Raw genomic sequence first — 56,546 nt, 5'->3', positions numbered from 1 at the left:
TTGCACAGGCATTCAGTGTACTGCTTTCTATCCTCATGATAAAAAAACGAGGGCTGCCTTTCGATTTTGCAAGAAGCAGTATTGGTTTTCATAAGGGTATTACCTCACAAATTCTAAAATATGGTGCTCCCATTGCCCTGCAGGACGGGCTTGTAAACTTATCGTTCCTGGCCATTACCACCATTGTGAACTCACTTGGTGTCATTGCTTCTGCCGGCGTTGGTGTAGCAGAAAAGTTAGCAGGATTTATTATGCTTGTTCCCTCCTCTTTTGCACAGTCAGTTGCCGCTTTTGTGGCTCAAAACTACGGTGCCAAAAAATTTACCCGGGCAAAAAGGACGATGGCTTATGGTGTTGGTACTTCCCTTTGTTTTGGTATTGTTATGGGTTACTTCTCCTTTTTTCATGGTAATTTACTTTCCGGAATGTTTTCAACAGATATTGCAGTTATAAATGCCTCTTGGGATTATATGAAAGCCTATGCCATTGACTGTCTGCTTACTTCCTTCCTGTTTAGTATGGTAGGATTTTTTAATGGATGTGGTAAAACAACCTTTGTAATGTTTCAAGGGATTTTCGGTGCTTTTTGTGTAAGAATACCATTATCTTACATGATCAGTAGATCCGCTTCCTCTTCCATATTTTATATCGGCCTTGCTACCCCCTGCTCCACTTCTTTACAAGTTATGTTATGCCTTATTTATTTTATCTTAGTCACAAAAAATTTCAAGAAACGGATGGATATAGAAAATGAATCTTACCTTTCATAGACTTTGCACAATCCCTCTGCCTGCTTTGAAGAACTAACCATGACGCTTATTGGCAACAAATTACTTTTTTCACCTGGTTAGAATTTCTATCTATGCAGTTTTTCATTTCTTTTTCTCGTGAAATTGATTATTATTTTATAAAACATATTTCTTGGAAGAAAATTACCCATAATCCGGATTATTTTTGCATCCAGACCCGGAACACTCACTACCTTCCCCTTTTTTAAATCTCTCATCGCCAAATTAACAATTTCCTCCGGATCCATAAATTTCATAAATCCTTTTTTCTTCTTAACTACATTCATTCCTGCACTTTCATGAAAATCCGAATCAATAAAACCAGGGCATACCACCTGCACATTAATAGCGGTATCGATCAGTTCCATGTATAGACCTTCTGTAAAATTAAGAATAAATAATTTGGTTGAAGAATATAAGATATTTCCTGGCATTACTGCAAATGCGCCATCAGATGAGATATTAATAACTGTTCCCCTGTTTCTGACCAGCATTTGTTTTAATATATTCTGGGTTAATATAACGACTGCATTCATTTGTAAATACATTATACCATCCATATCTTCTTTTGGAACTTCTGAAAACACAGGCTTCAATCCGAATCCTGCATTGTTAACTAATACTTCAATTTCATCATCACAGATCTCACTAAGAAGAGTATTTACCCCTTTTTCATTTGCCAGGTCTACAATAACTGTTTTGACTTTTACATTATACGTATTCTCTATATTTCCTGCATTTGCCTTTATCTTATCTTCCCTTCTCCCGGTAATAATAAGATTGTATCCTTTTTTCGCATACTCCTTTGCATATTCCAAACCAAGTCCGCTGGTTGCGCCTGTTATTAACGTTACATTCTTCATTGATTTCTCCTATTTTTACTATTTTATTTGCTGTTTTTTATAAACCGCACTATATGTACCTTTAGAAATGTTACAACTTTCTCTGTAAAATCCATTACTTATCATTAATTCTTCTATTTCATTAACAGGCATTCCATCATTCTCTCTTTGTGGTTCTTTAATAAGTAATCTTCCTTCATTTTTCAAAACCCTGAAAAATTAACTCACGATTCCGCTTCTTAACTTCTCTGGAACCTCGTGCAGCGCATAAAAAATATAGATAATGTCAAATGATTTTTCATCTAATTGGAGTTCTGGAAGTTGACCAACAAAAAAATCAACATTATTATAATATCTCATTCGTGTTTTTGCTTTTTTCATCCAGAATTCCGAGATATCCACACAAGTTAGGTGACCATTTAATTTATAAAGTCTTTTTGCCAAATGTCTGGATCCTGCACCTGATCCACTCCCAAAATCCAAAATAGTTTCATTTCCTTCAAGATCTAATTGATTAATATACTTTTTATAAATAAAGCTAAATACTCTGTTATTGCCTAATTCATCGATGAGTCTGTACAATAATGATACTCTTTCATAAGCTGAAACCATTTAAATTCGCCTCCGTGATTTTGATGAACTTCTTTCATTGACACTTATTCATTCGAGAATTATATTTTTACCTCGGATATTCACCGAGGTATCTGTTACTTTAATAATAATTTGATAATCGACATTACTTTGTCTGCTTTTTCTTCTGGTGTCAGGGAATCATCGTTTACGATCGGGGATTGCCCATATACAATGAACCTTGATACACTTTTAGGATCTTCCACTTTTAACTGTCCCTTTTTGTTAAGGCGGACAATGAAATTTTCTATATATGGCTGAACCTTATCATTCATTATTATTTCTAACTGCTTGTGAAATAATTGATTTCCAGCTTTATGAAAGAAATCATGATACTTTTCTTTGCCGTCATTTCGGATAAAAACAGTCACTATTTTTTTATAGTATACATCCAGTGACTCTTCTTCCCCTTGAAGAATTTCAATTAAAGGGGTAATACATTCATCCGCATACAAAGTGATGGCATATTCATATAATTCATATTTTGACTTAAAATAGTTATAGCAGAGACCTGGAACGACATTAACTGCTTTTGCAATGTCTTTCATGGAAGTTGCCTCATAACCATTTTCACAAAATAATCTCATGGCGTTATCTGCTATTTCACGCTTACGGACTTCTGGCTCTTTTGATATTCTCATTTGCTGCCTCCTATAATTGCATTATAGTTTGTGAATGAATATTCGTCAATGAATATTTATTATTTCGTAATTTACGAAAATCAAGAGGTACAGTGCTGTCTATACAGCTGGGATTCAACAATATCGCTGAATTAAGCAGAATAGTGCATGAAATGTACAGCAACTGAATATATTTTTTGCTATACTTCAATTAGAAAGGAGGTACCTATATGCCATTTGTATCAGACTTTGAAAGCGCAATTGAATACATTGAAGAAAATCTGACCGTTGATATTGACTTCAACATGGTTGCACAAAAAGCGAAATGCTCGACCTATCATTTTCAGAGGATGTTTTCCTCTCTTATAGGCATTCCATTGTCTGAATATATTCGTAGAAGAAGGATAACATTAGCCGCTATTGAGATTCAAAATTCCGACACAAAAATCATTGACATTGCACTGAAGTATGGTTATGATTCACATTCGTCATTTACACGCGCATTTCAGTTGATTCAAGGTGTGACGCCATCAAAAGCGCGCATTGATGGCGTTCCGCTTATGGCTTATCCGCCACTTACCTTTCAATTCATATTAAAAGGAGTTGAAGCAATGCAGTACAAGATTGTCGAAACGCAGCCCTACAAAGTATTTGGAATGGATGTTGTGCAAACGGACGGTTGGACACCTGATAAATTTTTAGAAAATGCCGACCGGGTTATTGAAAACGGAAGCCATGATGCGATAAACACTGCAGCAGGATTCCCTGGCCTCGCACAGGAAATGATTGCGAAAAACCAGTGGGATGTAACGAAAATTCACTTGTTGCAGGCCATTCATTTTTGGGATGAAGCCGGTAACAGATATTTTATGTATGGCTGGGAACTCCCTGAAACCAGGTTGAATAACCAATTTAAGATTTTAGAAATACCATTTACATCATGGATTGTTATCACAGTTCAACTTGACGGAGACCGTTCGGTCATAAATAGATGTTACAATGATTTATATGTAAATTGGTTTCCAACTTCAGGGTATGAACAAGCACCAGGGCGTCCTATTATTGAAAAATATAGCGCAAAGAATGCTGAGCTTTGGATGCCAATCATAAAAAAATAAAAAACAAACAGTTGTTACAGCAAATCAGCCGCATTGCATGAAAACCGCACCAATCAGCTTTAATTGATACTTAAAGCCAATAGGTGCGGTTTCTATTTTTATTCAACAAATGGTAAAACAGTATTTATCTCTGATCAGTGAATTCCACATGGTTATAATATAGTAATCCGATTACGTCCGTTTTCTTTGGAATGGTATAGCGCCGCATCAACTTTCTTAACCATCTGATCCATACTAAGGTCTTCATCCACCTCTGAAATTCCCACACTGATGGTCACATGGTAACTTTCTTTCTTTTCCTCGCTTTTCAATGAGTCCATAAACCGTTCCATGATCTGCTTTGCTTCATCAAGTCCCACCAATAAGACACCGAAAAACTCGTCTCCGCCCCATCGTGCCGCGATTCCATATTCGCCAATTGCATGTTGTAAGTCCTCCCCAACCATTGCAATGACTGAATTTCCAAATATGTGGCCATATGAATCGTTAATATCCTTAAAATGATCAATATCGAACATAAACAACGTTTTTTTCGTCTTCCGGTTCTTTCGAAGAAAAGCCGTATACCGTTTGGAAAATTGCTTTCGATTGGGAAGTCCCGTTAACTCATCCGTATTTTCAATCTTAACAATACGCAGATTGCAATAAATAAAAACAGATGTGGAAACTACGATACAGGCAGCCAGTGCAACGAGCATAAAAAACACATTGCTTTTTACCCGTTCCTGAAATACGTGGCTAATGGAACTGGTATCCATCTCGAGGACCAGATACCAGCCAAGCATTTTATCATACTGCGTGATTAAACATTTTCGCTTCCCTTCAGATGTATACCACTGCATGACCGGGGTTTCAGACTTGTCTAACTGAAGGTTTTCTGTAATCCCAACTCGTTTTTGCAAGTCTTCTTCCCTGATAAAAATATCGGTATCGCCTTTAAAGGAAGTTTCGGCTCCCATGACATTAATGATATAAACCGACAAGCCATAATCTCTTTCATAAGAATAGATCGTATCCCCCAGGGAATCAACCTGTAACCCCACTCCAATCACACCCAGAAGTGATCCATCACTGCCTTCTACACGAAAATTTACAAAAACCGTAATATAATCATCCTTTGTCTCATTGGTGTCTACTTCCAAATCATATTCATTGCCGGAATTAATAAAATTATAATACCAGATATCATGATCATCTGTCTTTGAAATTGTCTTATTAAAACCGTCCTGATAATAATAATTTCCTGTTTCTGCTGAAATACAAAACACCGTGGTATATCCATATTTATTCCGATAGGCGTTCAAATAATTAAATAATTGTTTCATGTATGTATCATTTCCAGCGTTTTGGGGTTCCTGTGAAAGCCATTTTTTCAGGAATTCATCATTCGCCATTGTTTTGGAAACCATCACCGGCTTAGACATAGAGTCTTCCACATGGCTGGAAATATCCTTATTGGCCAGGCTTAAGATATTTTCCAAATGTTTTTCCGCCAGATCCTGATATGCTGTGGTATCTCGATAAACGATACCGATAAATCCAATTACAATGGAAATGATGATAATAAGATTGCTGAGTAGTAGTATATGCTTTTTCACATTTGCTCCTCTTGGTCATACCCTGGGTGTTTTTATTAACGGTGTATTATGCTCTCATTTTTTCTATTATTTTGATATAGTCCTTACTACTGTGATGATCCAATTCCCAATTTTCTATCCGTTCTGGATATCTGTACTACGTTACCAGATATTTATAGTTTTATAGATATTTATATACCAGCCAGAATATCTTTCTTATTATATACAATAAACCACGTCTTTTCTACAATATAATTATACGCTTTCGAAAATTAAGTAAAAAAGCATTTTCATTAGATATCCATGCTAAGATTTTTTAGCTTCATTAAGTCATCACATCCATCAACTATTTGGAGGATTTTGGGGAGAGTGCTATCAATATAAGAACTATCCATTGATTACAGTTTCTATAGTCTGCCACTCCTGGACGTAAATAAACCCAGGAAATTGTTGACAATCCATGCATATGCTGTATGATTGAGTCATTAGTTGCATGGTTATATGTTTATTTACGTTTATGGAGGTTAAAATGAAGAGAATCTGTATATTTTTAATTATTAATTTAATGTTTATATTGGTTGGATGTGCATCTAGCGAATCTATTGATCAGTCCTCCTTCTCTGAGGTGGAAATTAATACTTCAAAGGAAAACACGATTAATAACAATGAAGAAATTTTGGATTTACCAAAAGAATTGTATCGAATTGAAAACTCTGCATATGCTCAACCTCTACGTTATGATTTTATAGTTGCGGATAATACCGAATTCACTATTACCGTATCAAACGAATCTGGAGACTTCAAGCTTGGAATAAAAGATCGGGACACAAAAGACTTTGTGTACCCAATGAAAGAATATCAATCTGGCTCCGATACCGTGACACTCACAAAAGGGAATTATAGCGTTATAATAACAGAACGCAATTTCACTGGTAGTTATCATATAATAGGCACTACTGTAGAATAGGACTCGCCTGACGACACGGAATTTTTTCTGAGACCTTTTCAATTTAAACAGATATGTTTGTAGGTATAGGAGGAGTATGCGTTTGTAATTTCAATAAGCCCTATATCAATCATATTTCTACAACTGATATAGGACTTATGCTAATGTCCAAACTTTATCCTTTTCCTACAACTCATACGGAGTCACCTGATATACATAATAAGAATATCATATGGTAAAGATTTTATATTAAAAACCCCTTATTTTATCTACTTTTAAAGCTTGGCGTACGCCACAGCAAGTCATTTTACGCCATCCGTACGCCATTCATATCAACTACTTTATTTTTGTACGCCAACTCTTCTTTTAAAGAATTTTCATATCTCTTTTCAATGAGTTCATCTCCATTACTCATAACCTCATCCAATGCATTTTCCAACTTAAGCATTTCTTCCTGCTTGTGGTCATCCAAAACATGTGTATAGAGATCCATGGTCATCTGTAATGTTGCATGTCCTAAGTACATTTGTACTGTCTTGGGCTGTATTCCTGCTTCAAAACACCTAGTTGCGAAACTATGACGAAAACAATGTCCTGAAAAGCCTTCGAACTGTTCTAATTCATCTCTACAAAGATTAATTTCATTAATTATTACCTTGATTGCATCACAAATAATTTGTGCATTTATTGGTGTTCCGAACTTAGTTGTAAATAGAAGATCTTCATAACCTTCTACTGGTTTTGCACATGACTTACTCATAATTACATCATGCTGCAATTTCTGCTTCTTTAATGCAATTTCACACTGCTTATTAATAGGAACTTTACGAACACTGCTTTTTGTCTTAGGCGGATCAGTATGAAATACCTTTTTATCATCGCCTTCAAATTTTTGGTACAGCAATGTTTTTGTTACATTAATCTCTTTCTTTTTAAAATCAATGTCCTCCCATCTTAAAGCACATAATTCTCCAGGTCTTAACCCTGTAGTTATAGCGACGGTAAAAAAATTATCGTAAAAAGTTCCTTTACAACAATCAAAAAATTCTGTTTGTTCATCCGGTGATAATACTCTGACATCCTTTTTGTCGTCTCTAACAAGTCGAATTCCTTTGGCTGGATTTTCCGTGGTATAATGATCAATCATTGCTTTATTAAACATATCCAGAAGTAAAATTCTTACCTTATTTTGAGTTTCAAATTTGTAGCCATTCTTATCTAACTTTTTTAACAATCCCTTTACATTTAGTTGTGTGATATCTCTTAATTTTGTCTTTCCCAACGTTGGTTTAATATGCTTTTGATAGATTTGAATATACTGCCTTTTCGTATTTTCGCGAATTACCTTGTATTTGTGTATGTCTAGCCATTGCTGATACCATTCATCCAGTGTAACATTTGTATCAACAACATTAATACACATTTTGTCTTCATAAGCTGCTTTGTTCAGTAATTCTTTGATTTCTCTTTTATCCTTACTATAAAAAGACTGTCGCTTTCCAAACCTATCAACAAATCTGGCATGATATGTTCCATTTTTACGTTGAGATATTCCATCTCCTAATTCTTTTCCTTTCAGATCTTTACCCATATGATTCCTCCACGATCGAATTAAGTTTTATTACAATATAATATTTATACCGAATCCAAAACTTATATTCAATTCTGCAATTTTTTCTTTTCTCTTATCTACGTTCAACCTGATACTCTAGCCATTCATCAAGTTTCTTTTTATGTGCATACAATCTACTTCCAATACGAACAGTAAATTTGTTCTTTGGATCATGTAATAATTCTCGTGCTTTAGTTTTCCCTATTCCTAAGTACTCACAAAATTCATCAAGATTCAATAAAGCCTTATTCATATTTTTATATTTCATATCACAATCACTTTTTTCTTCATTATTTATCATGCAACATTATTCCTTCCATTAAAAAAAGCTGAGCATTACGCCCAGCCTCTGTTATTAGATATTATACTTTTCATATGCTCCAATTTGTACTTTTACTGCTTCTGTAATTTGACTCAATGTATATTTATCAACCTGACCAAGATTTTCAATTACATCATCATCTATAATAGAAGTTACTTGCTCACATAAAGCTATACTATGTTGCTCTAATCCTACACTGGTATGAGCTGACACAAAAACATGAGTTGGTAGGTTTCTCTTCTTGAAAAGTTTTGTTGTAAGTGGAACTACCGTATATACGGTACTGAACTGATTTGCTTTATTATTACTAACAACCACCACTGGTCTAATTCCTGTCTGAATGCTACCTCTCCTAGAAGTTCCCAATTCAGCATATAATATATCTCCACGTCTAATTTTCATTATTATTTTCTCCTTCCACTTCTCTGATAAATTCCACAGCTTCGTCTTCTGTAGGGAACTTCTGTACCCATTTTAATTTACTGTTGATTACTATAGTTCCACTATCAATAATGCGGGGCTTTAATAACCTCATATCTACATTAATATTCTTCATATGAGTTATAACGAAATAGTCCAGTAGACAATTCGTAGATACAAATACCCATTCCTAGGATTTCATTTGTTATCGATTCAAGGTCATCTTCATTATTTGTAATCTCCAAAATATCTCTTACAATAAGAACTTCTATGTTTTCCATCACAAGCCGCACCATAAGTTCTTTGATTTCTTCTCTGTCAACACTTCTGCTATTGCTTCGATCAACAACTTCATCTTCCTGATGAATTGAGATATCTGTACATATCGTACTTGCAGTAGGACAGTACACATTGACACGTATATCCCCACAGTGCTTTTTGCTATTAGCACAGTATTCATGAATATTGCAATCTGCCATTTTTGTTTTTAAAAATAATAATCCACGTAATGGATTTACTGCATAACATCTTTCCATAATAATCACCATTTCCTTTGTCTTATTTTGTGGAGAGAGTTTCGCCGGCTGTTATCCTCTCATATAAGAATTCAGTATTTTCCAAAAACTTATATCAGAAGACAACGTGACTGTTCTTGCAGCCACATTGTCCTCCACAAATTACTTTTTTTGATTTCTCAATCATCCCCCAACCGGGTAACATACAATTAGCTAGCTGCCATCACTACACATCAGCCATGCCCATTCGGCATCATCTGTAAGTAGCCACTCTCCATCAATGCATTACGCTGAAAGATGGGTGCTGTATAATCTCATTAACTCCTGCTACTATACAGGTAAGCACAGCCCTCGGCTCCTATCCTTAAGGCAACGACATAAGTCGCTGGATTATCACGGCACGAAATGGGATTCTGCCACCTCTGGAATTATTCCAAAGGCGAAAATTATATCAGTTGTATGCGTGTCCTATTCTATTTTCAAGGAACATGTCAGGATAAAAATAACTCCCTCACTTAGGTATGCAACTCAAACGCCAAGTGGGGAGATATTTCTAAATTTTTTTATTTTTTCTAAACACTATTCTTCAAACTTCTGTTTTAATTTTTCAATTATCTTTTTATGTTTAAGACTGACTGTTTTATGATCAACTCCATATTCCACTGCAAGCTGACGAAAAGATTTCTCTTCATAGTAAAAACTTCTAATAAGTTGCTTTTCATCATCACTTAATTCATTAATGGCGAATCGTAGTAATTCTTCTAATATATTTTTTTCTACCAAATCTTCCACCCACTTTTCTTTCGATGGGTATTTCTCTACTCCTAAACCTTCTTCCGTATCATCTGCATCATAGCGCATAACCTGATGACGTAAATCAGAACGTTTAATGTTTTCAAGTTCGTTATACCCTTCCCAATACGCCTCATATACTTCTTGTGTTACTTCTACCTCTGTTCCTTCTATTAATAATACTTTCTTTTCAGCGTTCATTCCGCTACCTCCTAATTTTTGAATTAACTAGTTGTTGGTTCAAAAATTAAAAGTTACGGACTTCTGCATTTCGGTACGAATTTGAACATATTGTCTCTCCCTTCAAATTTGCACCTGTAAACGTATGAGAAATAAAAATTGCTCCTATTTCCCCCAAAAATGTTTACAGGTTTAATTAAGGTAGAAACAACTCCCCCTTTCAGAAATAAAAGTGGAAAAACTGCAAAGCCCTCTCTACCAATTTTTAATTTCAAGAAGAAATACAAAATTGTTCTTTTTCACGTCTGTACACTACTGGTTCATGTCATCACATGATTTTTATATGTCCTTCCTGACACGCAAAAAGGAGCCGACCGAAATCGACTCCTTTTTTATTAATTGAATAGAAGGATAGCGTGAGAGCAAAAAATTGCATAAAAAAAGCCCCGAACCATAATTACCTGGTTCGAGGTTCACATTTCTATAAATATGTTCAGTTTTGATGCCACACTATCTCCATCATAGAAAGTATAGCATGTCAAATGTATGAAAACAGTACGCGAAAAGTCCAAATTTAGTACGAATAAAGTCCGATAAAAGTATGTCAATAGTCTATAAATAGTCTGCCAAAAGTCCGTCTTCAAAGCCAATCTATCCAACATACCCAACGACTGGTAACAATTGCCCACTTTGTGTACTTCTTTCCTTCTTCACATTCGGAATTATAATCTGCCATAAACAATATCCAAAGATCTTTACTGCATCCTTTTTATATTTATAATAGGTACTCCTTGAAATATTAAGTTCATACAAGATGTCAGTTTCCTTACTCTTATCCTTTGAAAGATACGTTTTTTGCAAAACATTATAGTAACTTTCTCCAAGCATCGGATATTCTTTAACCTTAAAGATCGCTGAAACAATCAGATTTGCCATTAACCTAGTTTCTTGACTAGCTACCAATTTGCTTTCTAATTTTTCAGTATCCATACGATAATCAAATTTATCTAAAATCTCTACAGCATAGGCTAAATCTTCATTCATGGTTGCTCTGCACTCATCATCAAGTTCCTTTATATTACTATTAATTGTCCAAAGTACATGCTTGAAGCTATTTAACAAACGTTTTGCTTTTTGAAATTCAGCTTCTGAAATCCCACCCTGATTTGACATATACTTTTCGACCACTGTCATTATTGGTTCTTCAACATCCCCAATATTTATCATATAATCCATTAGTTCCATATAAAACTCGTCCTCCTCTAATCCAGCAACCTTCCTGTCATAATAACCTTTGCTAAATAGTCCTCATCTTCTGTCTGCATAACTATCAATTCTCTGTATGGTTCTTCCTTTCTAGGTGCTACAATAATATCTCCAACCTTTGGAGTTGCATTTCCATCACACACAACATAATTTCCGAAACTGATTCCATAGGCAGGTAAGCCCGTACCATTTACAATCATGACTGATAGTTTGGCATCTTCATACCCAGAAAATGAGATAGAACCCTCTTTAAAACAAATCGGATGTTTCATAAAATCATTAAAAATTAACAAATACCCCTTTCACCGTCCCTTCTCTCAAGTCTTCAAAAATGACATAAACTATTTTTTCTTCTTCACCATATCATCCCTTTAAAATGATTATTTGGATCTGCCTCTCCCACATACCAATCATCATCTCCACCTTTATGTGTAAAAGAAATTGCTGTATCAGTTGTATAAAGAAGCTTTTCAATCATAGTGAGATCATCAACCTTTAAAGGAATATTTTTTGCCACATCATTTTTAATCTCCGACATTCGTGCAACGATCGCACGTTTTTTCTTTTCTGTTTTTTTCAAAAAACCTTTGCTCATGTCCAACTCCTCTAGTTCCTTGCGCAATTTTACGAACTCTTGATTTGCTTCTAGCATTTCATGAATTTTTTTGGTTCTATCAGAAAATTGCATATCATCGTTCGTTAACTTGAGATGTTTTTCCTTAATTTCTTTTTCAATTGACTTAATTAGTTTTGAAAAATCTTCTTGTATTTCCTTATCAAACAATTGAAGCTTATTACCTACTGTGTCTAGATAAGTACATTTTTCTTCAAAATTGAGATTAAACGTAGGAACATGAACATAATTGAAAATATTAAATAATATTTGTGACATATGATTCCGAATATTATCAATCCTCACCATTAGATGATAATCTGTCTTCTTCTGTATCAATTCAATTTGAACCTTTATTTTAATTTCATCAGTTCCAATATCAATAAGAATTTTTCCTAAACCTGTTATTACTTTATGTAAATATTCAGATCCTGCTTCATAAAAATTGCCTCTTCGAATATTTTGCATAGGAGAACTTGTATATTCTCTGATAAGCCATTCAATAAATGGAGCATCATCTTTAGGAATACAATAATGTCCATCCCGTTTAATCAAGTCTGGTAAAAAATCAATTGCTGCAAAAATTTCGATTAGATTTGCATTGCTTGCATCATATTTACGTTTCAAAACATCCTCTGGCTCATGGTCATTCTCAATTTCTTCTTCATAAATATATTTAACTATGTCTTTTAAATTGGTGTATTGCATGTGCATCGCTCCTTTCTCATATAAGAATATAATTTTTCTCTATATTTTCCAACCCGAAAATAGGGCTTCTATTTTTTCGGGTTGGTCACAAAAAAGTCATGAGACAGGCATTATTCAAGTAGACATATAACATTTAGTTCTGACCAGTTTTTTTCTCATTATCTGACTTATTTATTATTATAATACTCATTGTATGATATGTAAAGCATATATTTTATCATTATATGATATTTTATTCTTGCTTATTGTATTCGGCTGATGTACAATAGAGACCATAAGGTGGTAGTGTACAAACTAACCCGTTATGGCATTTCTTTCACCCAACATTGTAAATGCCAAAATGAAAGGAGCATCATGATTCAAATAGGTAAGAAATTATCAGAACTTAGAATAGCAAAGGGACTCTCCCAGCCTGAACTCGCAGAAAAGTTAACAGCTCTCGGAATTCCAACAAAAGGGCAAAAAGTCAGCAAGTGGGAAACGGATTACTCCGTACCTAACGCATACCAATTTCTGGGTGTATGTAATATATTGGATGTACGGGATGTTCTAGAAATATTTGAAATAAAAGAAAATCCCATTTCGCAGTTGGATAAAATCGGAAGACAAAAAGCAGATGAATATATTGATCTTTTAATTCTTAGTGGTAGATACAAGAAAAAAGCTACCAATGTGATTCCATTCACACGACAGATTAAGCTATTTGATATCCCGGTATCCGCAGGAACTGGTCAGTTTTTAGATTCTGACACTTATGAAATAATAGATGTTGGAAATGAAGTACCTGAAAACGCAGATTTTGGACTTCGCATATCTGGTAATAGTATGGAACCTGAATATATAGATGGGCAGATTGTCTGGGTGCATCAACAAGATGTGCTTAATGACGGGGAGATTGGAATTTTTGGATATGATAATAGTGCCTACTGTAAGAAGCTTTCACTTACTACCGCGGGCACCAAGTTAATTTCACTCAATTCAGCTTATTCTCCGATTGAGATACAGAAGAATAGTGTTTTACATGTATTTGGAAAAGTTGTAGGAAAGAAAGGAGCATATAAACTTGCCGAAATTTGAAGATTTTGAAACAGAGCAGTATTACTACCAAAGATTGCGTGAATATGGAATCCAGCATATTAACTGGGGCAGTCAATTCAAAATTCTCACCAAAGAACTCATTAATGAATCACTAGAAGATTTTACTTCTTCGATACCAGAACTCAAAAAAACATCCTTTGATGAACTTCACATATGCTAGTCTTATTAAGTATGTACGATAATATACGCTGCATATTCGCAGCATATATTATATTTTACTTGCATTATCGCAGCATATGTATTATTATATGACGTGGAGATGATAACATGAATAAATTAGGTGAATATCTTTTACACTTACGTACTAAACACAATTACAGTCTAAAGTTCATACAAGAGCAAACTGGTGTAACTGATTCTCAGCAAAGCAGAATTGAACGCGGAATAACATCTGATATATCCCCCATTTCACTCAAGAAACTATCTGATTTTTATGAAGTTAGTATTATTGAACTCTTTAAAATGGCAGGATTTATTAATGATAATGATCTTGAACAATATTCCAGAGTCTTCTCGTATGCAGAACTACTTTCTGAAGAACAAAAGCTTCATATTCAAGAAGAAATAAATTTGTTCACTGGGAAACCCATAAATAAGGAGATGAAATAACTATGCCATATAGATTAGGAGAATTGTTCTGTGGTCCAGGTGGAATTGCATGGGGTGCTACTCACGCCGACATAGGAAATCCAGAGTTTTCAATTATACATCAATGGGCAAATGACTATGATGAAAACACTTGTAACACATACCGACATAATATATGTCCCGAAAACCCTAACAGCGTTTATCACGCTGATATTCGTAATTTTAATTTAGAAAATTTAGCCCCTATAGACGCCTTAGCTTTCGGCTTTCCTTGTAATGATTATAGTGTTGTTGGCGAGCAAAGAGGCATGGACGGGGTATATGGACCCTTATATTCATATGGGGTTAGAGTCCTTGACTTGTACAATCCTCAGTGGTTTCTAGCTGAAAATGTTGGAGGACTTAGAAATGCTAATGATGGCACAGCATTCACTAGAATATTGGAAGACCTAAGAAATGCGGGTGAACATGGTTACACAGTAACACCACATCTTTACAAATTTGAAGAGTATGGCGTTCCTCAAGCAAGACATCGTATAATTATTATAGGAATCAGAAATGACTTAGATATAACTTATCACGTGCCTTCACCTGCTCCATATGCTAATATTGACAACAGTTGCAGAACAGCTATAGAAGTTCCACCCATTCCACCAAATGCTTTCAACAACGAATTAACTAACCAATCACCTACTGTTGTAAGAAGATTAGAACATATTCAACCTGGTCAAAATGCGTTTACTGCTGATTTACCAGAGGATTTACGTTTAAATGTTCGGGGAGCGCAGATAAGTCAAATATATAAGAGACTTGATCCAAACCGTCCAGCCTATACAGTAACCGGAAGTGGCGGTGGTGGAACTCATATATATCATTGGGAAGAACCACGAGCACTTACAAACAGAGAACGGGCTCGTCTACAAACCTTTCCTGATAATTATGAATTCATTGGAACCAAAGAAAGTGTCAGAAAGCAAATTGGAATGGCAGTGCCATGTCAAGGAGCAAGAATTATATTTGAAGCTGTTTTAAGGAGTTTTGCAGGCATCCCCTACGATTATATCGAACCTAATATTAACGAGTAGAACATGACAAAACCCCACCTTTCCCCAAATTGAAGGTGGGGTTTTTCATGGATATCAATTTTCTACACTCTAAATAATTTCAAGCTGTAATTCGGTTGGCGATGTCCATGTTACCCTTACTGAATTTGCTGTTGTAGCTCTTTGACTTGCATACCATCGACCAATCTCCTTCAAATCACCTTGAACTGAAAATTGTTTTGCCAACTCATCTCCAGCTTCTTTACATCCTTGAGCTAACAATAAGACGTTCTGTAAATATCCATCTCTCGAAGATGCAAAGTACAAATTTGTCCCCATCCCTTCTGGCGAATGGTTAGAGTTATAAACAGAGTGAGTCCTAGCAAAACCCAACGGAATAGGAACATATCCTTCACCATAAATAATGTCTCGTGTTTCTGTATATCTATGATTCCCCCACCCTAAATGAGATGGTTCTAAATCCACTTCATATGTATCTCCTGCCTTCGGCATTTAATTCACCTCCTTTACAATAACTTATCAAAAAATATGTAAACTATATTAATAATAGCAAGCCCAAATACTTACACAGAAAAATCCAAATAATACTGCTCTTCATCGAGCTTATAAAATGTCACATCTGAACGTCCATATTTTATCAAATCATCCTTTGTGACAAACTGACCATTTGCTAGCCCTAATCTATTTCTAAAGTACTCTCCCAGCTGAGCATTGCTCAAAGGTGTCGTAATAGCCTTGTCATACTGTTGCTCAACTCTCAAAATCAGTTGATGATGATCGTCAGTGACAACAGTAAAATGTTGCTTATTCAAAGGAAAAAATCCAGACTTTGCTATACTAATAGGAAGAGGTATGTATGCCTGATTTTTATTTCGTCCCTTCCTTTGTCCCCAGTTTAATCCAGATTTTGTTCCAATGTCACCATTCTTAGCCAACAAAGACAATGTTACAGACTCTATTTCTGATCCAGATAAGCTACCTGTCGGGTTATTCTCATTGTCTAGGATAGGATGTGTTGGATAGAGGATAATATGGTCTTCTATCTCTGCATGATTGCAATAAATCGAATCGTTTTCTACTTTTTTATAATATTCATATGCTGTCACTGGATCGCATTCAAGAAGATTCTCGCGTTTTCTTGAACTGAATGCATTTTGAGTAAAATCAGCAGATCCCGTATACGCTACAATCGGAACATCATCCTTAAGCCAAATATATATTTTTGAATGTACTGGAGCATTATCATAAACATAGCTGCAAGTAAAGTTTTGAATGTTTAATGGTAATTTTTCTTGCAGAAGTTCCTTAAATCCTTCATGGACGGAAATACTCAATCCATCATATGGAATCATACCAACGATAAGTGAAATATCTATTGGTTGTGCAAGGCGATTTGAAATATTTTTTATCAGCCATGATGCCATATTGGGAGTCGCATAACCGGATAAAATACATAATCGATTAACATCTTGTTTAATTGGATTAAAAAATACTACCTTATCCAAATCATAAAAATACATCTCATCACTCCCCACTGTCATTTATATCATAGTATACTATACCGTCTGGAAATTTTATATTGGGAACCCACAATTTCTTGCCATTCCAGCCTTTATCTCCTGTCATTTGATACATCGTCAATACAACCTTATCCCTAATTGAAGCACCTATTTGCCAGTCATTTGGAGATAGTAATGCGCCTGTTCCTTTTGCAACATTTCTTTCTCTTCTTACAATTAATACACCTTGTCCCGTTGGTTTTTCTGCAAGCAGTGTTTCAATGACCCCAATAATTGATTGAATTTTAAAATCATCCTCAGATGAAATATGTTTTAACAATTCCTTTATTAATCGTAAACTCACTTGATAGCTAGGCTCCTTTTCACTGAACACCTCTAATAAAGTATTAATTTCTTCTATGGAATCGTTGTCTGGCGAAAATGGATAATAGTTTGTTCCACCGGATAATACAATCAACTTATTTGTATCAAGTACATTGTTTCTTGTAGGATTTAGTCCTTCTGGATAGTAAATTTTAACATCTTTAATCCCTCTCTCTACCTGTGAAATTATTGAATTATTCGTTGCATTAATATCTGAAAAGAGTTTATAGAGATGCTCATCAATATATACCTGCATCAAACCAGGATCACGATCGTATCCAAACATACGACTGTGTTGCCACATTGTATCTGCCTGTGGTTTTTTTGAAGTTCTGGTATAATAAATTGTTTGAAGTCCAGAAAAAGTCACACCTCTTCCCAAAGTATTTCCTCCGATAATGACATTTGAACCATATGAATACTCTTCACTATCAATATGTGAATCTCCATTCATAATTAAAACCTTCATATCATTCTCATCTAATAACTTTTTTGCTTTATCAATTAGAATATCGAAAGAAAGTATTTCTGTTTTATTGGGCTTCAAGTTCATATATAGTTCTTTGCATTTATTTTGCACTTTATCTGAATTAAAATCTATTCGTAAATCTTTGATTGCTTTTATTACATCATTTTCAAATTGTGTGTGGGCAGACTTTCTAACACTTGGATGTATTAAAAAATTACATACTTTTCCACCACTAGAAAGAATTTGAGCCGATACTATCAAATGATGCAATAAAGCATCCATAAGTGGTTCCTTTATCGAATCAATGTATGATATACACCTTGGTTGATCTTTTGCAAAAAAGAAATCTCCACCCAAGTAATTATTACCAGGTCTAAAGTAATATGTGAAATATGGATGCCATCCCGACAGCTGAGTCTGTAAGAACAGAGCCTGCGGAGTACCTGTAACTTGAAGATATATACTACTTGCAGACATTGCCTTTATTTCATCTAAGTATCTATTTATTGATGATTTTTTCACCTTATTGACCAATGTATTCAAGGAAGCTGCATCTGCTTCATCATCAATAATAAATACCGGGTTGCCCTTAACAAAACCCGTAGATGCAAGTATATTGGTCCATTGTTTCAACGTTCTAAAATTCTTCTTTAACACAACAATTGTAGGCGTTTCTAAATTGTTTTTTGCAAATATTTCTGTATCATATTCATCACATATACAAAAGCCATCTAAATCATCTCTTACGCGTTCTATTGTCTGTTGTTGCAATACAACATTATCTGTTGTCATTATAATAAAAATAGGAAATCCTAGGTCTGCCGCAGATGATATTATTCCAAACATTTGCCCTGTTTTTCCAGACTGCACATTGCCGAATAAAAGTCCCACTTCATGAGTGCAGAAAGTAAATTTTTCTATATATTGAGGTGCGATTCCATTAACAGTAATTCGAATGGAATCTGCTAATTGTGGATTGCCTCGCTCAATTATCAAATTAAGATATTTCTCTAAATAAGTCATTCTTCATCTTCCTTCCTGTTATTGCTCTCAGGAAGAAATGATAGCATCCATACCTGAACATCACTTCCATCTTCCAAACTAGTAGTTAATTCTGTCTTTGTCAGTGTTATGGTATTTCGTCCATATTGTTCAAGCATTTCCCCGGTAATGACACCTTTCCCATCGATATCTGTTTCAACATTATTCACTGCTTCTACTAATCCAGCGGCAACCAAACGTCCCTTGATCCATCTTCCCATAATTTTCAGATCATCTTTTGAATATAGATTTTTATTATTATCACCACATGTCCATGCAAGAAATTTCCATCCATCGTCTGTAATTACCATGAAAGGCTTCTGATATTCTGGGTAATTTGGTAAATCCCTAATCTGTTTTGAAACAACTATTTCTGTTTCCCACCACACTCTTTTTCTTCCTTTAGCATAGCACACATTAATATTTGATCCTCTCATATTAGTATCCAATAGATTCTCCGGAACCTTTAGTGGAATTTCAAATTGAACGTCCGTTATCTTACTTTTATATGCATTAACTTCATCATTAGTTATTTTAGATACAAATTCCTGCCCAATTAATGCATTATTCATTTCCCTGATTATTTTTATATCTGTTGCACAAGAAATATCAATTGAACAATTATCATCTTTAAGTTGAGTAATAAATGACGTGATCTCATTTATTTCACTCTCTGCCGTTGTGACTGCTGATATTTCATATTGTCTAATATTTGAAGCCTCGACTTTTATTGCTCCTAAGTTATGTGATCCAATAAATGCCTCAAACGGTTTTCCATCTTTATAAAATACATATAGTTTTCCATGGTATTTCAGAGTCTTTACTAATTTAACTATTCCTCTTCCGCCTTCTTTTAGTTTTGAATTTAATGCCAGAGTTGCATTATATGTGCCTTCCGGCATACCCTCTAGATAATACATTCCAATTATCAGTTCTATATTTTCCAGTTTATTATCATTAATAATTCTTTCCAATTCCTGAACAGAACTCTTAGAAACATATCCTACAGCAATATCAACTTTATCTGCTTTTTCGACTGCTAAATTAAATCTATCTAAAAATACCTGTTGCCCTGGCATTGTTTTTAATGGTAAGATATTTGAATATAATATTTCCATGTTGCCCTCCAATAAAATTTTTTCCATAAATTACACCTTTTTAATTATACTTCTTGTCGTTTAAAAAGTCATCTGTTTCTCATTCAATATAACAAATTGTCTCAACCCTTATTATTTATTAGGATTATCTGACTACACCATTCCTATTAAACATAAAAAAGAGACACCCTTTCGAGCATCTCTTACGCTTATCAAAACAACCGTACCCAAAACTTATATAATAACCCCTTCCAGATGATCCACCTCATGCTGAATTATCTGAGCTACCCACCCCTGAAACGTCTGCTTTTGTTTCTTGAAGTCCTGGTCTTCGTACTCAACCTCAATGCTTTCATATCTCTTTGTTTTACGAACTCCGGTTAATGACAAACATCCTTCTTCTGTTTCATAAGGATTTAGTTTCTTTTTGATAACAGGATTTACCATAGGAACAATACTTATCCCAAAACTAAATACAATAATTCTTTTTTTCACACCAATCATATTGGCAGCCATTCCAACACAATGTTCTTGATTCGCCCTTAATGTATCAATCAAATCAATAATAATAGGTGCATCTGCCTGGGTTGCCATTTCTGACTTTTGTTTTAGAAACAACTCATCTCTTACAATTACTCTAACCATTTTTCTTCATTCCTTTCGATATTCTGATCAAGCTTATTCCTTCTCATACATTTTGGCATGCAATACCATACGGATCAGATCATACAAAATTGCAATAACTACCGCCACCACAAATACATATCCCTGTATCGCTCCTGGTAATAAACTTAGTCCCGCCATCAAGATGGCAATCAGAATAACACCTTCAATAATAGCCGCAATCACAGAACGGCAAGTCTGAAGAGCTACCTGCATTACACTACAAAGGAAATAGATAATACAAAAAGTCAAAAATATCCCTGCAGCATATCCTAACGTTCCAGTTCCTTTTGTAAAAAAGTCATATTTTACTGCAAGATAAGTAAGCCCAAGTGTACAAGCAAACTTCAAAATAATTTTTATTATTTCCCTTGATATATAGCTATTCAATAACTTCTTATTCGTCGTTTCCATTCTTACTTCCATCCCTTTCAACATCAGGCTTATATTGACTGTCGGCATATTTCTTTTACAAACAAACCAAGTCGCCAGTACCTGCTAATTACATATGATTTTTAATCATTAATGTTATCCGTTTTTTACCAAACCAAAATCTCTTATCCAAAATTAAAAGTATGTACTCATAGTATTTTCTGTACTCTTCCTACAATTCCACCTTCTAGCATAACTTTTATTCCTCTCGGGTGAGTCATTGAATTTGTAAGAATTCTCATTACAATACCTTCTATTAATTTACCACTTCTCTGATCCTGTTTCTGAATCGCTAATACCTTTGAACCAATTTTTATATTATTTCTTACTGTTCCATCCATTCGTTGTCACACCTCCATCCCCTTATGATAAAGTCGTATTTTCTCCTCAAATGGCAATTCCGGATCAATGCCAACTTCAAACCACATTACTCCATATGGTGCACCGCCATCTGTATACCCCGCAATATAAGCAAAAGTATCATCACAGTCTCCATATATCATATCATATTCTTCCTGACGTTTCTGTTCTTCTTTCAAATGCTTCTGTCGAATACGGTCTTCCTCGCTTTTCTTAACTGCTTCTAGATACTCCTTGGTATATTCAACACCAATTTCCTGTAAATCTTTGATTGCTGTCATAATATCCAGATGGAATCTTTCGCGATAATGCTTCGTTATCTTTTTTTTTGAACCATTATACGTTAGAAGCCATTGTTTTGCTTTTCTTATTCGTTCATCGTGACGCTCTGCTTTTGTTAATTTCTTTTTATTTGCCATAGTTATTGTTATACAATCTGATATCCAGCCTTCTCCAAGGCGAATAATACACAGAATTATAGTTCTCTTCCTTTACTAGTATATAATCTGTATTATACGTTAAAATCTTAAATAATCCAATCTTTTCATCTGTTAATATTCCTAATAATAAAAATTCTAGCTTCCCTTAAGCTTCATTACTTTCCACCCAACATGTCTGTTGTTTAATGCTGTTTTAGGCGTATTCTCTGTCAGACATACCAATGATTTTTCCAACTTTTCAAACACCAAAAGAGACACCTTTTCAAGTGTCCCTAAACGTATACCATTATGAATAGCCTGTTCCTAAGTGTTCTTTCTAAACGCCATCAAATCATCTCATTTTACTGTATTCACGAAATCATCAATTTTTTTTTCAATTTCATCTCTTAATTTTCTCGCCTTATTCTTTATCTCTTCCATTGAACCTGTAAATTTTTCAGGATCTTGGAAGTCACTCCAGCTCAACCTAGTAACTACTCCAGGGAAAATTGGGCAATCTTCTTCCTCTCCTCTATTGCATACAGTTATCACGTATTGATATTTTCTTCCTTCATTGTATAAATCCATAAGTCTATCAACACTGTTGTTTGAAAGATCAATGCCATGTTCTTTCATCACATCAATTGCAAGTGGATTTATAGCTTTTACCCTAAATCCCGCACTTTCAGCTTCAAAATTGTCGCCATATTTGTGATTTAAAAAAGCTTCGGCAATCTGACTGCGAAATGAGTTAGCAACACAGACAAATAAAACTCTGATTTTTTCATTTTCCATAGCATATCCTTATATAACGATGATTTCACGTTATACTTACCTTTCACATTTTAAAAACATAGTAATTGCTAATTAACATTATATAAGCATTTCTATTCTATCTCTATCATGATTGAGTAAAATAATTGTAAATTATAGATCAAACAATCTGTTTTTAAGATTAATAATCTTTTCTTCAATCGTCTGAATGGTCTTCTCAAATACTTCATCCGTTTTGCCTGACGGATCATCTAGACCCCAGTCTTCTCTCATTTTGCACGGCAGTGATGGGCAATTCACATTACATCCCATTGTTATCACAACATCTGGGTTTGGAATATCAGTGATTAATTTATTTCTTTGTGTTAGCTCCATATCTATCCCATATATTTTCTTCATTAATCTAACTGCATCTGGATTGATATGATCTTTTAACTCAGTACCAGCAGAATAACTGTCAAATGCATCACCTGCAAGGTGTTTTCCCAGTGCTTCTGCGATCTGGCTCCTACAAGAATTATGCACACATACAAAAGCAACTTTTGGTTTAGTTTCCATATTTTCTTCCATTATCAAATTCTCCCCATTCGTTATATTCGTTTATTCATTATTTGGTATCGCGCCCCGTTCGTAATACGGTTGCAAATGAGTCCATTAGATCTGACTCTATTATTTCCTGCGCCATTTTCTCTATATCATATGAAACTCTTACAAATTCAACTTCAACTTCCAGTTTGTCTCCAATTGTTATTATACAATAACAGGCTCTATTATCTCCATCTTTGGGTCTGCCTACACTTCCTGCATTGATAAACAATTTCCCCTTTACCTTTTTTACATAGGGAAGATGGGTATGTCCAAATACTATAATATCTTCTTCCAGCTCTTCCGCTATTTCTTCCTGCTTTTCCCTATCATCTTCATAAAGATAATCTGTTATGGAAATCGGACTGGCATGAGTAAGCAATATACTTTTCCCCAAGATCTTAATCGTTAATTGCTCTTCAAATTCTCTCAGATACTCTTTATTCTCAGCACTGGTATGTTCTACTGTCCAGCTAAGTGCATTTTTTGTCTTTGCTTTATCATTGTCGTTATTAATATTACATCCACACGTAGGAAGATAAAATCCTACTGCTTCATCGTAGTTTCCAAGTATTGATACAATTCCATTTCGTTTTAACAGATCAATCACTTCATCCGGTCTTGTGCCATATCCGACAGAGTCTCCAAGGCAATATACTTGACTCATATCAATATTTCTTTCCTGTATATCAGCAAGCACACTCTTAAATGCTTCAATATTCCCATGTATATCTGAAATAAATACTATTTTATCAATCAATAATTACACCTCTTTTCTAAACATCAGAACATTCACTTAATAATTCATACAATTGAACTTTTCCTCTGATGCATCTTTCACAAGTTCATTTGCTGTTTTTAAAATTAATCTGATTTTCTCGTCCTTGATACTATAATAGATAAATTTACCTTCCTGTCTTGCTTCTACAAGGTCACCTTCCCTTAGACATTTCAGATGATTCGAGATCTTTGACTGGCTAAAACCGGTATCATTGATAATCTCAGATACCGTCTTCTCACCTTTAATAAGGCTCTCAAAGATGCATAACCGGTTATAATCTGCAAATCCTTTAAAAAACTTACTGATTAATTTTAATCGCATAATATCTTCAGTTGTTATATGCTGATCCATGTAATATTTCCTTCTTTCATAAAATCATATCATTATATGTTAATATGATTTTACCATTTATTATTTCATTTTTCTATTGCTTTATCAAAAAAGTATGCCTCTAAATAATTAACCAAATCTTCCAGTTATATAATCTTCTGTTCGTTTGTCCTTTGGTTCTGAAAAAACATCTGATGTCTTTCCATATTCTACAAGATTTCCATTCAGAAAATATCCTGTATTATCCGATATTCTAGCAGCCTGTTGCATTGAATGCGTGACTATGACTACGGTATATTCTTTCTTTAAGTCCTGTAATAAGTCCTCTATTTTTAATGTGGCAATAGGATCCAATGCTGATGTTGGCTCATCCATTAAAATAATTTTTGGTTCTATTGCAAGACAACGAGCAATGCAGAGTCTTTGTTGCTGTCCACCTGATAATTCAAGTGCTGATTTACCAAGGTTATCTTTTACTTCATCCCAAAGTGCCGCTTTTCTAAGACTTGTTTCAACCAACTCGTCTAACTGCTTTTTATTTTTTATCCCATGCCTTTTCGGCGCATAAACAAGATTGTCATAAATTGATTTCGGAAAAGGATTCGGTCTTTGAAATACCATTCCGACCTCTTTTCTTAATTCAAAAACATCATAATCTTTACCCAAAATGTTTTCATCCACAATCCATACCTTTCCCTCAGAACGGGTTCCATCAATTAAATCATTCATTCTGTTTAATACACGCAAAAAAGTCGATTTTCCACACCCTGATGGACCGATTAAAGCGGTTATTTTTTTCTCTTCTATTTCTATATTTATGTTATCCAGTGCTTTTACACTTCCATAATAAAAGCTTAGGTTTTCTACTTTTATTTTACCTTCCATATCTTCCTCATTTCTATTATCAGTCTATTTTCTTCTGGTACTTATTGCGTAAGATGATAGCTGCCGCATTAGCTGATAAAAGAAGTACCATCAACACCATAATCCCTGCAGCCGCCACATTCTGGAACTCTGCCTGAGGTCTTGATGTCCAGTTGAAAATTTGTATTGGTAATACGGTAAAAGAGTCCAATGGTCCACTTGGTAAAAATGCAATATATCCGGCAGCGCCTACCATAATAAGTGGTGCAGCCTCTCCCATTGCTCTTGATATTGCTAAAATTGATCCGGTAAGTATCCCTGGAATTGCAAATGGAAGTGTCACTCCAGCAATGGTTCTCCATTTTGTCATTCCTAATGCAAATGATCCCTCTTTCAGACTTAACGGAACACTTTTTAATGCCTCCTGTGAGGATACAATAATGGTTGGTAATATTAAAATACTTAAAGTTAATGCTCCTGATAAAATGCTACGCTCCAAATTCATGAACCTTACAAAAACTGCAAGTCCTAACATGCCATATACAATAGAAGGCACACCTGCTAGATTCGCAATGTTTATTGTAAGTAATTTATAAAATATTCCTTTTTTATTTGCATATTCTTCCAGATAAATAGCAGTTCCTACACCTACCGGAAGCGCTATGAGTGCAGTTAGACCAATTGTCCATATACTTCCCACTAAAGCAGAAAGAATTCCAGCCTTTTCTGGACTTCTTGAAGGCATACTGGTTATAAAATCCCAGTCTATCCACTTTATACCCTCACTAAATATCTGATATAGTAAAATACACAGTACCAAGATTGAAAATAAAATGGATAGTAATAAAATAGAATAAAAAATATTATTTTTTATTTTTCTTATATTTATCCTCTTTTGATCAATTAAGCTTAAATCACTAATTTGTTTATCATTAGCCATTTAGATACCTCCTATTTCTGTTTACAACAGCTCTTGCTATAATGTTCATTAAAAATGTTACCCCAAATAAAAGAGAACCCACTGCAAATACCGTATTATATTCTATTGTCCCATGCTGGATATCTCCAAGGCTTATATTTACCATAAATCCTGTCAATGTCTGTATACTCTCTAAAGGATTAAGTGTCAGTACCGGGCTTTGCCCTGCAGCAATTGCCACTATCATGGTCTCTCCAATCGCTCTTGAAATTGCAAGAACAAAAGCTGATGCAATACTTGAAAAAGTTGCAGGAATAACTACTTTTGTGGCAACCTCAAATTTTGTGGCTCCTAGAGCATACGCTCCCTTTCTAACAGAGTCTGGAACAGCCATCATGGCATCTTCACATAAGGATGCTACCATAGGTAAAGTCATAATTCCTACTGCTATACTTGCACTCAAAGCATTAAATATCTGAGTTTGCGGAAGCAATTTTTGAAGAATCGGTGTAATAAAGTTCAGTGCAAAAAAGCCATATACGATAGATGGGATTCCTGCTAGTATTTCCAAAATAGGTTTAATAATCTTTCTGGCTTTCTTCGGAGCATATTCACTTAAGTAAATAGCACTTCCCAGTCCCATTGGTAAAGCTACGATGCTTGACCCAATTGCAATCATTAAGGTTCCAATGAGCAAGGGAAGTACACCAAAATTTCGTGGAGTTAAGGTAGGTGTCCATTTTGTTCCTGTGAAAAACTCAACAATCGAAACTTCCTTAAAAAAAGTGATTGTTTCTCCAAAAAGTGTAAATATAATAGCAATGGTTGTCAGAATGGAGATTGTAGCAAAAAGAACAAGCACTTTTTCTACTACAATTTCCAAAATATCAACTCTTTTTTTCTTTTTTAGTTTGATACCTGTTTTAGTTTCTTTCATTCTCTACCCCATACAAGTGAATCGAAACGTACACTTTGCATGCACGTTTCGATACTATTTTACTTTCTACTGAAGTAACTCTAATTCAGTTTCATATTCTTCTTCTGGTAAGGATACATAGCCTACTTCTGGTACGATATCCTTAGCATTTTCTATATAAAACGTAACAAATTCTTTTACTTCTTCGCGTTTGAGTGATTCATTATTAACATAGATAAAAATTGGTCTTGATAACGGTGCATACTCTCCACTTTTGATGGTATCGAATGTTGGAGTAATCGCTCCATTTCCATTATCAATTGGTACAACTTTTAATTTATCCTGGTTTTCCTCGTAATAAGCAAATCCAAAAAATCCTAATGCATTTTTATCTCCTGCAATCCCTTGAACCAATACGTTATCATCTTCGCTGCCTGTAAAATCAGATCGAATTGCACCACTCTCTCCATTGATTTCTTCTGTAAAATAATCAAAGGTTCCTGAGTCTGTACCAGGTGCATAAAATTTAATTTCTTCGTCTGGCCATTCTGCACGGACGTCTTTCCAAGTTTTTACTTTACTGTCTGGCATCCATATAGCCGCTAATTCTTCGACTGTTAAATAGTCAACCCATGTATTATCCGGATTTACTAGTACTGATAACCCATCATAAGCTACTTTGAATTCTGTATATTCTACACCAGCATTTTTAGCACCTTCGGCTTCCTCCTCCTTAATTGGTCTGGAAGCATTGCTAATATCCGTCTCTTTTGCGATGAACTTCTTAAAACCACCACCAGTTCCTGATACACCAACTGGAATTTTTACATTTGGTTCCACCATATTAAACTCTTCAACGATTGCTTCCGTAATGGGAAATACCGTCGAGGACCCATCAATTCGTATTTCACCTGACAACTTACTGTCAGATTCACTTTCCTTTTGTCCACACCCTGTAAATGCTAATGTCAGTGCCAATACACTTACTAATAATACACTCTTTTTACTAATCAATTTTTTCATTTCAATTCTCCTTATTGTCTTATTCATCTAACATTTTCTCGATGATTGATCTACTTCTACTCACAATACTTCTATAATTTAAATAACCGAAGATAAATAGCGCTGCTAACAAAATGATTAATCCAAACATACTCACCACCATCCATTTCTTTTTGCATATTCTTTACATTTATTATATCTCATGAATGAATTAACTATCCTCTTCATGCATTTATTATATATCATGATATGCTGATATGTAAATATCAATTGTGTTAAGGTTATGTAAAATGGATGTAAAGTTATAACAAAAAATAGGCAGAAGAAAATTTTTATTCTCTTCCGCCCATTTTTCTATTTTAGAATGCTCTCATTGTATCTTCATTAATCGTTTCTGCTTTCCATTCAATTACCGCAAAGTTGCCATCTGCATGCTCATCAACCTTATTGATCCATTCAATTTCATTACTTGATTTTGCTGACAGCAATTTATTCGTAGTACCAGTACGATAAAGGGATGAATTTATAACCCACCATTTTGTGGCTATACCTGCCCGTTTTAAATCTTCTTCTAAGCGCATTGCTTCATAAACCGGAGTGGTTTCAGCAAGTGTCACAATAATAACTTCTGTTTCTTCTTTATTGCGTAATCTCGGCAACAATTTCTTAGCTGATTCGGGAATATCACCCTGGGAACGCTTGATCTCTTGATTATAGCTCTGTGTAGAATCGAGGAGTAATAGCGTATGCCCTGTCGGTGCAGTATCAATTACTACAATCTGATCTTCTGCCTTTTCAACAATATCTGCAAAAGCTCTGAACACAGCAATTTCTTGTGTACAAGGAGATCTTAAGTCTTCTTCCACATATGCAATATCTTCCTCCGACATAGTTTCTCTTGCTTTTGAAAGTACTGCTTGCTGATACTTGCTTAGTTCCTCTTTTTCATCAATATGACTCATGGTAATACCATCTGTCTCATTCATGACAAATTTAAGATGAGCCGCAGGATCCGTTGTCGTTAGGTGTACCTTTTTCCCTTTTGATGCCAATCCTAGTGCAATAGAAGCTGCTATTGTTGTTTTACCAACACCGCCTTTTCCCATTGTAAAAATAACTTTTTTGTTGGTTTGATATAAATCATCTATCACATCTTTAAGTCCTGGAATAACATCTGCTTTTATTTTTTCTTCTCTAATTGTATAGTTATCCTTTTCAAGTAAGGACCTTACATTTTCAATCCCTGTTATATTATAAGCTCTTAGCGGTATAGAATAAGTTTTTAATTCCCTTAATTCTTCAGGCATACCACTAAGTGCGATTTGTTGCTTATTATATAAGCTTTCTGAAATAGTATCATCATAGGATGATAGTACTCCATTTAATATCATCATTTGATTTTTCACGCCAATATCTGCAAGTTCACTAGATGCTCTCGCTGCTTCTTTTAAAGGTGTTACCTCTGGTCTTGAAACTAATATTAAAGTTGTAAGGTTTCCATCAGCTAGTGTTTCTACAGCCTTTTTGTAAATTGCTCTTTTACTTTCTAGTCCTGACAATTGCCCTAAACAGGAAGCACCGTGCGTATTTTCACTGATAAAATTACTCCAAGCTGATGGAAGTTGCAGCATCCTTAATGTATGCCCTGTTGGTGCAGTATCAAAGATGATAAAATCATACTCATTTTGAACTTTTTCGTCCGTTATAAATTTAGAAAATTCATTAAATGATGCAATCTCAACGGTACAGGAACCGGAAAGCTGCTCCTCCATATTTTTTAACACTACATCGGGTAACTGTCCTCGGTACGGTGCGATAACACTTTCTCTGTATTCCGCAGCCGCTTCAATCGGATCCAGGTTTGCTACAACAAGATTAGGAACTTCCTGAATCGCAACTCCTTTATTATTTAATTCTGTCTGAAATACATCTTGCAAGTTTGATGCTGGATCAGTGCTGATTAGCATAACTTTTTTTCCAGAATCAGCAAGAGATACAGCTGTCGCACAGGCAGTTGAAGTTTTTCCAACTCCTCCTTTTCCTGTGAAGAAAAGATATTTTGTAAGTACTACTTTTTGTATGTTAAAGTTTTCCATTATATATTCACTTCACTCCTTTTCATTACTCATAACTGTTATAGTTAAAACAGTCTACGTCTTTGCACTTTATTTACATTGTCACCTTCATAGGTTATTGCTTTTTTCGGGCATAAGTTGCCACAACCATGACACCCTTGTATACATCCGTCTGGATAAACCACAACAGGTTTTGGCATTTTTGATTTGTCATAAACACCCTGCCTGCATTTATTAACACACTTTCCACATTCACAACATCTATTGTAATCAATAATAGGATACCAACATTTTGACATTATATTTTATTCTCCTTAAAAATCATTCAAATTTTACTATCTAAATGGTATCTAGAATTATTTAATCCTAATGTCTTTTAAAAGTTGTATCTTTTTATCTTCTTCTACTGAGTTTTCTTAGTAAATTAGCAGTCATCCTATTAGAAATACCACCATAGAACTTGATCTCACCATTAATTGCTGTTAGCGGAAGACTATAACCTTGATTCATTGCATCAATTACATAGCCATAGTCTTCCATATCATCCATGAGAATATCAATAAACTGTATTTTGAACTGATTGGTATACATATTCTTTGTCAAAAAAGTGTGAAATTCACGATACATTTCATCCATTGTTTTTGATGAACAGCTTTTTCCATTGCAGTTACAACCAACTGCTTGATTTCGAATCCCAAAAACATCAATTGTTATTTCTCCTGACATCTAAAATATCGCCTCCAGCAATACAAATAATTAACAGCAACAATCTCCGCCAGAGCATCCACAACCCTGATTTTTATTATCTGTAGCTTTCGCCGGACTTGGTTTTTCTCCAATATAACTTTTAGGTACATTAAGTAATTTTACAAATTCATCATTGGATGGATATCTTCGCGTGATTGCGATTTCATCATCTATAACAACAACTGGTAATCCATCAACTCCATTTTCTTTAACATAATTATTTATTGTTTTATTCGTTACAAATTCCTGTGGATCGTTTGAAAGATTAAACCGATTAACAAGTACTCCATTATTCTCCAATGTGTTTAATACCGTAGAAATTCTTAATAATTCTGGATCAACTCCTACACCGCAAAGTCCAGTTGAACAGCACATAGCTGGTTCATAAATTTTCATAGTTTTCATTTTCATACCTCCTATATTGGTTATCAGTTAAATATTTTAGTGTCAAAATACTTCTTTTTAAAATGTAACGCAAGATTTACCTACCATAGATTTCCACAGCTAGGGCAGTAATCAACGCAGTCTTATTATCCAAATATAAATACTAATTCATCCTTATGATATTAAATATTTCATCATCTTTTTGTGAATATCCATTTATATCATTTAACGAATATTTTACTTTGAGTTGATCTGAAACTCCATTCTGGTTGGAATAGGAAATTTTCAATTCTTCGTCAATTGGGTTTAAACCACTTTCCCAATTTAAAATTTTACCTGAATCTCTTCTATTACTCATACAAAAAACTCCTCTCTACTAAACGAATAATTAGATATTTAACAAAAAATGATTGTATCGTCTAAACTAGTTTCCTTAACTATTATGAATTCTTTATATGTGAAAATAATTTATTCTTATCATTGTATACTATTTACTAGCGAGAGAATCTTCTGGAAACCAATGAATCGTCTTATTTGCTATTTTAACCAGTATTAACATAATTGGCACCTCAGTCAATACTCCTACAACTGTAGCCAGTGCTGCTGGTGACTCCATTCCAAATAAGGCAATTGCAACCGCAACTGCAAGCTCAAAGAAATTAGAAGCACCAATCATTCCTGCTGGAGCTGCTATATTATGAGGAAGCTTTAACACTCTTGCTACCAGATATGCAATAAAGAAAATTAAAAATGTCTGTATGGTTAATGGCACTGCTATCAGTAATATGTGTAAAGGATTATTTAAAATAACATCACCCTGGAAGGAGAATAAAAGTACCAGCATCAGTAACAAACCAACTATTGTTGCATTATCAAACTTAGGCAGAAACTGATTTTCAAAATATTCTGTTCCTTTCTTTTTACTGATATACATCCTTGTTAATACACCAGCTGTTAACGGAACTACGACAAACAAAACAACTGATAAAATTAATGTATCCCAAGGAACTGATACTTTACTCACTCCAAGTAAGAATTTTACAATCGGAATAAATGCCACCAGAATAATTAAATCATTGGTTGCTACCTGCACTACCGTATAGGCTGGATTTCCTTTCGTCAACTGGCTCCATACAAAAACCATTGCAGTACATGGCGCTGCACCTAATAAAACGGCTCCTGCTAAATATTCTTTTCCTAAATCTGCTGGAATCATTCCCTTAAATACGATATAGAAAAAGAAAGAAGCAATTCCAAACATCGTGAATGGCTTAATTAACCAGTTTGTAATCCATGTTACATATAATCCTTTTGGGTTTTTCCCTACATTTTTAACACTTTCAAAATCCACCTTCATCATCATTGGGTAAATCATAACCCAAATTAGTATTGCAGTAGGTATGGACACTTTTGCATATTCAAACTGATTAAAAAACGCAGGTACCGAAGGTAAAAACTTTCCAATTAATACCCCTGTAATCATACAAAGTGCCACCCATATGGTTAAGTATTTTTGAAAAAATCCAATTCCTGTTGATTTTTCTTTGTTCATTTTTCTCTCTCCTTTAATGTGTTATCTTAGAATTTGCACAGACATCAATGGTTTTGTATTTTTCGCATTGTTCATGGTCTGCCTGATAGGTTGGTAGTTCAACTAACTTTTGCAGTAAATACTCCCATAGGTTTTTGTGTTCTTCTTTAAAGCTTTCGCTTATTCCATAATATGCCCATTGTGCTTTCTTATAATAATGCAGAATTCCACAGTTTTTAAGTACAGTCAGATGTCTGGAAGCGTTTGACTGTGTCATATTTAAACAGACCTCAATCTCACAGACACACATTTCTCTTTCTATCAGTAAAGTCAGAATTCTTAACCTGCTTTCCTCTGATAGTGCTTTAAAGATATCAACCACGGTTTCACCCCCTCCATATAAATAATTATATGAGCATATATGCATATTCTATGCACTAAGAAATCATATGTTACAATGTCTTCATAGTTTTGATATAATTCTTATGCCCACCAGATAAATTATAAACTTCCTTAAATCCATGGTTTAATAAAATATTCTGCGCCGCATTACCAGTTACACCTTTATTGCAATAGGTTACGGTTATCGCCTCCTTATCAAATTTGTCTAAGGAATCTCTTAATTTGGCATGGGGTACGTTTACCGCTGTTTCTATATGATCTTGTTCGTATTGGGAGACCGCTCTGGCATCTATTAACTGATAGTTCTTTTCGGATTTTATTAATTCTTTCAGTTCTTCAGAGGATATAAGCTTTCTATCAGAATGAATCGCATTATCTAAAATCATGCCTGTATACATAACAGGATCCTTTGTAGTAGAAAATGGCGGAGCATAAGCCAAATCAAGATGAAACAGGTCCTCCACCTGCGCTTTATAACTAATTGCTGTAACAAATACATCAATTCTTTTATCTACACCTTCAAAACCTACAATTTGGGCACCCAATAGTTTTCCAGTATCTTTATCAGCAATGCCTTTGATAACCATTTCTTTACCACCCATATATTCTGGCTTATTTGGCTTAATATTATGGTAGGCTACAACATGATATCCTTCCTTCTTAGCCTCTCTTTCTGATAATCCAGTAAGTGCTACTGTCATACCAAAAACCTTGAAAATTCCGGTTCCAAGAATGCCTCTGAAAGATAGGTTTCCGCCTGTTACTACATCCCCAGTGATTCTTCCGGTTTTATTGGCAGTAGATCCCATTGGGCGGTATACTGGTTTTCCAGTAACTACATGATACTGCTCTGAGCAATCACCGCAAGAGTAGATGTCTTTCACATTTGTCATCATCTTCTCATTGACTTTAATGGCTCCTGTTACTCCAAGTTCAATACCAGCTTTTACTGCAAGTTCTGTATTCGGTCTTACTCCTGTTGAAAGAAGTACAAAATCAGCATCTACTTCTCTTCCGTCTTCCAAAATTATCTTATTTTCTTTTATTTCTACTACTGATATATCTTTAAAAAGTTTCACACCGTTTTTCTCTAAATGTTCTTCTAGATATACTGCTATATCTCCATCAAGACCCGGAGTTACTTGAGGAAGTCTCTCTACGAGTGTAACATCGATACCAAGCTCTTTCAGGTTTTCGCATACTTCCAAGCCTATAAATCCAGTTCCAATGATAACTGCTGATTTGGGTGTGTATTCATTGATGTAAGCTTTGATTTGTTTCATATCACCAATATTTCGTAATTTAAACACATTTTTATGCTCTGCCCCTTTGACGGGTGGTATAACAGCAGACGCACCAGTTGCTATTATAAGCTTATCATAATGATCTTGAAGGATATCACCAGTAGACAGATTTTTTATCTTCAGTGACTTATTTTTATGATCAATGGACAGCACTTCGTGTCGTATGAAAATATCTACATTATATTTACTTTTAAAAAATGCAGGATCACGAGGGGTAAGTTTTTCTGCATTCTCTACCTCACCACCGATATAATAAGGCATTCCACATCCTGAATAAGAGATAAAACTGTCTTTGTCATAGATTATTATGTCAGCATTCTCATCGTTTCTTCTCGCTTTAGCAGCTGCTGATGTACCTGCGGCTACCGCACCAATAATAATTAATCGCATTTACTAACCTCCTTAGAATTTTTACAGATACAGTTTTCCTGTTCCGTTGTAATGCTATTCCAGTAATTTTTCATTTCTGCTATTAACTCAGTATTATTGCTGTACCGAATCCAAGATCCTTCTTTCTGACTTTTCACAAGACCGCATTCTATTAATATCTTCAAGTGGTAAGATAGTGTAGGCTGAGTAATCTCAAACGATTCTAAAATATCACAGGCACAAAGTTCACCACAGGATAACATTTCTATTATTTTAAGTCTCGTAACATCACCTAATGCTTTAAATACAGGTGCATAATCTACATTTAAATCCATTCTCTATTAATCTCCGTTCCCATATATATTATTTGTTTTATCCTAACATAGATATTTGTCTATATGTAAAATTATAAACACCATATAGATATTTGTCAATATGTTTTGTGTAATTTTTGTATAAAATATTCATGTATTACTCTAGTTGTTTTATTAAACCCTCTTCCACATTTTTAATTTAACCATTTCAACGCAAAAATACTCCCTTTATTGAAGACGTTATTTATACTAACGTTCTACTACAAAGAGAGTATTCTATTAATTTTTATCAGTTAACGCAATTTTGCACACAAATTGTATTCCACTTTAATACTATTTAGTCGCTTCTATGATGTAAGACGCAACAAAGTCCTCAATATTTCTATCTGGAACCCATGAATTAATAATATCTTTACTGTTATCTTTCGGAGTTAATCTAATATCTTTGAAACCTGCTTTATGCATCATGATTCTAATGTTTTCAATATATTCTGCTCCAGCAATACAGCCTGTCATCATACTTAAGTCATTTTTTACTTGGTCAGGTAATTCTGCTGTAGCAACAACATCAGAAACGGATAATTTTCCTCCTGCTTTCAGCACTCTATATGCCTCACAGAATACTTTCTCTTTATCGAGAGACAAATTAATAACACAGTTAGAAATAATTACATCAACAGATGCATCTGCCACTGCAAATGTTCTATTTCTCCTAATCTGAATTCAACATTTGAATATCCACTTTTCTCAGCATTTTCACGTGCTAATTTTATCATTTCAGGTGTCATATCAACACCTATTACATATCCAGCCTCTCCCACTTGCCCTCTAGCAAGGAAACAATCAAATCCACCACCGCTTCCTAGATCAAGTACATTGTCTCCATCTTTTAATGTAGCTATTGCAATAGGATTCCCGCATCCCAATCCCATATTGGCTTCCAACGGTACTTTGTTTATATCATCTTCCGAATATCCTATTCTTTTTGATGATTCACTAATATCTACAATTGTATCAGTCCCACAGCAACCACTACTACAGCAACAACCACCTTGTGCTCCCTTTAAGGCAACTTCAGCATAATTTTTTCTAATTAATTCTCTCATTTCTTCCTTTTTACGTGTCATAATTATCCTCCATAATAATTTTTAATCTATCATATATATAGACGATAATAAATGAAAAAGGACGCATTTTTATACGTCCCATTTTATCTTTTACAATAATTACATTCTAGATTTTTCACTTCATAGTCAATAATATTTCCTCTACCATCTATTTCTAGGTTGCAACAAGATAAAAATTCTTCTTTAAGTAATTCCCGCGCCCGTTGAACTCGTGATTTTGCACCTGAAACTGATAAACCAGCTTTATCTGCCAATTGCTTTTGAGTTACATTTTCGATTTCAGTTAATGTTAATGCCTGTTTGTATTTTTCAGGTAGGTACTGGATCATCATTATTAAGCAGTGTGAGATTTCATTAATAGTGGTCTTTTCATCTAAGTTTTCACATATTGCAATATCTTCTGATAACTCATTAAGATATGAATCATGTTTTTGCATTCTATAGTAATCAATTATGGTATTTTTAGTAACCGTGTATACCCATGCATGTATATTATTCAATTTTTCCAACTTGTTAATGTTATTATAAATCTTCATAAATACGTTTTGTAAAACATCTTCAACATCTTGCTCATTATTAATACGCCTTTTTATGAATATTCGTAATGGTACACTGAATTCATCCCATATAATATTGAAGTTACTTGCCAATGAAATATCACGCTCCTAATAACTTTAGATTTCATACTTTCTATTATTTTCATTCTTTATTATATGAATACAGTCATATAACAAGACTTTTCTTTATCTTCTCTTGCATAAGAAATCGCACCTGTGGACATAGATTTCTACAGACATAGCAGTGTTCAACACATGCTTCTCTTTTGAATTATAATAAGTACAGAGTTTTCCACTAGTCATCCCCCATGATATCATTGATTTATACAACTTCCACATTCCTTATGGAACATATAATCAATAACCGGAGACAAATTTGTTGAGAGGACGTAATTTTCATCACCCCCTCATAATCAAAATAAAAATTTAACTATGGACACTGGGTAAACATTCTGCTCCACAGACAATCGCCGCAAGACGGAGATAACCCAAAGCAATCATCTTCGGTGCCAGTTGCATAATCACAACCATCAACGAAATTGCAGTCTAAACAAGAAGGATATTTGTTGTTAGTAATGCGCTCTCTGAATTTATCATAATTTTCATGATTCCAAATATCTTTCAAAGATTCTAGTTCCAAACTTCCAAATACAAATTTTTTAATTTGTTTTTTCCTGCCAAATACATATTCCGTATAATCATGAGAAAATCGATAGCACGGAGATACTTCTCCCGAAGAACAAATAAAGGCGGACGAATTTTCGACAAATCTGCACTCTCTTATTGTTTTCAATTCAAAATTAGGAAGTGAAACCATGATACCTTTTTTCATACAATAAAGTACTATCTTTTGAAATAAGTTCTTTATTTCTAAATTTTCGTATCTCGTATACAAGATAGAGTCTTTATTTACTTCTAGTTGAGGAATCATATTGGATACAATGAATCTGTTTGCTTTTAATTCTTTGGCTATATCAATTACCTTAAAAATATCGTTCTTATTTTCATCTGACAATACGAACTGTACATCTACAACAGGTTTTTTCGAATTATGCCTGCCTTTTAGCATATTTAGCATTTTAATATTATTTTCAACCAAACTTAAGTCAATTCCTCTTATCTCCTGAAATGTATCCGGAGTTCCATCAATTGATACAGTTATATTATCAACATATTGAATCAAATACTCTGCTAGCTCTTCATCAATTAAAGTGCCATTTGTAGTTACAGTGATACTATAATCTTTCAGCAATTCCAAAGCTTTTTTAAAATTCTTGGCATATGTAGGTTCCCCTATTCCTCCTATAACAATCTCTCTCATTTCATCCTGCTCTTTAATCTCATTTACCAATTTGTGTAATACTTCATTTTTCATGTCACCAAATACATTTCCCCATGATCTCCTGTAACACATTTTACAATTTAAATTACAATTATCAGTAAGTTCTATATATATCTTTTGTAAACCCATGTGATCACCTTCCATTCTTAAAGACGTACTTTATTGACTGTTTTAATGCGTTAGAATACAGATTTCTAATCCTTCTAGTATTTTCTTTGCATTTTCAAAGCCATCACTGTTAATGGTATAATGCATCCATTTCCCCTGTCTGGTTGATTCCACAAAGCCTGCCTCGTATAAAATCTTCATATGATGAGATAATGTAGACTGACTAATTTCCAAATCCTCTAATAATTTGCAAGCACACTTATCCCCACTTTGTAAGGTTTCTAGTATTAACAGCCGATTGGGATCGCCTAGCGCCTTAAAAATGGCTGATTCTTTTTCGTACTTCATTTTCATTTGTTCCTCCTCACATTCAAAAATAGATATGCATATATTATACAATATATCATTTTTTGTCAATTTAAGTTCCATAAGATACTCAGTATTTATTGATTTCACCATCATCTAATACAATTAATCTTTTCTATTACACAATAAAAAATTGAATGTATAAAAGAACTAGCCGATTATGATAACTGAAATTTTTTGTACAACTTCAATACTTATCCCTATAGCTACGGCTCGTGTTGTATCTAACACAAAATTTAAAGGCAATAGTACCAAATTCAACACAACTTAAAATTAAAAGGCTAAAAATAACCATTAGCAGTTTTATTAAGATTTCTGCATTTTTTAAATAACTAATCTGTTCAGCTCCCACTTTTACCAACATAAAAACAAATAAGTGAAGACACAGAATTTGAATTGTCTTCTTTCCCACAACTGTTCCAATTAATGTCAGAATCTTGCTTTTTTTCTCTATAAAATACGCCAATTCCATACATAGAACAGAACCTAATGCTCCTACCACTAAATAGAGAATCATGGATTTGCCATAGTTTCCAACAGACATATTAACTGAACCATTCAGGTAAGAAAGCCCAACAAATGCACTTATTACCGCAATGATAAAATGTGGTCTTTGATAAAGCCATCCCACAAGATTTTTTCTCTGAGCAAATCTTCCAAACAACACAAAAGATACTGCATATAACGCACTATCTAAACTCCAGGGAATCAAAACCGGGCTAAGATAGTGTAGCGAAATTGCCAGTATCAAAAAGCCTCCATTAATAATACCAATTTTCTTCTGATCATCTTTAGACCAGTGTATCAGCCACCAGAAAAATATCAAAGTAAGAAACATACATGTCAAAAACCAAGTCGGTGCATTTAGATTCTGCATAAAATAAATATTGTTAGTCCTTTCTCCAGAAAACATAGAATTTCTGGAGTAAATAATTCCAATGATTGGGAAGAAGGAATCTACTGTTATTCGACCAGTTAGTACATTATTCTTAAAAAAGAAAAACAAAAATAAAAATAAATTATAGAATAAATATGGCAATAATAAACGTTTTGCTTTTTTACCTGCATAACTCCAGAGTTTTTCATCTTTATGATATGTAAAAGTCATCCCAGATAACATGAAAAAGATTGGCATATAAAACATTCCACCAAAATAATTAATAACTCCAAAATCAAGCTCTGCATGATTAACTAACACAATCATCATCCCTATCGCCTTTGTAATATCCATCCATGCAATCCGCTTTTTCTCCATATAATTTGCTCCTTTTCATTTTAACTCGCATGATTTCACTTGCTTGCAAGGGTGAAATCACAGAGTTAGGACGAAAAATTTTATTTTTCAACCTATCCTTTTAGGGATCATTAATTTCACGATTCGATTCTCCATATATTTTCCTAGCGTTTCCAAATATTTTTCACTTAGCCTGGAAATAATAAGCACCAATAATGTAGTTAAAATAAAATCTATGAACACTGTTATCTGGTACCCTAGTATTCCCTTAAACATTCCGAAAAACCAACTGGAGAAAGTAGCAATAACAGGGAAATGCCACAAATATAGAGAATAAGAAACTTTTCCCAAGTATTGCAATGGCCTACATCCAAACAGCTTCTGTAAACTATTGCAACCCAGAATTCCGGCAACTATAAGAACAGCTCCTAATAAATGATAAGTAATTACCTTTGGAGTTCCTAGCATAGCATAAATAGTTCCCTCCATGGAAATGCCAATTGATGGGTAAGATGCCAAATAACAACCTAATATAAATATCAGTATTGGAATAACGGGATATCTTGAATAGCGTTCTAGCCATTTTTCCAGAGTATACCATAAATCGCACATTATAAACCCAAAAATAATTCCAGCAAAATCTGTCCTTAGCAACACAAGAAGCATTACTCCATAGGCAATATAGCGCAATGAATTTTCACCTAACAGATAGGCTGCCAAATAAACAATTAACGCCCCCCAGAACAAATAAGGAATTGTCCACAATACTCCATTATAATCATTACTTCCGTTAACAAAGCAACCAATCAAGCTCTCGTAAAGTGCCTCTGATAACCTTGGCGTGAAATGATTAAATCCATAAAACCAATCCAATGATTTGGTAAACACTGCTGTCTCACTGTTACGATAGCATCCAAAATACATTAGGATTACAATGAGCATATTACTAATCAAAATTAGCGGTGCCAAACGGAAGTACCTTTTAACCGCACCTACCTTAAGTTTCATCTTATCACGTGTCTTGAAATAGCCAAGACAAAGTACAAAGCCACTAACAACCATAAATAAACGCACAGCAAAATTGCCATTATATAAAATATTGAGAGGGGTCTTTCCTAGTATAATTTCTATTCCTCCCTCTGTATTTGCATGCTCCGGTTGCAGACTATACGCTGCATAGTAAAATGCGAAGACAAAGTGAGACAAATAAACCATGAGTGCCCCTAGCCCTTTTAATCCATCAATATAAGCTAATTTTTTCATGGATCCTCCTTGTTATTTTCCTAAATATCAAGACCTATTTATTAAACAAATCATACTATAAATTAATTTTAAATTTTATATCAATGATTTTGTGAGTCTATCTTTTATATTTTATTTTTCAATAAATATTTGCCTGTATAGTCAACCATCTTCAATTTCCCATTTTTAACTAATAGCATCAAAATCAATCCACCTATTACTAATAAAAACGATAGCAGCTGTGATACTCTTATCATATTAAATAAATAAAGGCTATCAGTTCTTAGTCCTTCTATAAAAAATCTTCCTGTTCCATACCCAATAAAATATATAGCAAGCAAACTTCCATCCTTAACTTTCTTATGTGCTATTACCATAAGGATTACAAATATAAACAAATTCCATATGCTTTCATAAAAGAAAGTCGCCTGATGCCATTCTGATACAGCATCTATATATACCCCATAAGGAAAGAACTGAAGCTTTGGATTCGTAATTATTTCTCCGTAAGCTTCTTGATTCATAAAATTTCCCCATCGACCAATTGCCTGACCTAGTATAAGACTTGGAATCGACAAATCTATCATCTTTAGTATGGGGAATTTATGTATTCTGCAAAAAATAACAGCTGACAGCAGACCGCCGATTACACCTCCATAAATAGCTAATCCGCCTTCTCTTGTTGCAAATATTTTTATAATATTATCCGCATAAGACTCCCATTCAAAAACAACATAATAAATTCGTGCAGAAATAATTGCTATTGAAAGTGCAATGAGAATATAGTCAAATATCAAATCTGTTGTATAACCATTTTTCTTTGCTCGATAAGCAGCTAATGCCACTCCAAGTAACATACCGAATGCTATAATCACACCATACCAAGCTATATTAAATCCTTGAATTCCAAATAAATTTTCAAATAAATATCTATTCATTTTTCTTATCCCATTCATTAAGTTATCGTTCTTTTTTTCTTTCTAACTTCATTAGTATTTTCATTATATTCCTCTAATCCAAAGGGTTACTGTGCAAACTATCCTACCACACAGGGTTACTTGTTATAACTTTTCCTTTTATCTATTATTTATTCTGTAGTAATTTCAGTTATATTATTTTGACTTCCAGTATTCTGCGGCACTGAACAACTGCACCCCCCAAAAAACACTTTATACAATAATAGTAGTATCATAACTATAATAAAAATATCTAATAAAATATCGCTTTTATTTATTCTCTTTTTTGCTTCTTGTTGTTTCTCTTTTTCTTGCATCATCTGCCCTCATTTCATTATAATAGGAAAAAGATGAAAACCTTTTTTATTTTCATCTCTTCCTGAATCTATATTATCTATCTTACCTTTTCTAATATTTTAACTGCTTCTTCTACTTTAAGAACTTTACCATAAGATACTACTTTGCCATCAACTACTAATGCTGGAGTAGACATTACGCCATATGCTGCAATTTGAGAAAAATCAGTAATATGATCAATAGTCGTATCCATTCCTAATTGTTCCAATGCTTTTTTCACATTTACTTCCAGTTCATTGCATTTGGTGCACCCTGAACCAAGTACTTTTACTGATGCTTCACCTTCTATATCTTTCACTTCTTGTTCGCTAGATTCAGCATCACAAGCACCGCCACAACTACAACTGCTTATTTCTTTATTTATTTCGTCTTTTTTCTTTCCAAAACCAAATATTGCCATACTAAGTACTCCTTTCCTTCTAGAATCCCAGATAAAACATATAAAATGCTATAATTAATATAGCACAACCCATTACTATTTTTAAGACCTTGCTGAATCTTCCGTACTTCTCACTATGTGAAAGTTTCTGTACAAATCCAACGCTTGTACCTGCAACTACTGCTAATATAGCGTGACCTATCGAATATAATAGTAAAAGTAAAATTCCCCATATAACACTTCCTTTACCAGCAACAATCGCTAATAATGCAATTAAAACTGGTGTCGAACATGGTGAAGAGAATATGCCCCCTAACACACCTGCAATGAATGCTCCTATATAACCGGTCTTTTTGCTTTTTGAAATTAAATAGGTGGAAGGTATAAAATTAAATACTTCCCATGTTTGTAACGCCATCATTAGCATTAGAATACCCAGTGCAATATACCACCACTTTGCAGATGTCCCGATTAAGTTACCTGCAAGAGATGCCAATGTTCCTAATGTAGTAAACGTTACAGCAGTCCCCAAGGCAAAGGTCAGTGACAGTTTAAAAGCCTTCTTTGCATCCTTTTGACCCGTTCCACCAACCACTCCGATGACAAGGGGTATTGTTGATAAGGAACAAGGTGTTACAGAAGTTAATGTTCCTGCCACTAATGCTAATAGTGGTGCCAGCCACATACTATCTTTTATCATCACCGATAAAGATTCAAGTATTTCATTCATCTCTACTCAACCCCCATTTCGGCAAATATCTTTCGCATTTGCTCTTCGGTAATACCTCCTTGATGAACAGTAAACACATGTTCATTTGTATCCTTTGAACTATACATTGTAAATTCAATTTCTTGTGTAAGTTCATCACTTGGTACATATGGTGTTCCATCTGCATTAAAAAATACTTGGGTTGGAATAACCGATACAGGGAAATCATTTGCGGCAGTTGTGTTTTTCCACACATCTACGAAATGTACTATCGCTTTTCCTTGAAAATCTTCATGTAATGTTTCTAAAACCGGTGCCATTTCTTTACAAGGTATACAAGAATCCGAGCCAAAGTCGATAACAAAAGGAAGTCCATAAGACTTGATTTCATCTAAATCAACGGAAGATATTTCTAATAATGAGTTTTCTCCATCTGTACTCTCTTCACCTGCATTTTCAGAATCTGTTTGAGCTGTATTTTGATTATTTAGTTTATCTTCCTCTGCCTTTTTATATACATATATACCTGCCACAACTACTAACGCTAAAATTACAATAAGTATTTTTACCCACAAATTTTTATTTTTTTTCATCATTTCATTTTCCAAAAATAATTTCCTCCTGTATTAAAATTTTCTCTCTTCATTATTTGGAATCGCTATCGTATCACCACAAATAGAATTGAATGTTTCCTGTAAATTATTTTAAATTTCTTTCATCAACTGTCAGATATCAGTTTTAGAGTAAAACAAAATCTTCTTACCCTATTCAGTTACAAACGTCTTACCAATTTCATCTTTAATATCTAAATCTGAAGCTCTAACTAAAATATACTGATTTTCTTCTTCCATGTATGAATCTAAAACACCTGTTACTTCTACCCATGTCCCCTCTTCCGGAATGTCTCCTTCCCATGCTATCTCAAAACCAACAATGCTTTCTTCCTCACCACATGAACATGCATATGTGTTTCTTACAACATAGTAATAGTCTTTACCTTCATATTCTTCCAAAAATATGTATCCCTGGTATTTCACTGTTTCACCAAGATATTTATCTGGATAATTGTATACTTCTTCTACTTGTGAAACAAATTTATCTTCTTCAATTTCTAATACGCCCTCTTGGTTAGCAGATATTTCAACAGCTGCAGATTCCGCATTTTCATTCTCATCCCATATTTCCATTTCAGCTGTATTACTTGAATCTTGCGTCAATGCATTAGAATCTGTTCCACTATCTTTTGCTTCTTCCAATCCTTCTGTTTCAGTAGAATTGCTTCCATCTTCTGTTAGTATGCTTGAATTAGTTTCACTACTTTCTAACATTTTTTCATTCGTATTACTTTGGCAACCTGTTATTAATACTATAACTAATCCGATTACTAAAAATACTATTTTCTTAGATCTGCATCTACTCATTATTTTAGAACCCCATTTACATTATTTTGAACTCACTACATAATAAATAATTCGCGTGAAATATGCCTCCTTCCTTCTAAAATTAGATTTCTTATGCTAATTATACTTTTTTAATTGGAATAGCTTATAATTAAACGTATCTACATTTATCGATATTTTACCAATTATATCTATAAATGTCAATTTGTTTAACTGTCGTTCACACAATTTTCATATTCTTATCTATTTTATTTTATCAATATAATAAGTAAGCCATTAATCTATACTCTAACTTATATAAACGACTTACCTACTTTCCACCTTGTATAGCATCCAAGGCTCATAATTTTTCATATTCACATATACCTCTCTCTATTTAGTTTGTTCTGTTACACATTTTGTTTTCTCTCATCTTAACTTGAAGCTTTTCCATATCCCCTTTTATAACTGGATATAAGTTCGTATTACCTGATATACATTGAAATATCTTATCAAATAGTTCATCTTGTATATTTAAAGAATAGAAAATCCATTGTCCTTGCCGCTCATCTTTAACAAAACCCATATCTCTTAACTTAGTTAAGTGTCTCGATACTTTCGGTTGTGGCTCATTTAATATGTCGCATATTTCACATACACAAAGTGCTTTTTTAGAAAGTAATAGCAATATCCGTAATCTTGTTTCATCCGAAAGCATCTTAAATAATTCTATCAGATCTGTCATTTCTCTTTCCTCTCTTTACGTACTAAACTAATATATATATGTATATTCGCATATCCATATATATATTAGTAAAAATAATACTAAATAGTTATGAATAATTAACAATTTCCTCCACAACCGCAGGAAGTGTTATCATTCGTACCATTGGGAGGTGTCCACCCTGTATCATCACCAATATAAGTAATTGCACCATTGGGGCATAAACTTCCACATCCATGGCAGCCCTCAACACATCCATTTCCATTTACTACAATAGGCGTTGGTGCCTTTGAGGCATCGTACACTCCGTGTGAACATTTCTCTATGCAGGATCCACACTCTGCGCAATTCACATAATCTATAACCGGATACCATTTTCTTGACATCTAATTTTCCTCCTTGTTTTTGGGACGCTAAAACCATAATTGTTTGAATTCCTCATTACTTAGCATATAGATATATTCCTGTATATTCACATCGCTTAATAATGCTTCTATCTCTGACTTATCATATCGCTTTCCTTCAATCTTTTTCGTTAATTCCTCCACTGGATTTTCTTCGAAGAAATCTCCATATAAATTGCAGCTGTCAATCATTCCGCCTTTCATATGCATTGTAAGTGATACGCTTCCAGCAGGAAATCGTAATTCTTTTTGATAACTCATCTGTGGTGATTTTCCAAAATTCCAGTCCCAGGTATTATATTTGTTGTTTCTAATCTCTGTTATTGCTGAAATATCTTCATTTGTTAATTCGTAGTTTTGTATACTCTCTCTATCTTCATGAAACATACTGATTATTAAGGAATCCTGAAAATCAACCAAAGTAATATCTTTATTAATATACTCACTAATATTGGTCACTCTGCTTTTTACGGATTTAATCCCTTTCGACTCAATCTTTTCTTTTTTTACGTTTAATGCTTGTGATAAAACAGTTAAATCGCTTGAAAACATAAGTGTGCCATGATGTAATACTTTACTTTTATAAAAATACTGGGCATTACCGGAAAATTTTTTACCATCTATCGTAATGTCATTTCTTCCATTAAATTCTGCATCTACATCAAACTTTTTCAGGCAGGCAACAACAGGCAGTGCAAAAAAGGAAAAATCATTCGCATACAACTTTCCATCATTTTTTATTATAGTATAATTAAGATTTCCAAAATCGTGGTATACAGCACCACCTCCAGACATACGCCTTACAACATTTATTTTATTTTCTTCCACAAAATCACGATTAATTTCTTCATAAGCATTTTGGTTTTTCCCAATCACAACCGTAGGCTCATTCTGCCAAAGAATAAGAACATCCTCGTTTATATCCTTATATTTCATAAAATATTCTTCCAATGCCAGATTGAAATATGGATCATTCGATTTATTAATAATATTGATCAACTTCATACCTCATTTCTTATTTGATTCGGGGTATTATTTAAGCAAGAGGTAATTTTATATTTTCGCTCTTGCTTAAATAATTTATATACTCATGTTATATCTTTTGGTTCCGTTATTCTGCTAAAATGGTATCAACTTTCTTACATATTTCTTCTGCAACTTTGTCAACCATTTGATAATGTTCTTCTTTTAAGTCCCTTGCTGAAACGATATCGGAAAGCATAACATCTTCACCAAACAGCTCAGAAAGAACAATTGTATCCCTCACTGCTCCGCTGAATTTTACGGTAGCTTTCCTTGCACAGCATTTACCACAACCGTCTACAGCTATAACAGGATAATTTTTAGCGAATTCTCGTTCCTCGTCACCACCTGCAATATATAATGGAAGACACAGAGTTACTACTTTTCCGGTTCTTAGCTCTTCCATAACTTTTCTGGTCGCAAGCCTAGCAATGGTACCTCCCAGAAACTCTTCGCCGCTACATGAAAGTACTCCTACTTGAATATCAGCCATTATTCTGTTCCTCCTCTACCAATTCCGTAACTTTCGCAGCAATTTTCTCTGCAAATTCATCAACAATTTTCCACCCGTCATCTGTCAATGCGGTAGCCGAACCTGCGTCGACACCTCTGTGGTTACGCATTTCATCTACTGAACGAAATTTTGCTTTTATAATTCCTCCTGCCTGTTCCACACTTTTTGCGGAGCACAGCGCCGGGCATCCATCCACTGTAATGCATGTACAACCCTTCACTTTTTCAGTTGCATCTGACTCACCTGTTACAACATGTGCAAGACAGACTGTTTCTGCATTTTCGGGGAGAAGATTGTTCGTTACTTGTAACGTTGCTTCTCTTGTCATTAAACCAAATACTTTTCCAATTCCACTACATGCAATTACCTTTACTTTAGACATGAAATTCATCCACCTTTCGTTTTAATACTGAGAAGTATCCTTTAAACTCATGAAGCAAATCTTTATCACTTTCAAAATCAGCTAGCTTCATTTCTAAAATCCAGCCTTGCTCATAAGGATTTTGATTAAGCAGTTCCGGTTCATCCAATAATTTTTCATTAATGGCTGTAATCGTTCCACTAACAGGCGAAACAATTTCAAAAACAGCCTTACCGGATTCAATCGACCCAGCCTCTTCAAACTGCTCTATCTCACTTCCGATTGCAGGAGGTGTAAAAAACATAATATCCGATAAGCTTTTTTGTACATAATCGGCAACGCCGATTCGTGCTCTATCACCTACAACATAGACCCATACATCATTTTCATTGAAATAAAAGCCTTCTTCCTTCGGAATACGAAAAACAAATTTGTCCTTTGTATAAACTTCATATGTAAGAACTTCAGGAAATTGTACTGAATTTTCTTCAATTTCAGAAGCTTCCTTTTCCGATGTTAATTTGTCAACAATTATCTTTGCAAGTTTTAATTCATTATCATCGACTCTTAAGCTTTTTCCCAACTCTATTTCATTCGTTTTTGCTTCTTCTGTTATATTGATTTTTTCGACAATTTTCAGATTTTTTTCTGTAGCAAGTTTGCTCGCACAACGTGTCGCACATCCATCAATAACAAGTAACGGTTTTTCCTGCGCAATTTTATTATACTTGGCATCTGCCACACGGTAAAAAACTGGGCAGATGATTTCGCTATCTGTGTTTTCTGAAAGAATCACTGCTACTTCCTTTGCAACGCATCCTGCACATTTATCCAATCCGTTACATGGAAGAACTGCATAGGATTTACTCATTTTCATTCGCTTCCTTTCTCATAGATTTTATATGTGCTGTAGTTTCATTCTTATTTGGAAAGCTGATCGCATCTTCTCCACATGTCTTCCCACAGGCACGGCAAAAAACCACGCAATTATTTGGATTTTTAACCACAAATTTTTGTTCTTCGTCTTCATGCACTTCATACACGTTATGAGGGCAAAATTCTACACACTCCATACAATAATTACATTTACTAAAATCTATACGCGGACTCCAGTCAATCTGTTCTCTTGGTACACCCATAAATGATGTTTCACTCATTATTCTTCATCTCCTTCATAACCTAATTCTTTCAATGCATTTTTAACTACTTCAAACGCTTTTTCATTGGTCATATCTCGAATGTCTAACATAATTGAATCCTTTTCTACATCCAGCCCTGCTTCTTTAAATGCCTGTTTAAACATTTTTTTCTGCATGTTAGGGGCACACGCTCCTATAATAACTTTTCTGTGCGCCTTTAAGTAATCGGCAAGAAAACGATCACCGTCCTCTTCACATAGTTGTGGGTGAATAAAACCATATTCTACCGGAAGTTCAACTCTTACCTGATTAATAAAATCCCAGATGTCCATTGCCTGAAAACCGGGACATTTCCCTGTGCATACGCACATAATAAATCCATAACGTTCTTTTTCTTCCATTTTGAATTCCTCCTAATTTGTTATTATTTTTATAAATAAGCTTATTGTAACAATTTCTAAATCAACAAAGGTAAGTGCTGTTTCTACATCAATATTTTTTCTCCAAAGGATTACTCCTCATTAATTTATATTTTATGTATAGCTCTACCCAATAAATCTCCACAAGCTTCCCAAACCGCTTCTGAAAGGGATGGGTGTGGGTGAATCATATCAGCCAAATCATCTGCTTTTGCCTTAAGTGTAATTGCAAGTGTAATTTCGGAAATTATTTCCGAAGCATTTATACCTAATATCTGCCCACCAATAATCGTATTTTCTTGATCTGCAATCACTTTCACAAAACCTTCACGTTCACCCAAGGTTAATGCTCTTCCATTATTTCTGAAGTTAAATCTGCCTACTTTTGCAGCTATACCTGCCTCAATTGCTTCCTCATGCGTCATTCCTACTGAAGCTATTTCAGGATTTGTATAAACACAGGCAGGAACTGCTTGATAGTTTACTTTACTACTAATTCCTAAGGCATTTTCTGCTGCAACCTTGCCCTCCATAAATGCAAGATGCGCAAGCAGCTTACCGCCCACAAGATCTCCAGCGGCATATACTCCTTTTTTGTTTGTTTCCATGCTCTCATCTACAATAACAGCACCGTTCATAATATTTAAGTTTAAATTCTGAAATATATCCGAATTTAATTTTCTGCCTACTGCAACCAGAACTGTTTCACAAGATTGAGTAGAAACTTTTTCTCCCTGATTATATGTAACCGCCAGACCATCTTCTGCTTTTTGTATTTCTGTTACTAATGCAGATAATTTAAAGGAGATTCCCTGACGTTTCATTAATTTCATTAGTTCATCGGCAACTTCTTTGTCTTCACCCGGAAGTATGCGGTCCTTTTGTTCAATAACAGTGATTTTAACTCCGATTGCCGACCACATGGACGCAAACTCAAGTCCAATCACTCCTCCGCCAATGATTACTACACTTTCAGGCAGGCAATCTAAAGACAATGCTTCATTACTTGTAATTACACCCACCAGATTAATTCCATCAATCGGGGGCATCATCGGAACAGCTCCCGTCGTTAAAATAAGTTTTTCACAGCTTACCTCAATCGCTTCCTCCTCTGTTTGAACCACTAATTTTCGTTCTGATATAACACTGCCTCTGCCCTTTATAATAGTTACACCATTTGCACGTAGCAGCTGTTCAACTCCTGTGTTCAGATTTTTAACAACTCTATTTTTTCGTCCAAGTGCAGCATTCCAGTCAATATTCCCTATACTGCTTTCTATGCCAAATTCCTTTGACTTCTTTATTGTTATCGCTGTGTCTGACGTTTTCAGAAGTGCTTTCGTAGGTATACATCCGATATTTAAACATCCCCCACCTAATTCCTTTTCTTCAATCAAAACAACTTCTGCTCCAAGCTGTGCTGCCCTTATTGCAGCAACATATCCTGCTGGTCCTCCACCTAAAACAGCTATGTTGGTATTTACTCTATCCATACCGCCACACACCTCCAATCGTTTTTATATGAAATATATTGTTATCTTTTCACATTATTTTACTTTTGAAAAAAGTTCATCTAATATTTTTTTTGCATTACAAAACCCTTGTTTATTTAAGGAATAATGCGTCTCTTTACCAACCCGACTGCTATCCACAAGTCCCGAATCACAAAGTATTTTCATGTGATGAGATAATGTGGACTGTACAATATTTAGTTCCTCTAATATTTTACATGCACACTTTTCTCCATCTTGAAGCATTTCTATAATCATCTGTCGATTTGGGTCACAAAGTGCTTTAAAAACCCTCGCGTTCTCTTCATGTTCAATTTTCACTACTTTTATCACCTCTTATCTATATTATTCGATATGTTATATATTACGCTTCATATCGACGCTTGTCAATATTTGATTAAAATCTAAGCCAACTTTCTTGTTCCTTATTTAGGCTAACTTAATTTATTTACTGAGATTCTCAGCCTTTGCATAAAGCTCTTCTACTTCTTTTTTTGATACAAACTTTGATATGATAAATGCTATCAAAATAATTCCTGGTATATCTATAAGTAACCTTGTAACTGCAAACTTGGTTCCCAACGATGCTATTTCAAATAGAAACATTGGTATTTTTGTAGTTGACCATGCCCCAATAAATATAAGGATATTCATGAATTTTACACCTTTTTTCATAAATACAGCTGCTACCGGAAATGCTCCATACAATGGTCCGGCTGCTGCTGAACCCAGTATGATTGATAATATCACACCCTTTAGTCCCGAACCTTCTCCCATATACTTTACCATGGTTTCACGCGGAACCCATACATCAAGCAGACCAAGTAATACAAATACCGGCGGTATTACAAGCAACATTTCTTTAAAGGAATTTGCTGATATCGTTAATGCTTTGAATCCTAATTTATGATTAATCATTGTTAAAATTCCAATTAGGACTAATACTCCCCAAAAAGCACGATATCTTTTTAGAATTTTTTTCATATCCCAGTCACCACCAATCCAATAATATAAGCCACAATAAATGAAAAAATAAAAGCACTAATATTTCTTAAAATAGTTATTTTCTTACCAAAATATTTAATTTCAACAGGCATTGTAACAATTCCTACCATCATTAGTGACGAAACGAACGCGCCTATCTGCATATACCCTGCTCCACCTTGCAATAAAAGTGCCGCCATCGGAAATGCAACAAAACCAGGTATTAATGTAATTGCTCCCACAACAGCCGCAATAGCAACTCCCATCCATCCTGAATCAGCTCCAATTATTTTTGAAATTGTCTCCGTATTAAGTACAGCCAGCATTACTCCAACCAACAATATAACAACCAGAAATTCTGGCAAAATATTCTCAAATGCTTTCCATGCTTTTTTAAGTGACATTTTTGTTTTCTTTTTATCTTTAATAAAAGAAATTATTAAAAATAATATGGTAATACCATAAAAGATATAAGTATCCATATTCAATCCTCCATGTATAAGCATATTTTATGATTATGGGGTCAATCGGTTATGTTTTTTCATGCAAGTATGAAACACATGACCTTTTGACCCTGGTATCATTTTATACTTAAATTCTATAACATCTCTTTTGTGAAACACCATTATATGTTAAAAATATTTTTGTCACTACATTTATTAACTTCGGCTTGCAGTGTTATATGGCTAATACCATAATGCTCTATTAAAAGATGTTCAATTTTGTCATAAATTTTTTCAGCTTCTGATAGCTTCATATCCTCTATATCTATATGTGCTTCAAAATAAATTGTCTTTTCATTACTCATCCAAGAATGAACATGATGTATATTTATTACACGTTCAATATCCTCAATATCATTTTTAATTGCTTCATAATCCAGTGTTGCAGATGACTGCATCAAAATATCAGTTGTCGTCTTTATTACATTCCAGGTTTCTTTCAAAATATACAGAGATATTAATACGGTAACTAGTGGATCAATCCAGGTTATTCCCCATAGCTTAATGGCTACACCTCCTGCTAAAACTCCTATGGACGATACAGTATCACTAAGCAGATGAAGATAACTCGATTTAATATTCAAGTTTTCATGCGAATCCTTTTCTAATAGAAAAACAGAAATAAAATTTGCTATCAGACCAATAAAAGCAACTATTATCATCAATGTTCCATTTATTGTTTCTGGTGACTGAAACCTTTTTATTGCTTCAAATATCAGCCAGATTGAAATAGCCAGTAATACCGTTGAATTGACAAATGCCGACAGTACTTCCGCTCGTTTATAGCCATAAGTTTTTTTAGCATCTTTCGGTTTACTCGATATTTTATTTGCAAAATAAGATAATGCAATTGCAACTGTATCACTTAAATTATGAATTGCATCCGATAATAAAGCCAGACTTCCAGAAAGTATTCCTCCAATTATCTCCGTTATCGTAATTGTTGCATTTAATAGTGTTACCCAAAAAATCTTTTTTCCCGATAAGGTTGAAGCATCATGTGAATATCCAGAATCCTGATGATTGTGCTTATGATCATGATCACTCATTATTACTCACCTCAATTATTGCTTTGTTTTTTCTCATTTCAAAACCCGCAATAAAGAATGCTGCAACGATTCCAACAATAAGAATGATAAAAGATGTATTCAAAAAAATTCTTGCAGTTCCATAAGTCTTCATAATACTTCCATTTAAGCTGGTACCCACTGCACCACCTACAAACATACAAAATGAAGTAAGTGACATTGCAGTTCCTCTCATTTTAGGTAGTTGTTCCTGCGCCGTTGAAATCAGCGTTGATTGAAGGAAGATAAATGCCAATCCAAATCCCAAAAGAGCCAAGCCTAAAAACCAAACATTTGTAACTGTGGAAAGAGCAAACAATGATATCGCTCCTATTATACCTGCTAAAACTAAAAATCCATTTTTAAGCTTTGCCTTCAACTTAGGTGCCAATCTTCCACCGATGACCGTACCCACTCCGAATAGGGAAAGAATTAAGCCAACAATTAATATATTATATCCGGTAATATCCTGTAGTAAGGTTCCCGAATAAGTAAAACTTCCAAAAACACTAAATCCTAAAAAGAAGATAGTTAGTGCAAGTCTCATAAATTTAAAGTTTGTCAGCGGTTCTTTATATGCTTTTACGAAATTCAGCTTTTCGACTACCGGTTTATCACGCTCCAAAATCTTAAGCATAATAACTGAAAGAATCAATTCTCCAACACCATAGATAGCGTAGACTAATCTCCATGATCCAAAATATGATAAAGCCCCTCCAATTGCAGAAGCTGTCGCAGCACCTAAAAACATAAGTCCCATAACTTTTCCAAGAGCTTTATGACGATTCTTATCATCAAAGCTTTGTCCGACTAAAGCCATAGTAACTGGGAAAATTCCCGCACCAAATGCGCCATTCATAGCTCTAAAAAATATCAGTGATGGTAAATTAAATGCAAATGCACCTAATATACTAAAAATAGAAGTTCCCATTGCTGCTATATTAATTATTTTTACTTTGCCAAACCGATCTGACATAGGTCCAAAAATTAATGTAAATAATCCGAAGGCAAGCATATATGCAGTAACTGAAATAGCAGCTGTACTTACCGATATATTTAGGTCTTTTGAAATATTAATGATTAAAGGTGCTGCGGCATAATTATCGCCATTGGCTAGGAACGCCATTAAACCCAAAATCATAATTAGTTTGTTTTTACTTTTGTTATCCATGTTATTTTCCTCGTTTCTTTCAATTCTAATTTCATACACTAGTGCTATATAAGCTATACTTTTTATGATTAATATTGTAAAATCCTTTATTCACCCTCTTTACATATCTATATTCATCGATATTTAAATTATAACATCAAATCGATATATGTCAATATGATAAGGTAAGAAAATATCAAACTTACTCGTTTGATATTCCTTTTCTTCTTATTATTACTAGTGGCAATGTTTATCTTAAAAGATTAATACCTTCCTATCCTATTCCAGTCTCTTTCAATACCTGGCTCTTTGTATTGCCAGTTTGCAGGAATAGCCAAGCCAGTTTGCTTGTTATATTGCAGCGCTTCTAGAATTCTTATAATCTCATCTATGTTTCTTCCAACATTCGTAGGATTCGTTAATATTGCTTGTATGACACCTTCTGTATCAATTATTAATGTAGCTCTATAAGTAAATCCTTCTTTTTCATTTAGGACATCATATTCCTTAGATACTTTATGCGATCTATCTGATAAAAGAGGAAAATTTATAGCCCTACCAGTCGGTGTAACCTGGTTAAAGATTTTATGGGTATAAATACTATCCGTACTAATTCCTACTATAATCGTATTCAATCTACTAAATTCATTTATTTTTCTAGTAATTGCAGAAAGTTCTGTTGAACATATTATACCAAAGTCAGAAGAATAAAAGAAAATTACGATCCATTTCCCATTTAACTCACTTAGATTTATAATAATTTTTTCATCTTTAAATACACCTTCTAAGCTAAAATCAGGAGCCAAATCTCCAACTTTTATACACGTGCTTTTTGATGCTTCAGTCAAACATTTTATTTGGCATCTATTTTCTTTCATATTATCCATGGTGGAATATGAATATTGATGGTTCATAGTTACTCCAAAAAAATTATTTACTAATATACTATGTTTACTAATAAAAACTGTTAATTGTTATAAGTTAACACTACCAACTATATTCAGCTGATAGTGTTAATTCTGAGTTTAGCATTTATTATCACATTGTTTTCACGTTACGCAATTAAAAAGCTAAACGCATTAAAGAAATATCCTATTGCAATTATTCCAACGGTAACAATTCCGATAAAAATTACTAATAATTTGTTTTTTACAACCCTCTTTAACATAATCATGGAAGGTAAACTTAGCGCAGTAACTCCCATCATAAAAGAAAGAATTGTACCTACCCCAACACCTTTTGCGTATAATGCTTCCGCAATTGGAATCGTACCGAAAATATCTGCATACATTGGAACGCCAATGACCGTTGCAATTAGAACTGAAAATGGATTGTTCTGACCTAATACACTCTGAATTATCGTCTCTGGTATCCAGTTGTGAATTGCAGCTCCTATTCCAACACCTACTAAGATATAAAGAATTACTTTTTTAACAGTAGCCTAAACTTGTTCTTTGGCATAAACTATTCTTTCTTTTTTTGATAGATCCGGAGTTTCTATATCAACAGTTGATGCTGAATTAACAAATTTCACAACATAGTCTTCCATCCCTAACTTATCTATGATTGTACCTCCAACTACTGCTAATATCAGACCTACAATTACATACGCGATTGCAATCTTAGCGCCA

General features: G+C 34.2%; 72 protein-coding genes and 2 pseudogenes (2 of these 74 cut by a window edge). 7 read left to right on the top strand and 67 right to left on the bottom strand.

Going from position 1 to position 56,546, the window contains the following annotated elements; all coding sequences use genetic code 11:
• Positions 1–770, top strand: partial view of an MATE family efflux transporter gene (locus tag V7D18_RS05750; protein WP_426152318.1) — the 3' portion only. It extends 601 nt beyond the left edge of the window; the window shows 770 of its 1,371 coding nt (coding positions 602–1,371); its start codon lies beyond the left edge, outside the window; its stop codon occupies positions 768–770.
• Between the two features lie 86 nt (positions 771–856).
• Here the strand turns inward: V7D18_RS05750 and V7D18_RS05745 are convergent, their stop codons facing one another.
• The 3 genes from V7D18_RS05745 to V7D18_RS05735 form a co-directional block, all read right to left on the bottom strand.
• Positions 857–1,651, bottom strand: coding sequence for an SDR family NAD(P)-dependent oxidoreductase (locus tag V7D18_RS05745; RefSeq protein WP_426152316.1), 795 nt, complete (start codon positions 1,649–1,651; stop codon positions 857–859).
• A gap of 198 nt (positions 1,652–1,849) precedes the next feature.
• Positions 1,850–2,242 (bottom strand): class I SAM-dependent methyltransferase, encoded by a 393-nt coding sequence (locus V7D18_RS05740; protein WP_426152315.1) that lies wholly within the window; start codon positions 2,240–2,242, stop codon positions 1,850–1,852.
• 95 nt (positions 2,243–2,337) lie between these two features.
• Positions 2,338–2,901 (bottom strand): TetR/AcrR family transcriptional regulator, encoded by a 564-nt coding sequence (locus tag V7D18_RS05735; RefSeq protein WP_426152313.1) that lies wholly within the window; start codon positions 2,899–2,901, stop codon positions 2,338–2,340.
• 209 nt (positions 2,902–3,110) lie between these two features.
• Between V7D18_RS05735 and V7D18_RS05730 the strand changes: the two genes are divergently transcribed.
• On the top strand, positions 3,111–3,998 hold the full coding sequence (locus V7D18_RS05730; RefSeq protein ID WP_426152312.1) for a helix-turn-helix domain-containing protein: 888 nt from the start codon (positions 3,111–3,113) through the stop codon (positions 3,996–3,998).
• A 152-nt stretch (positions 3,999–4,150) separates the two neighbouring features.
• Here the strand turns inward: V7D18_RS05730 and V7D18_RS05725 are convergent, their stop codons facing one another.
• Positions 4,151–5,596, bottom strand: coding sequence for a sensor domain-containing diguanylate cyclase (locus V7D18_RS05725; RefSeq protein WP_426152311.1), 1,446 nt, complete (start codon positions 5,594–5,596; stop codon positions 4,151–4,153).
• Between the two features lie 508 nt (positions 5,597–6,104).
• Between V7D18_RS05725 and V7D18_RS05720 the strand changes: the two genes are divergently transcribed.
• Positions 6,105–6,542, top strand: a complete 438-nt coding sequence (locus tag V7D18_RS05720) for a hypothetical protein (protein ID WP_426152310.1) — start codon at positions 6,105–6,107, stop codon at positions 6,540–6,542.
• A gap of 286 nt (positions 6,543–6,828) precedes the next feature.
• On the opposite strand, the gene V7D18_RS05715 is transcribed toward V7D18_RS05720, so the two are convergent.
• The 9 genes from V7D18_RS05715 to V7D18_RS05675 all read right to left on the bottom strand — a co-directional run bounded on the left by V7D18_RS05715 (position 6,829) and on the right by V7D18_RS05675 (position 12,949).
• Positions 6,829–8,112: a tyrosine-type recombinase/integrase gene (locus V7D18_RS05715; RefSeq protein ID WP_426152309.1), complete on the bottom strand. Its 1,284-nt coding sequence runs from the start codon at positions 8,110–8,112 to the stop codon at positions 6,829–6,831.
• Between the two features lie 94 nt (positions 8,113–8,206).
• Positions 8,207–8,434, bottom strand: coding sequence for an excisionase (locus tag V7D18_RS05710; protein ID WP_426152308.1), 228 nt, complete (start codon positions 8,432–8,434; stop codon positions 8,207–8,209).
• A gap of 54 nt (positions 8,435–8,488) precedes the next feature.
• Positions 8,489–8,857 (bottom strand): type II toxin-antitoxin system PemK/MazF family toxin, encoded by a 369-nt coding sequence (locus V7D18_RS05705; RefSeq protein ID WP_426152307.1) that lies wholly within the window; start codon positions 8,855–8,857, stop codon positions 8,489–8,491.
• On the bottom strand, positions 8,847–8,990 hold the full coding sequence (locus V7D18_RS05700) for a hypothetical protein (RefSeq protein WP_426152305.1): 144 nt from the start codon (positions 8,988–8,990) through the stop codon (positions 8,847–8,849). The genes V7D18_RS05705 and V7D18_RS05700 overlap by 11 nt, the downstream gene beginning before the upstream one ends.
• Before the next feature lie 7 nt (positions 8,991–8,997).
• Positions 8,998–9,411, bottom strand: a complete 414-nt coding sequence (locus V7D18_RS05695) for a hypothetical protein (protein WP_426152304.1) — start codon at positions 9,409–9,411, stop codon at positions 8,998–9,000.
• 558 nt (positions 9,412–9,969) lie between these two features.
• Positions 9,970–10,383, bottom strand: a complete 414-nt coding sequence (locus V7D18_RS05690; RefSeq protein ID WP_426152302.1) for a sigma-70 family RNA polymerase sigma factor — start codon at positions 10,381–10,383, stop codon at positions 9,970–9,972.
• A 630-nt stretch (positions 10,384–11,013) separates the two neighbouring features.
• Entirely contained in the window at positions 11,014–11,607 is a 594-nt protein-coding gene (locus V7D18_RS05685; RefSeq protein ID WP_426152300.1) for a DUF1492 domain-containing protein, read from the bottom strand.
• A gap of 17 nt (positions 11,608–11,624) precedes the next feature.
• Positions 11,625–11,900 (bottom strand): hypothetical protein, encoded by a 276-nt coding sequence (locus V7D18_RS05680; RefSeq protein ID WP_426152298.1) that lies wholly within the window; start codon positions 11,898–11,900, stop codon positions 11,625–11,627.
• A gap of 83 nt (positions 11,901–11,983) precedes the next feature.
• The gene (locus V7D18_RS05675; protein WP_426152297.1) at positions 11,984–12,949 is read right to left on the bottom strand and encodes a hypothetical protein; all 966 of its coding nucleotides are present in this window, start codon (positions 12,947–12,949) and stop codon (positions 11,984–11,986) included.
• A gap of 354 nt (positions 12,950–13,303) precedes the next feature.
• On the opposite strand from V7D18_RS05675, the gene V7D18_RS05670 reads away from it, so the two are divergent.
• The 4 genes from V7D18_RS05670 (at position 13,304) to V7D18_RS05655 (ending at position 15,720) form a co-directional block, all read left to right on the top strand.
• On the top strand, positions 13,304–14,026 hold the full coding sequence (locus tag V7D18_RS05670; RefSeq protein ID WP_426152295.1) for an XRE family transcriptional regulator: 723 nt from the start codon (positions 13,304–13,306) through the stop codon (positions 14,024–14,026).
• On the top strand, positions 14,013–14,207 hold the full coding sequence (locus V7D18_RS05665; protein ID WP_426152293.1) for a hypothetical protein: 195 nt from the start codon (positions 14,013–14,015) through the stop codon (positions 14,205–14,207). The genes V7D18_RS05670 and V7D18_RS05665 overlap by 14 nt, the downstream gene beginning before the upstream one ends.
• 107 nt (positions 14,208–14,314) lie before the next feature.
• A complete protein-coding gene (locus tag V7D18_RS05660; protein ID WP_426152291.1) occupies positions 14,315–14,656 on the top strand; it encodes a helix-turn-helix domain-containing protein in 342 nt (113 codons plus the stop codon).
• Positions 14,657–14,658: 2 nt separating this feature from the next.
• Complete coding sequence (locus V7D18_RS05655) at positions 14,659–15,720, top strand: DNA cytosine methyltransferase (RefSeq protein WP_426152289.1); 1,062 nt, start codon at positions 14,659–14,661, stop codon at positions 15,718–15,720.
• A 69-nt stretch (positions 15,721–15,789) separates the two neighbouring features.
• Here the strand turns inward: V7D18_RS05655 and V7D18_RS05650 are convergent, their stop codons facing one another.
• The 54 genes and pseudogenes from V7D18_RS05650 to V7D18_RS05385 all read right to left on the bottom strand — a co-directional run.
• Positions 15,790–16,191, bottom strand: coding sequence for a hypothetical protein (locus tag V7D18_RS05650; protein WP_426152287.1), 402 nt, complete (start codon positions 16,189–16,191; stop codon positions 15,790–15,792).
• Positions 16,192–16,262: 71 nt separating this feature from the next.
• On the bottom strand, positions 16,263–17,219 hold the full coding sequence (locus V7D18_RS05645; RefSeq protein WP_426152286.1) for a restriction endonuclease PLD domain-containing protein: 957 nt from the start codon (positions 17,217–17,219) through the stop codon (positions 16,263–16,265).
• A gap of 4 nt (positions 17,220–17,223) precedes the next feature.
• Entirely contained in the window at positions 17,224–19,074 is a 1,851-nt protein-coding gene (locus V7D18_RS05640) for a Z1 domain-containing protein (RefSeq protein WP_426152284.1), read from the bottom strand.
• Positions 19,071–20,237: a restriction endonuclease PLD domain-containing protein gene (locus tag V7D18_RS05635; RefSeq protein WP_426152282.1), complete on the bottom strand. Its 1,167-nt coding sequence runs from the start codon at positions 20,235–20,237 to the stop codon at positions 19,071–19,073. Before V7D18_RS05635 ends, V7D18_RS05640 begins: the two co-directional genes overlap by 4 nt.
• A gap of 186 nt (positions 20,238–20,423) precedes the next feature.
• Complete coding sequence (locus tag V7D18_RS05630; protein WP_426152280.1) at positions 20,424–20,834, bottom strand: peptide deformylase; 411 nt, start codon at positions 20,832–20,834, stop codon at positions 20,424–20,426.
• Positions 20,835–20,867: 33 nt separating this feature from the next.
• Positions 20,868–21,266 (bottom strand): hypothetical protein, encoded by a 399-nt coding sequence (locus tag V7D18_RS05625; RefSeq protein WP_426152278.1) that lies wholly within the window; start codon positions 21,264–21,266, stop codon positions 20,868–20,870.
• Between the two features lie 167 nt (positions 21,267–21,433).
• Complete coding sequence (locus tag V7D18_RS05620; RefSeq protein ID WP_426152276.1) at positions 21,434–21,625, bottom strand: YwbE family protein; 192 nt, start codon at positions 21,623–21,625, stop codon at positions 21,434–21,436.
• 6 nt (positions 21,626–21,631) lie between these two features.
• The gene (locus V7D18_RS05615) at positions 21,632–22,063 is read right to left on the bottom strand and encodes a hypothetical protein (RefSeq protein ID WP_426152274.1); all 432 of its coding nucleotides are present in this window, start codon (positions 22,061–22,063) and stop codon (positions 21,632–21,634) included.
• Positions 22,053–22,169, bottom strand: coding sequence for a hypothetical protein (locus tag V7D18_RS05610; protein WP_426152641.1), 117 nt, complete (start codon positions 22,167–22,169; stop codon positions 22,053–22,055). Before V7D18_RS05610 ends, V7D18_RS05615 begins: the two co-directional genes overlap by 11 nt.
• Before the next feature lie 251 nt (positions 22,170–22,420).
• A complete protein-coding gene (locus V7D18_RS05605; RefSeq protein ID WP_426152272.1) occupies positions 22,421–22,858 on the bottom strand; it encodes an arsenate reductase ArsC in 438 nt (145 codons plus the stop codon).
• Positions 22,859–22,990: 132 nt separating this feature from the next.
• Positions 22,991–23,407, bottom strand: coding sequence for an arsenate reductase ArsC (locus V7D18_RS05600; protein ID WP_426152270.1), 417 nt, complete (start codon positions 23,405–23,407; stop codon positions 22,991–22,993).
• Positions 23,408–23,444: 37 nt separating this feature from the next.
• Positions 23,445–24,182 carry a metallophosphoesterase family protein gene (locus V7D18_RS05595; RefSeq protein WP_426152268.1) on the bottom strand — a complete coding sequence of 246 codons (738 nt, stop codon included), beginning with the start codon at positions 24,180–24,182 and terminating at the stop codon, positions 23,445–23,447.
• Positions 24,183–24,218: 36 nt separating this feature from the next.
• Positions 24,219–24,554, bottom strand: coding sequence for an ArsR/SmtB family transcription factor (locus V7D18_RS05590; RefSeq protein WP_426152266.1), 336 nt, complete (start codon positions 24,552–24,554; stop codon positions 24,219–24,221).
• 108 nt (positions 24,555–24,662) lie between these two features.
• Entirely contained in the window at positions 24,663–25,418 is a 756-nt protein-coding gene (pstB, locus tag V7D18_RS05585) for a phosphate ABC transporter ATP-binding protein PstB (protein WP_426152264.1), read from the bottom strand.
• Between the two features lie 19 nt (positions 25,419–25,437).
• Positions 25,438–26,337, bottom strand: coding sequence for a phosphate ABC transporter permease PstA (pstA, locus tag V7D18_RS05580; RefSeq protein ID WP_426152262.1), 900 nt, complete (start codon positions 26,335–26,337; stop codon positions 25,438–25,440).
• Positions 26,330–27,253, bottom strand: a complete 924-nt coding sequence (gene pstC / locus V7D18_RS05575; protein ID WP_426152260.1) for a phosphate ABC transporter permease subunit PstC — start codon at positions 27,251–27,253, stop codon at positions 26,330–26,332. The genes pstA and pstC overlap by 8 nt, the downstream gene beginning before the upstream one ends.
• 66 nt (positions 27,254–27,319) lie before the next feature.
• On the bottom strand, positions 27,320–28,255 hold the full coding sequence (locus tag V7D18_RS05570) for a phosphate ABC transporter substrate-binding protein PstS family protein (RefSeq protein ID WP_426152258.1): 936 nt from the start codon (positions 28,253–28,255) through the stop codon (positions 27,320–27,322).
• Between the two features lie 338 nt (positions 28,256–28,593).
• A complete protein-coding gene (arsA, locus tag V7D18_RS05565) occupies positions 28,594–30,330 on the bottom strand; it encodes an arsenical pump-driving ATPase (protein WP_426152256.1) in 1,737 nt (578 codons plus the stop codon).
• Positions 30,331–30,374: 44 nt separating this feature from the next.
• Positions 30,375–30,608, bottom strand: coding sequence for a 4Fe-4S dicluster domain-containing protein (locus V7D18_RS05560; RefSeq protein ID WP_426152254.1), 234 nt, complete (start codon positions 30,606–30,608; stop codon positions 30,375–30,377).
• A gap of 94 nt (positions 30,609–30,702) precedes the next feature.
• Complete coding sequence (locus tag V7D18_RS05555; RefSeq protein ID WP_426152252.1) at positions 30,703–31,035, bottom strand: hypothetical protein; 333 nt, start codon at positions 31,033–31,035, stop codon at positions 30,703–30,705.
• Positions 31,036–31,065: 30 nt separating this feature from the next.
• On the bottom strand, positions 31,066–31,461 hold the full coding sequence (gene arsD, locus V7D18_RS05550) for an arsenite efflux transporter metallochaperone ArsD (protein ID WP_426152250.1): 396 nt from the start codon (positions 31,459–31,461) through the stop codon (positions 31,066–31,068).
• Positions 31,462–31,603: 142 nt separating this feature from the next.
• Positions 31,604–31,798 (bottom strand): hypothetical protein, encoded by a 195-nt coding sequence (locus V7D18_RS05545; protein ID WP_426152248.1) that lies wholly within the window; start codon positions 31,796–31,798, stop codon positions 31,604–31,606.
• 129 nt (positions 31,799–31,927) lie between these two features.
• Positions 31,928–32,992 carry an ACR3 family arsenite efflux transporter gene (gene arsB / locus V7D18_RS05540; protein WP_426152246.1) on the bottom strand — a complete coding sequence of 355 codons (1,065 nt, stop codon included), beginning with the start codon at positions 32,990–32,992 and terminating at the stop codon, positions 31,928–31,930.
• A gap of 13 nt (positions 32,993–33,005) precedes the next feature.
• The gene (locus tag V7D18_RS05535; RefSeq protein ID WP_426152244.1) at positions 33,006–33,353 is read right to left on the bottom strand and encodes an ArsR/SmtB family transcription factor; all 348 of its coding nucleotides are present in this window, start codon (positions 33,351–33,353) and stop codon (positions 33,006–33,008) included.
• Positions 33,354–33,423: 70 nt separating this feature from the next.
• Positions 33,424–35,067 (bottom strand): FAD-dependent oxidoreductase, encoded by a 1,644-nt coding sequence (locus tag V7D18_RS05530; RefSeq protein WP_426152242.1) that lies wholly within the window; start codon positions 35,065–35,067, stop codon positions 33,424–33,426.
• Complete coding sequence (locus V7D18_RS05525; protein WP_426152240.1) at positions 35,058–35,381, bottom strand: ArsR/SmtB family transcription factor; 324 nt, start codon at positions 35,379–35,381, stop codon at positions 35,058–35,060. The genes V7D18_RS05530 and V7D18_RS05525 overlap by 10 nt, the downstream gene beginning before the upstream one ends.
• Before the next feature lie 312 nt (positions 35,382–35,693).
• Positions 35,694–36,292, bottom strand: a pseudogene (gene arsM, locus V7D18_RS05520) (arsenite methyltransferase).
• Between the two features lie 278 nt (positions 36,293–36,570).
• Positions 36,571–37,137 carry an RNA polymerase sigma factor SigZ gene (gene sigZ / locus V7D18_RS05515; protein ID WP_426152238.1) on the bottom strand — a complete coding sequence of 189 codons (567 nt, stop codon included), beginning with the start codon at positions 37,135–37,137 and terminating at the stop codon, positions 36,571–36,573.
• A 337-nt stretch (positions 37,138–37,474) separates the two neighbouring features.
• Positions 37,475–38,515 carry a tungsten cofactor oxidoreductase radical SAM maturase gene (locus V7D18_RS05510; protein ID WP_426152236.1) on the bottom strand — a complete coding sequence of 347 codons (1,041 nt, stop codon included), beginning with the start codon at positions 38,513–38,515 and terminating at the stop codon, positions 37,475–37,477.
• A 42-nt stretch (positions 38,516–38,557) separates the two neighbouring features.
• Positions 38,558–38,848 (bottom strand): ArsR/SmtB family transcription factor, encoded by a 291-nt coding sequence (locus V7D18_RS05505; RefSeq protein WP_426152234.1) that lies wholly within the window; start codon positions 38,846–38,848, stop codon positions 38,558–38,560.
• 199 nt (positions 38,849–39,047) lie between these two features.
• Positions 39,048–40,115, bottom strand: a complete 1,068-nt coding sequence (locus V7D18_RS05500) for an acyltransferase family protein (protein WP_426152232.1) — start codon at positions 40,113–40,115, stop codon at positions 39,048–39,050.
• An 87-nt stretch (positions 40,116–40,202) separates the two neighbouring features.
• Complete coding sequence (locus V7D18_RS05495) at positions 40,203–41,357, bottom strand: acyltransferase family protein (protein WP_426152230.1); 1,155 nt, start codon at positions 41,355–41,357, stop codon at positions 40,203–40,205.
• 104 nt (positions 41,358–41,461) lie between these two features.
• Positions 41,462–42,274 carry a prolipoprotein diacylglyceryl transferase gene (gene lgt, locus V7D18_RS05490; RefSeq protein WP_426152228.1) on the bottom strand — a complete coding sequence of 271 codons (813 nt, stop codon included), beginning with the start codon at positions 42,272–42,274 and terminating at the stop codon, positions 41,462–41,464.
• A 149-nt stretch (positions 42,275–42,423) separates the two neighbouring features.
• A complete protein-coding gene (locus tag V7D18_RS05485) occupies positions 42,424–42,612 on the bottom strand; it encodes a hypothetical protein (protein WP_426152226.1) in 189 nt (62 codons plus the stop codon).
• A 74-nt stretch (positions 42,613–42,686) separates the two neighbouring features.
• On the bottom strand, positions 42,687–43,049 hold the full coding sequence (locus tag V7D18_RS05480) for a thioredoxin family protein (RefSeq protein ID WP_426152224.1): 363 nt from the start codon (positions 43,047–43,049) through the stop codon (positions 42,687–42,689).
• A gap of 19 nt (positions 43,050–43,068) precedes the next feature.
• Positions 43,069–43,758 carry a cytochrome c biogenesis CcdA family protein gene (locus tag V7D18_RS05475; protein WP_426152222.1) on the bottom strand — a complete coding sequence of 230 codons (690 nt, stop codon included), beginning with the start codon at positions 43,756–43,758 and terminating at the stop codon, positions 43,069–43,071.
• 2 nt (positions 43,759–43,760) lie between these two features.
• On the bottom strand, positions 43,761–44,345 hold the full coding sequence (locus tag V7D18_RS05470) for a thioredoxin family protein (protein WP_426152220.1): 585 nt from the start codon (positions 44,343–44,345) through the stop codon (positions 43,761–43,763).
• A gap of 156 nt (positions 44,346–44,501) precedes the next feature.
• Complete coding sequence (locus V7D18_RS05465; RefSeq protein ID WP_426152218.1) at positions 44,502–45,158, bottom strand: hypothetical protein; 657 nt, start codon at positions 45,156–45,158, stop codon at positions 44,502–44,504.
• A 355-nt stretch (positions 45,159–45,513) separates the two neighbouring features.
• Complete coding sequence (locus tag V7D18_RS05460) at positions 45,514–45,861, bottom strand: ArsR/SmtB family transcription factor (protein WP_426152216.1); 348 nt, start codon at positions 45,859–45,861, stop codon at positions 45,514–45,516.
• Between the two features lie 98 nt (positions 45,862–45,959).
• Complete coding sequence (locus V7D18_RS05455; RefSeq protein WP_426152214.1) at positions 45,960–46,226, bottom strand: 4Fe-4S dicluster domain-containing protein; 267 nt, start codon at positions 46,224–46,226, stop codon at positions 45,960–45,962.
• Positions 46,227–46,253: 27 nt separating this feature from the next.
• On the bottom strand, positions 46,254–47,249 hold the full coding sequence (locus V7D18_RS05450) for a lipoate--protein ligase (RefSeq protein ID WP_426152212.1): 996 nt from the start codon (positions 47,247–47,249) through the stop codon (positions 46,254–46,256).
• 106 nt (positions 47,250–47,355) lie between these two features.
• Positions 47,356–47,760, bottom strand: a complete 405-nt coding sequence (locus V7D18_RS05445) for a putative zinc-binding protein (RefSeq protein WP_426152210.1) — start codon at positions 47,758–47,760, stop codon at positions 47,356–47,358.
• On the bottom strand, positions 47,753–48,163 hold the full coding sequence (locus V7D18_RS05440) for a putative zinc-binding protein (RefSeq protein WP_426152209.1): 411 nt from the start codon (positions 48,161–48,163) through the stop codon (positions 47,753–47,755). The genes V7D18_RS05445 and V7D18_RS05440 overlap by 8 nt, the downstream gene beginning before the upstream one ends.
• Positions 48,156–49,013 (bottom strand): putative zinc-binding protein, encoded by an 858-nt coding sequence (locus V7D18_RS05435; protein WP_426152207.1) that lies wholly within the window; start codon positions 49,011–49,013, stop codon positions 48,156–48,158. Before V7D18_RS05435 ends, V7D18_RS05440 begins: the two co-directional genes overlap by 8 nt.
• Entirely contained in the window at positions 49,006–49,299 is a 294-nt protein-coding gene (locus tag V7D18_RS05430) for a 4Fe-4S dicluster domain-containing protein (RefSeq protein ID WP_426152205.1), read from the bottom strand. The genes V7D18_RS05435 and V7D18_RS05430 overlap by 8 nt, the downstream gene beginning before the upstream one ends.
• The gene (locus V7D18_RS05425) at positions 49,299–49,682 is read right to left on the bottom strand and encodes a hypothetical protein (RefSeq protein ID WP_426152203.1); all 384 of its coding nucleotides are present in this window, start codon (positions 49,680–49,682) and stop codon (positions 49,299–49,301) included. Before V7D18_RS05425 ends, V7D18_RS05430 begins: the two co-directional genes overlap by 1 nt.
• 125 nt (positions 49,683–49,807) lie before the next feature.
• Entirely contained in the window at positions 49,808–51,193 is a 1,386-nt protein-coding gene (gene lpdA, locus V7D18_RS05420) for a dihydrolipoyl dehydrogenase (protein ID WP_426152201.1), read from the bottom strand.
• 54 nt (positions 51,194–51,247) lie between these two features.
• On the bottom strand, positions 51,248–51,532 hold the full coding sequence (locus tag V7D18_RS05415; protein WP_426152199.1) for an ArsR/SmtB family transcription factor: 285 nt from the start codon (positions 51,530–51,532) through the stop codon (positions 51,248–51,250).
• Positions 51,533–51,655: 123 nt separating this feature from the next.
• Positions 51,656–52,195 carry a permease gene (locus V7D18_RS05410; protein WP_426152197.1) on the bottom strand — a complete coding sequence of 180 codons (540 nt, stop codon included), beginning with the start codon at positions 52,193–52,195 and terminating at the stop codon, positions 51,656–51,658.
• Positions 52,192–52,677 (bottom strand): hypothetical protein, encoded by a 486-nt coding sequence (locus tag V7D18_RS05405; RefSeq protein ID WP_426152195.1) that lies wholly within the window; start codon positions 52,675–52,677, stop codon positions 52,192–52,194. Before V7D18_RS05405 ends, V7D18_RS05410 begins: the two co-directional genes overlap by 4 nt.
• Positions 52,678–52,820: 143 nt before the next feature.
• Complete coding sequence (locus V7D18_RS05400) at positions 52,821–53,747, bottom strand: cation diffusion facilitator family transporter (RefSeq protein WP_426152193.1); 927 nt, start codon at positions 53,745–53,747, stop codon at positions 52,821–52,823.
• Positions 53,740–54,936, bottom strand: a complete 1,197-nt coding sequence (locus V7D18_RS05395) for an MFS transporter (RefSeq protein ID WP_426152191.1) — start codon at positions 54,934–54,936, stop codon at positions 53,740–53,742. Before V7D18_RS05395 ends, V7D18_RS05400 begins: the two co-directional genes overlap by 8 nt.
• A gap of 242 nt (positions 54,937–55,178) precedes the next feature.
• Positions 55,179–55,829 carry a peroxiredoxin gene (locus V7D18_RS05390; protein ID WP_426152189.1) on the bottom strand — a complete coding sequence of 217 codons (651 nt, stop codon included), beginning with the start codon at positions 55,827–55,829 and terminating at the stop codon, positions 55,179–55,181.
• Between the two features lie 140 nt (positions 55,830–55,969).
• Positions 55,970–56,546: pseudogene (locus tag V7D18_RS05385) on the bottom strand (permease) (it continues 428 nt past the right edge of the window).

The organism is Lacrimispora sp. 38-1 (assembly GCF_049890855.1).
In the GTDB taxonomy this organism is placed as follows: domain Bacteria; phylum Bacillota; class Clostridia; order Lachnospirales; family Lachnospiraceae; genus Lacrimispora.
Note: the sequence above shows the minus strand (reverse complement) of the source record. Positions and strands in the feature narration are given on the sequence as shown.

Excerpts from the sequence above, each read along its gene's own strand:
- V7D18_RS05445 (WP_426152210.1), bottom strand. The coding sequence starts at position 47,760 with ATGGCTGATATTCAAGTAGGAGTACTTTCATGTAGCGGCGAAGAGTTT.
- V7D18_RS05605 (WP_426152272.1), bottom strand. The coding sequence starts at position 22,858 with ATGGAAAATGAAAAAATCAGAGTTTTATTTGTCTGTGTTGCTAACTCA.
- V7D18_RS05730 (WP_426152312.1), top strand. The coding sequence starts at position 3,111 with ATGCCATTTGTATCAGACTTTGAAAGCGCAATTGAATACATTGAAGAA.
- V7D18_RS05475 (WP_426152222.1), bottom strand. The coding sequence starts at position 43,758 with ATGAATGAAATACTTGAATCTTTATCGGTGATGATAAAAGATAGTATG.
- arsB (WP_426152246.1), bottom strand. The coding sequence starts at position 32,992 with ATGAACAAAGAAAAATCAACAGGAATTGGATTTTTTCAAAAATACTTA.
- V7D18_RS05570 (WP_426152258.1), bottom strand. The coding sequence starts at position 28,255 with ATGAAAAAATTGATTAGTAAAAAGAGTGTATTATTAGTAAGTGTATTG.
- V7D18_RS05700 (WP_426152305.1), bottom strand. The coding sequence starts at position 8,990 with ATGAGGTTATTAAAGCCCCGCATTATTGATAGTGGAACTATAGTAATC.
- V7D18_RS05395 (WP_426152191.1), bottom strand. The coding sequence starts at position 54,936 with ATGGATAACAAAAGTAAAAACAAACTAATTATGATTTTGGGTTTAATG.
- pstA (WP_426152262.1), bottom strand. The coding sequence starts at position 26,337 with ATGGCTAATGATAAACAAATTAGTGATTTAAGCTTAATTGATCAAAAG.
- V7D18_RS05690 (WP_426152302.1), bottom strand. The coding sequence starts at position 10,383 with ATGAACGCTGAAAAGAAAGTATTATTAATAGAAGGAACAGAGGTAGAA.
- V7D18_RS05410 (WP_426152197.1), bottom strand. The coding sequence starts at position 52,195 with ATGAAAAAAATTCTAAAAAGATATCGTGCTTTTTGGGGAGTATTAGTC.
- V7D18_RS05625 (WP_426152278.1), bottom strand. The coding sequence starts at position 21,266 with ATGGAAACGACGAATAAGAAGTTATTGAATAGCTATATATCAAGGGAA.
- V7D18_RS05555 (WP_426152252.1), bottom strand. The coding sequence starts at position 31,035 with ATGTCAGGAGAAATAACAATTGATGTTTTTGGGATTCGAAATCAAGCA.
- V7D18_RS05615 (WP_426152274.1), bottom strand. The coding sequence starts at position 22,063 with ATGGCAAATAAAAAGAAATTAACAAAAGCAGAGCGTCACGATGAACGA.
- V7D18_RS05545 (WP_426152248.1), bottom strand. The coding sequence starts at position 31,798 with ATGAGTAATAGAAGAGATTCAGGTAAAATTTTAAATTGGGAAAGTGGT.
- V7D18_RS05645 (WP_426152286.1), bottom strand. The coding sequence starts at position 17,219 with ATGTATTTTTATGATTTGGATAAGGTAGTATTTTTTAATCCAATTAAA.
- V7D18_RS05620 (WP_426152276.1), bottom strand. The coding sequence starts at position 21,625 with ATGGATGGAACAGTAAGAAATAATATAAAAATTGGTTCAAAGGTATTA.
- V7D18_RS05735 (WP_426152313.1), bottom strand. The coding sequence starts at position 2,901 with ATGAGAATATCAAAAGAGCCAGAAGTCCGTAAGCGTGAAATAGCAGAT.
- V7D18_RS05460 (WP_426152216.1), bottom strand. The coding sequence starts at position 45,861 with ATGACAGATCTGATAGAATTATTTAAGATGCTTTCGGATGAAACAAGA.
- V7D18_RS05600 (WP_426152270.1), bottom strand. The coding sequence starts at position 23,407 with ATGGAAGAAAATATGGAAACTAAACCAAAAGTTGCTTTTGTATGTGTG.
- V7D18_RS05440 (WP_426152209.1), bottom strand. The coding sequence starts at position 48,163 with ATGTCTAAAGTAAAGGTAATTGCATGTAGTGGAATTGGAAAAGTATTT.
- V7D18_RS05675 (WP_426152297.1), bottom strand. The coding sequence starts at position 12,949 with ATGCAATACACCAATTTAAAAGACATAGTTAAATATATTTATGAAGAA.
- V7D18_RS05705 (WP_426152307.1), bottom strand. The coding sequence starts at position 8,857 with ATGAAAATTAGACGTGGAGATATATTATATGCTGAATTGGGAACTTCT.
- V7D18_RS05695 (WP_426152304.1), bottom strand. The coding sequence starts at position 9,411 with ATGGAAAGATGTTATGCAGTAAATCCATTACGTGGATTATTATTTTTA.
- V7D18_RS05650 (WP_426152287.1), bottom strand. The coding sequence starts at position 16,191 with ATGCCGAAGGCAGGAGATACATATGAAGTGGATTTAGAACCATCTCAT.
- V7D18_RS05505 (WP_426152234.1), bottom strand. The coding sequence starts at position 38,848 with ATGAAAATGAAGTACGAAAAAGAATCAGCCATTTTTAAGGCGCTAGGC.
- V7D18_RS05630 (WP_426152280.1), bottom strand. The coding sequence starts at position 20,834 with ATGGTTAGAGTAATTGTAAGAGATGAGTTGTTTCTAAAACAAAAGTCA.
- V7D18_RS05635 (WP_426152282.1), bottom strand. The coding sequence starts at position 20,237 with ATGGAAAAAATTTTATTGGAGGGCAACATGGAAATATTATATTCAAAT.
- V7D18_RS05430 (WP_426152205.1), bottom strand. The coding sequence starts at position 49,299 with ATGAGTGAAACATCATTTATGGGTGTACCAAGAGAACAGATTGACTGG.
- V7D18_RS05500 (WP_426152232.1), bottom strand. The coding sequence starts at position 40,115 with ATGGAGAAAAAGCGGATTGCATGGATGGATATTACAAAGGCGATAGGG.
- V7D18_RS05745 (WP_426152316.1), bottom strand. The coding sequence starts at position 1,651 with ATGAAGAATGTAACGTTAATAACAGGCGCAACCAGCGGACTTGGTTTG.
- V7D18_RS05715 (WP_426152309.1), bottom strand. The coding sequence starts at position 8,112 with ATGGGTAAAGATCTGAAAGGAAAAGAATTAGGAGATGGAATATCTCAA.
- V7D18_RS05435 (WP_426152207.1), bottom strand. The coding sequence starts at position 49,013 with ATGAGTAAATCCTATGCAGTTCTTCCATGTAACGGATTGGATAAATGT.
- V7D18_RS05525 (WP_426152240.1), bottom strand. The coding sequence starts at position 35,381 with ATGGATTTAAATGTAGATTATGCACCTGTATTTAAAGCATTAGGTGAT.
- V7D18_RS05655 (WP_426152289.1), top strand. The coding sequence starts at position 14,659 with ATGCCATATAGATTAGGAGAATTGTTCTGTGGTCCAGGTGGAATTGCA.
- V7D18_RS05455 (WP_426152214.1), bottom strand. The coding sequence starts at position 46,226 with ATGTCAAGAAAATGGTATCCGGTTATAGATTATGTGAATTGCGCAGAG.
- pstC (WP_426152260.1), bottom strand. The coding sequence starts at position 27,253 with ATGAAAGAAACTAAAACAGGTATCAAACTAAAAAAGAAAAAAAGAGTT.
- arsA (WP_426152256.1), bottom strand. The coding sequence starts at position 30,330 with ATGGAAAACTTTAACATACAAAAAGTAGTACTTACAAAATATCTTTTC.
- V7D18_RS05465 (WP_426152218.1), bottom strand. The coding sequence starts at position 45,158 with ATGAGTAGATGCAGATCTAAGAAAATAGTATTTTTAGTAATCGGATTA.
- V7D18_RS05685 (WP_426152300.1), bottom strand. The coding sequence starts at position 11,607 with ATGGAACTAATGGATTATATGATAAATATTGGGGATGTTGAAGAACCA.
- V7D18_RS05405 (WP_426152195.1), bottom strand. The coding sequence starts at position 52,677 with ATGGATACTTATATCTTTTATGGTATTACCATATTATTTTTAATAATT.
- V7D18_RS05485 (WP_426152226.1), bottom strand. The coding sequence starts at position 42,612 with ATGATGCAAGAAAAAGAGAAACAACAAGAAGCAAAAAAGAGAATAAAT.
- V7D18_RS05425 (WP_426152203.1), bottom strand. The coding sequence starts at position 49,682 with ATGGAAGAAAAAGAACGTTATGGATTTATTATGTGCGTATGCACAGGG.
- pstB (WP_426152264.1), bottom strand. The coding sequence starts at position 25,418 with ATGGAAGGTAAAATAAAAGTAGAAAACCTAAGCTTTTATTATGGAAGT.
- lpdA (WP_426152201.1), bottom strand. The coding sequence starts at position 51,193 with ATGGATAGAGTAAATACCAACATAGCTGTTTTAGGTGGAGGACCAGCA.
- V7D18_RS05740 (WP_426152315.1), bottom strand. The coding sequence starts at position 2,242 with ATGGTTTCAGCTTATGAAAGAGTATCATTATTGTACAGACTCATCGAT.
- V7D18_RS05720 (WP_426152310.1), top strand. The coding sequence starts at position 6,105 with ATGAAGAGAATCTGTATATTTTTAATTATTAATTTAATGTTTATATTG.
- lgt (WP_426152228.1), bottom strand. The coding sequence starts at position 42,274 with ATGAATAGATATTTATTTGAAAATTTATTTGGAATTCAAGGATTTAAT.
- V7D18_RS05510 (WP_426152236.1), bottom strand. The coding sequence starts at position 38,515 with ATGGGTTTACAAAAGATATATATAGAACTTACTGATAATTGTAATTTA.
- V7D18_RS05390 (WP_426152189.1), bottom strand. The coding sequence starts at position 55,829 with ATGAACCATCAATATTCATATTCCACCATGGATAATATGAAAGAAAAT.
- V7D18_RS05400 (WP_426152193.1), bottom strand. The coding sequence starts at position 53,747 with ATGAGTGATCATGATCATAAGCACAATCATCAGGATTCTGGATATTCA.
- V7D18_RS05480 (WP_426152224.1), bottom strand. The coding sequence starts at position 43,049 with ATGGCAATATTTGGTTTTGGAAAGAAAAAAGACGAAATAAATAAAGAA.
- V7D18_RS05640 (WP_426152284.1), bottom strand. The coding sequence starts at position 19,074 with ATGACTTATTTAGAGAAATATCTTAATTTGATAATTGAGCGAGGCAAT.
- V7D18_RS05710 (WP_426152308.1), bottom strand. The coding sequence starts at position 8,434 with ATGATAAATAATGAAGAAAAAAGTGATTGTGATATGAAATATAAAAAT.
- V7D18_RS05560 (WP_426152254.1), bottom strand. The coding sequence starts at position 30,608 with ATGTCAAAATGTTGGTATCCTATTATTGATTACAATAGATGTTGTGAA.
- V7D18_RS05495 (WP_426152230.1), bottom strand. The coding sequence starts at position 41,357 with ATGAAAAAATTAGCTTATATTGATGGATTAAAAGGGCTAGGGGCACTC.
- V7D18_RS05670 (WP_426152295.1), top strand. The coding sequence starts at position 13,304 with ATGATTCAAATAGGTAAGAAATTATCAGAACTTAGAATAGCAAAGGGA.
- arsD (WP_426152250.1), bottom strand. The coding sequence starts at position 31,461 with ATGAAAACTATGAAAATTTATGAACCAGCTATGTGCTGTTCAACTGGA.
- V7D18_RS05660 (WP_426152291.1), top strand. The coding sequence starts at position 14,315 with ATGAATAAATTAGGTGAATATCTTTTACACTTACGTACTAAACACAAT.
- V7D18_RS05590 (WP_426152266.1), bottom strand. The coding sequence starts at position 24,554 with ATGGATCAGCATATAACAACTGAAGATATTATGCGATTAAAATTAATC.
- V7D18_RS05530 (WP_426152242.1), bottom strand. The coding sequence starts at position 35,067 with ATGCGATTAATTATTATTGGTGCGGTAGCCGCAGGTACATCAGCAGCT.
- V7D18_RS05450 (WP_426152212.1), bottom strand. The coding sequence starts at position 47,249 with ATGAAGTTGATCAATATTATTAATAAATCGAATGATCCATATTTCAAT.
- V7D18_RS05680 (WP_426152298.1), bottom strand. The coding sequence starts at position 11,900 with ATGAAACATCCGATTTGTTTTAAAGAGGGTTCTATCTCATTTTCTGGG.